Source organism: Campylobacter lari subsp. lari, from assembly GCF_013372185.1.
Taxonomy (GTDB): domain Bacteria; phylum Campylobacterota; class Campylobacteria; order Campylobacterales; family Campylobacteraceae; genus Campylobacter_D; species Campylobacter_D lari.
Genome location: NZ_CP053830.1, coordinates 863,165 through 920,835 on the forward strand (window position 1 = coordinate 863,165; position 57,671 = coordinate 920,835).

Sequence of the window (57,671 nt, forward strand, 5' to 3'; positions counted from 1 at the left end):
GAGTAATATTAGTATCAAATTTTGCTTGAAGATTTTTGATGGTATTTTCTTTGATTAAACCTAGTTCTTTGATTTTACTTTTTGCTTCTTCAAAATTACTTTCTAATTCCTTGATTTCTTCATCTTTTTTGTTTAATCTCTCAAGCAAAGCAAAAATTTGCTGATCTTTTTCATCTAAACTTGAATTTAAATCTTGATTGAGTTTAGTAATATTAGCCTCTAAAGCCTGTTTTTGCTTTTTAACATCATCAAGTGTACTTGAAGTATTATTTAGTTTTTGACTAAGATTTTTTAAAATATCTTCTTTTTGGTTTAATTCTTCTTTGTTCTCTCTTAAGCGCTCTTCTTGTTTTTGTAGATTTTCTTTTATGATTTGCAAATCACTTTGAGTTAAAACATACTTAACAACTATAGCTCCAATAAGCAAAATAAATATAAAAAGCAAGCCCGCCATTAAATCTGCATAAGCTATCCAAAAATTATTTTCTTCATTATTAGAATTATTTTTTATCATCTATTTTTTCATCTTCTTTTTGATTTTCAAGCTTTGCAATAACTTGTGTGGTTTGCTCATCTAATTCTTTGCTTTCTTCTTTAAATTCTTGCATTAGTGAAATTTTTTCATCAATATTTTTTTCATCTTCATAAGCTTCTTTAAAAGTATGCATACCTTCTATAATACTTGCCCTAAAACCTTCAAAAAGTTTAGTTTGATTATCAAGCATAAGATTTTGATATTTTTCAATATTATTTGAAAAATTATTCACCTTTTCATCTAAAGCACTCACGCTTTTATCTAGATGGACAATTTTATCCGAACTCGCATCTAAAAGCCTATTGTATTGTTCTGAAATTCTTAAAGTTAATTCTTTTATGTTTGAATTTAGCATATTTACTGCATTTGCGATTTCACTATAAGTTTTCACGATGTCTTTTTGTTCTCTTTGGGTTTTAGATAAATCACTCATAGTTTGTTTCACATGCTCACTGCTTAATCTTACAGCTTTTTCTTCAGCATTTACAAGCTCTTGAAAAACTTTGAATTTTCTATCTATGGTATTATCAAGTTCTTTAAAAAATTCCTCATTACTCACATGCTCAAAAATCGTGCCTATTTTTTCAAAATGTTGCAAACTTTCTTGAAGATATTTTCTATCAATTTCTTCTTTAGACCAAAAAAAATCGCTTGTTGCGTTTTTTTGACGATTTAGAAGTTTTTGAAATTTACTAGAGCCATATTTTTCAAAAAATATCCACCAAAGTGCTAAGAAAATTCCATAAATTGATACATAAAATGCTGTTCCTACTCCATTTAATAAAACTGAAATTTCTTGTTCTAAACCTGCTGTGTCGCTTGAATTAAAATTTGGCATAGACATGGCTATACTTATAAAAGTTCCTAAAATACCAAGCATAGGAAAAATAGCTGCACCCACAGAAGCAAAATTTTCATTTCTCAAATCTTTCACATAAGCATAAGCAAAATCATCAAAACTAGCGTTTGACTTTGTTTCTTTACCTATAACTAAAAAATGCTTCATAATGTAGCGTTTTAATATAAGCTTAAATTCATCTTTTTGTTGCTCAAAAATGCTTGAAGCATAATCAGCACTATGTCTAGCAAAGATCAAAGCCACCAAAAAGATAATCCCTATCATTACAACACTATGTAATTCTATTTTAAAATCAATCTTTCCAAAATATCCTAAAAGCACTAAAACATACAATATAGCAGGGATAAATATAATCTTTAAATAAGCAACAATTCCCGTACTACCTTTTCCCTCAGGCAATACAAGATCAGAAAAATCATCAGTTGTTTTAACTTCCATTTTATGAACCTTTGTTAATTTTACTCTAAAAATTTGAAATCTTCACAGGAAAATCAACTAAGAGTTATAAAACTCTTAGTTTCTATCGATACAATTTAAATCACTAAAAGCGCACTCTAAGCGTTTGATCATACTTTCTTCGCCCGCTCTAAGCCATACTCTTGGATCATAGTATTTTTTATTTGGCTTATCATCGCCTTCAGGATTGCCAATTTGTCCTTGCAAATAAGCTTTATTTTTAAGTTCATACTCTCTAACACCATCCCAAAAAGCCCATTGTGTATCTGTATCAATATTCATCTTAATCACACCATAGCTAAGTGCTGCTTTGATATCTTCTATATCACTACCACTACCACCATGGAAAACAAAATTGATTGGCTTTTCTTCACCAAGATTGAATTTTTCTTTTACATAATTTTGAGAGTTTTTAAGAATTTCAGGTCTTAAAATCACATTTCCTGGTTTATATACTCCATGTACATTACCAAAGCTAGCTGCGATTGAAAATCTATCACTAATTTTAGAAAGTCTCTCATAAGCTAGCGCTACATCTTCAGGCTGAGTGTATAATTTTGCATTATCGATATTTGTATTATCCACTCCATCCTCTTCTCCACCTGTACAACCTAACTCAAGCTCCAAAGAAATCCCAAGTTCAGACATTTGTTTTAAATAATTTTCACAAGTGCTTAGATTACTTTCTAAATCCTCTTCACTTAAATCAATCATATGTGAGCTAAATAAAGGCTTGCCTGTTTCTTTTTTAAACTCAATATTTGCTTCAATCAAAGCATCAATCCAAGGAAGTAATTTTCTAGCAGCATGATCTGTGTGTAAAATCACCGGAACCCCATAAGCTTTTGCCATTAAATGCACATGTCTTGCACCACTTATAGCACCAAACACATCAGCTTTTGGGCAAGCTTTCCCTGCTACAAATTTAGCTCCTCCATTTGAAAACTGAATAATCACAGGCGAATTAACTTTTTTAGCACTTTCTAAAACCGCATTGATAGAATTTGTCCCCACGACATTTACCGCAGGGATAGCAAATCCTTCTTTTTTTGCATGATTATATACGATATTTAGATCATCACCACTTAAAACACCTGGCTTAACAAGATCTAATACACCCATTATTTGTATTCCACTTTTGCTTTTTGAAGAAGTTCTTGAGCTTTTTTATTCATAAGTTCTTTAAATTCTTCCATTTTGATATTACTTTCAATACCTGCTTTTACTTCATTATAACTCATAGTACTTTTTGCTCTAGCATCTTCTTTTAAGATAATATGATATCCAAAATCACTTTTTACTGGTGTTTTAGAAATAGTACCTTTTTTCATAGAAAAAGCTGCATCAGCAAATGGTTTTACCATAGTTGACTCAGCAAACCAACCAAGATCACCACCTTGTGCTGAAGAACCTTTGTCGATTGATTTTTCTTTTGCAAGTTGGGCAAATTTATCATTTAAAGCTTTTCCACTTAGCTTACTAAGTTCGGCAATAATATCTTTAGCTTCTTTTTCGCTAGTTACCAAAATATGCTTAGCTTTCACTTGAGCTGGTTTAGTGAATTTATCTTTATCTGCTTCATAGAATTTTTTAGCCTTAGCGTCATCATTTTTAATTGAATCAAAAATTTTCTTTTGATAGATATTTACCAAAATAGCTTCTTTAGCACGCTCTAATTCTTCTTTATATGAAGGATCATTTTCTATTTTTTGAGCTTTAGCATCTTTTAATACAAGTTGTTGAACGATGTATTGATCGATAATTGCTTTTTTTTGTTCAGCTGGTAAATCAGTAATTTTAGCACCTCTTAGCATAGGAGCAAAAAATTCATTCACTTCTGTATCGCTGATATTGTTTCCATCAAGGGTTGCAACCACCGCAGCATTTAAACTTAAACCTGTTAATAAAGCCGCAGCAACTAAAGAAATTTTTTTCATTGTTTTTCCTTTTGAAATAGTTTTGTTAATTTTATTATATCTAAACTTTATTTAAAGCCGATTAACATACAATAAGTTTATGAAAAGAAATTTAGAAATTAAAAAATTATTTTTGGAGCATTTTGGAGAGGCAAAAACAGAATTAGTTTTTAGCAATGCTTATGAACTCATAGTTTGTGTTATGCTCTCAGCTCAATGTACTGATAAAAGGGTTAATCTCATCACACCGGCTTTATTTGAAGCTTATCCTAGCGTGCAAGATCTAGCTAATGCTAATCTTAGTAGTTTAAAATTACTTATAAACTCATGTTCATTTTATAATAATAAAGCACAAAATTTAATCAAAATGGCTCAAGCAGTTTGTGAGCAATTTAATGGTGAAATCCCCACGAATGAGCAAGATTTAAAAACTCTAGCAGGAGTAGGACAAAAAACTGCACATGTAGTGATGATAGAATGGTGTGGGGCTAATTGTATGGCTGTAGATACCCATGTATTTAGAGTTTCACACAGACTTAATCTTAGCAAAGCTAAAACTCCTGAAGAAACCGAAAAAGATTTAACTAAAATTTTTAAAGATAATCTAAACTATCTTCATCAAGCTATGGTGCTTTTTGGACGCTATACATGCAAGGCTAAAAATCCTTTATGCAAAGAATGCTTTTTAAATCATTTATGTAAGAGTAAAGATAAAAAGTTAATCTAGCACTAAATTAGTGCTAGATGATTTTAATGAAAAAATGGTAGATATAAGAAAGCATTAATCACTAAAGCATTTACTATATCTATGAAAAATGCACCTACTAAAGGCACAATAATAAATGCCATATGGCTCATACCATAGTGATTTGTTACAGTTTGCATATTTACCATAGCTGTTGGAGTAGCGCCTAAACCAAAACCACAATGTCCTGCTGCTAAAACTGCTGCATCATAGTCTTTTCCACATACTCTAAAGGTTACAAATATAGCAAAAGCAGCCATCATAGCAACTTGTACTACTAAAATTACTAGCATCGGTAGCGCAAGGGTTACTAGATCCCAAAGATTAATAGTCATTAACGCTAAAGCTAAGAATAATGACAAGCTTACATTACCTAAAACTGATACTTCTCTATCAAACACATGGTGAATTTTTGTAGCCGATAAAACATTTCTTAAAACAACACCCACAAAAAGACAATACACAAAAGTTGGTAAAGTAAAACCTGTATTTGCTTTGATATAAGTAGATAAAGCACTACCTATTAATAAACATAAAGCAATCAATGCTAAAGATTCTATAAAAGAAGATGGAGTGATCAATCTTTCTTTTTCTGGAGATTGGAAATTTAAAATCGCATCTTTATCATCATTTTGTTTTGGAACCACTAATTTGTGTTTATTAACCAAATATCTCGCAACAGGCCCACCTATGATACCACCTGAAATAAGTCCAAAAGTCGCACAAGCAATAGCAACAGTAGTTGCACTAGAATACAAATAAGGTTCTTTAATAAACTCAGCCGCCCAAGCTGCACCTGTACCATGACCACCACTCATTGTAACAGAACCTGCTATAAGCCCCATAAGTGGATTTTGTCCCATGGCAGTTGCTACGCCTATACCAACTATATTTTGTGCAAAAAGCAAGCCAACAACCACCACTAAAAAAACCGCTAATTTTCTACCACCTTTTTTTAATGAAGCAAAATCAGCTAACAAACCAATACTTGAAAAGAATGCAAGCATTAACGGATCTTTCATAGATTCATCAAATTTAATGTTTAATGAAAAAGAACTATGTAAGATTAAAAGAATAATCGCAGCTATTCCGCCACCAACAACTGGCTCAGGGATATTATAATCACGAAGAAATTTTACCCTTTTAATGACAAAAACGCCTAAAAGCAATACTATAACCATAGTAACTAGCGTTGCATAAAAATCAAATTTCATACCTCTCCTTTGTTTGATTTACTTATCAATTGTAATCTAAATGACTTTAAAAACAACGCAAATAAACACTACTCTTTACTAAGATATTACAAAATGAAACATTTTTAAGTCTATTTTACTCTGAAATCAATACTATATTATGATACAAATTAACATTTTTAAGCAAAGACAGTTTCGCTCTACTAAGCTCTTGAAGTGAATTAATAAGCAAAGCATCTGCATCAAGATAATCTTTTAACTCATTACGCCCTAATTCGTATTTTTCAAAATATAATTGTGTAATTTTTGCTTGATTGGTATTAATATCTTTTACTAAATTTAACAAATCATTGTAATATTTATCGTTTTCATAGCAAAGTTTAAACTCATGAATAGCTCTTTGCAATGCATCTTTATACTCATATAAGCGTGCTTGATATGCAAATTCAGAAATTTTTACATTTTGTCTTACTCTATAAAAGTCCAAAAACGGTAAATCAATAACGACATTACCTCCTAAAATTAAAAATTTAAAACTATCATCAAAATTTTTATCACTCCCATCTAAATTTCCCAATATTTTTATACTAGGCAAAATACTTTTTTGCACACTTGCATAATCTTTGTAAGAAGCCATAAGTTGATTTAGCTTTGCTTGAACTTGTGGTCTATAAGCAAGCATTTTTAACTCTATATCAAAATTAATTTTTTGCAAAGAAAAATCTTCAAGAGTATAATTTAGCATTTTATTAATCAAAAACTCATCATCTTTACCTAGCAAATCTTTTATATTTTTAAGTGTTAAGTCTTTATTTTGCAAATTTGTGATGATATTTTGTTTAGTATTTAATAAAGACTTTTTGATATTTAAAAGATCAATATATTCAACCTTACCATAATCAAATTTAGTAGTATAAATTTCTAACATTTGCTCAAGATTTTTTAAATGGTTATTTAGTAAGCGATCTACATCATTAAAATAAATCAATTCAAAAATACTATTAATCGCCAAATTAATCGTATCAAGCTCTAAAGAGCGTAACTCATATTCGCTTGCTTTTGCTAAAAATTCAGAACTAGCAACTTGATCTGAAATTTTTCCATATATATCAAGCTCATAATTTAACATAATGCCATTTGAAAAACTATGCATTTCTGCGCCATTGTTTAAATTTTTTCTTATATTTACACCTAAATTTCCACTCAAAGTAGGATAAAGATCTAAATTTAAAAGCTTATATCTAGCTAAAGTGCTTAAAAAATTAACTCTTGCTATATTTAAGTCTTTATTATTATCAATAATAGCTTTTAAGATATTATTTAAATCTTGATTATTATATTTTTCCCACCAAGCCTTGCTTGCATTAAAATCTTCAAAATATTCTTTTTTTATCTGCTCTTGAGATACTTGTTCTAATTTTACACCTACACAAGCATTTAAAAAAAAGGCTATAAAAAATAATAAAAATATTCTCATCTCATTCCTTTGATAAAGCACTAATAGGATTTAAATTTGCTGCATTTTTTGCTGGGAAAAATCCAAAAACCACTCCTATTAAAACCGAACTTAAAAGCCCTAAAAATACTGAATTTAACGAAAGTATCATCGTAAAACCAAAATTTAAAGAATTAAATACTTCAATGATGATAAAAGAAAGCATTACTCCAAAAATGGCCCCTAAAGAGCAAATCAACACAGCTTCGATTAAAAACTGCATTAAAATATCTTCTTTTCTAGCTCCAATAGCCATTCTAACTCCAATTTCTCTTGTGCGCTCACTTACCGAAACAAGCATGATATTCATCACACCAATACCACCTACTATCAAAGATACCACCGCAATAGAAGAAATGAGTAAAGTCAAAGTAGCAGTATTTTCCTCGATAGCATTTTTAATTGCGTCTGAATTTATGGTGAAAAAATCTTTTTTTCCGCGTTTAATCTCTAAAATTTTTACCATAGCCTCTTCAGCTAAAGTAGGATTTACCTCATCTTTTACCTTAGTTACTATGGCTCTTATTTGCTTATCTCCTGTGATTTTATTCATTAAAGTAGTATAAGGGGTATAAATTTTAATGGTATTTTCATCAGCTCTAAAGCCTTTGTTATCTCTTTCTTTTTTTAAAACACCAACTATAGTTAAAGGTTGCTTATTAAAAATCACACTTTTACCTAAAACATCTTTAGCGCTGATATTATCAAATAAAATTCTTAAAGCATTTTCATCTATAATGCAAATATTAGTATTATCTTTTATATCCTCATTGTTAATAAATCTACCATCTACCATCACAAAACCTCTAAGTCTTAGATGATTTGGCCCTACTCCATAAATTCTAGCTTGCAAAGAATTATTCTTATAAGTTACCACCCCTATTTTACCCACATCTGCTTCTACTGCTTCTAAATAAGGCAAAGAGCTTAAGGTTTTTAAATCACTCAAATTCAGCCTTGTTCTGCCTGATCGGATATCTCCCAAGCCACGCCCTGAAACAACTTCTATGGTATTTGTCCCAATAGAGCTAATAGAAGCAAGTATGTTTTGTTGAGCTCCAAGTCCTAAAGCAACCACGCAAACTACTGAAGCTATACCTATGATAATACCAAGCATGGTAAGCAAAGAACGAAGCTTATGTGCTATGATGGAAGCTACAGACATTTTTAAACTTTCAAAAAGCTGATTTTTAAGCAAATTAAAGCTTTTTTTCTCTTTTGGCATTAACTTAGCTTTTATTTCATCTGCTTTTTTTGTACCATTATCACTTATGATCTTACCATCTTTAATTTCTATAACTCTTTTTGCTCTAGCAGCTATTTCTCTATCATGAGTGACTAAAACTACGGTGTGTCCTTGCTCATTGAGTTTATTTAAAATTTCTAAAACTATTTTTCCACTTTTAGAATCAAGCGCACCCGTTGGCTCATCTGCTAAAATAAGCTCACCACCATTCATCAAAGCCCTTGCTATAGAAACTCTTTGTTGTTGGCCGCCACTTAACTCATTTGGCTTAGAAAGTTCTTTATGATCAAGCTCTAAAAAAGAAAGTAATTCTTTAGCCTTTTGCGATCTTTCATGTTTGTTTTTACCCGCATACACAGCAGGCAATGCTACATTATCTTTAGCATTTAAAAGACTAAGTAGATTATATCTTTGGAAAATAAAACCAATTTTTTCGCGTCTAATCCTTGCTTTTTCATCTTTGTTTAAATTTGTAACTTCATATGCATCTAAAAAATATTTTCCACTACTTGGCTCATCAAGCGTTCCTATAATATTTAAAAGAGATGTTTTTCCACTTCCTGATTGTCCTATAATGGCTACAAATTCTCCCTTTTGAATATAAAGATTAATATTTTCTAAAATAGTTGTATTATTAATCTTTTTTTGTATATTTTCTAAGCGTATCATTTTTTATTTTTACCTATGATAACTAAATCACCCTCATTAATACCATCTAAAATTTGAGTATTTAAACTATCTTTAATACCTAATTTAACAGGTGTTTTTACACTTATATTATTGGCTTTTAAAATTTCTACATAATACCCCTTTGTATCACTTTTTATAGCCAAAGTTGGTATAACTAAAGTATTATTTTCTGTTTTAATAGCAATTTCATTTTCTGTACTCATACCTATGCGTAAAAAATTATTATCATTTTTTACAAAAACCCTTGCATAATAATACACAGCATTAGTGCTAGCACTTGAGCTTGAATTTAAATTTGTATTGCTTGTTGCATCACTTATAGTGGTATTAGCTGGATCTATACTAGAAATCACTGCTTCATATTTTTTATCAGGTTCGTTTAAAATGCTAAATTTAACCTTTTTTCCAACACTGATTTTATTAATATCAGCTTCAGCTATTTGCATACGAATTTCCATTTCACTTAAATCAGCCAAACGCACTATACTTGGTGTGTTTTGATTTGCATTTACAGTTTGCCCCTCTTCAACTGCTACATTGATAATCTCACCCTTGCTAGGTGCAGTTATAGTGGTAAAAGCTAAATCTTTTTGAGCATTTTTTAAAGAAATTTCAAGTTGAGTAGTTTGAGCTTTTAAATCAGCAACATTTGCTCTTAAGGCATAAAAAGTATTTTTAAGATTTTCAAGATTTTCTAAAGAGGTAGCCTTTTTAGCATAAAGTTTTTGCTCTCTTTGGTATTGTTTAGTAGCTATATCAAGAGCGATTTTTTTACTTTCTAAATTTGCCTTTGCACTTTCAAGCTGAGCTTTAGTAATATCTAAATCATTTTGTTGTTTATCTTTGTCAATTTGTGCGATTAAATCACCCTCATTAACATGATCACCTAATTTTACATGAAGCTTTGTTATTTGCCCACTAACTTGCGCACCAACATCAACCTGGGTTTTTGCATAAACCTCGCCAATTGCTTCTATACTTTGAGTGATGTCTTGTTTTTTAGCTTCATAGGTTAGATAATTATATTCTTCCTTATTTGCAAAAAAGAAAAAATACACCCCTATAATAAGTATAATCAAAAACATACTTAAATAAATTATTTTTTTCATTTTAATCCTTTAAAAACCATATAATAAAACATTTGTATGAAGTAAAAATAAAATTGTAACAATAAAATATAATTTTAACAATTTTAAAGCTTATAAGATATAAGATAAATCAAAAAAAGGAAAAATAATGCAAGATTATTTAAATTTAATGCAAAATCGCTCTTCGATTAGAGCTTACACCCAAGAAAAAATTTCTAAAGAGAATTTAGAATATATCTTAGAATGTGCTAGATTATCTCCTAGCTCCTTAGGACTTGAACCTTGGAAATTCTTAGTTTTTCAAAAAGATGAACATAAAAAAGAAATTGCTAAAATAGCTAATAATCAAAGTCATGTAGCAAATTGCGCTGCTATTATAGTTGTAATTTCAAGAGCTGATTTTAAAGATTATTTTGAAGAAAAACTAAAAAAGAGGGGTTTAAGCCAAGAAGAGTTAAACAAACGCTTGCAAACTTATAAGCCATTTTTAGACGCAATGGATTTAGAGCAAAGTTTTATTTATGCCAAAGAACAAAGCTATCTTGCTATTGCAAATATTATCAATGCTGCTTATAGTTTAAATTTGGGCTCATGTATTATCGGTGGCTTTGATAAAGATAAAATCAATCAATATTTAAATTTAGACACTACCAAACAAAGAGTATCCATGCTCATTACTTTAGGACATACCCAAGAAAATACTAGCGTAGGAAAAGCTCGTTTTGCATTTGATGAAGTAGTAGAATTTAAAGATTAATCAAATATCAAAACTCCATTTAAATTTTATATAATAGAATAATATTTTTAAAATAAAATGGAGTTTTTAATGCAAGGAAATTTCTTAAAGACTTTTGGCGTATTGCCATTTTTAGCAGTAGCTTTTATTAACGCTTTTGTGGATTTAGGACACAAAATCATTATACAAAACACTATCTATAAATTTTATGAAGATAGCACTCAACTTTTTTTAACCGCTATTATCAATGCTTTGATGCTTTTACCTTTTATCCTTATGCTTTCACCTTCTGGATTTTTAGCAGATAAATTTCCTAAAAATAAAATCATGAAAATATCTGCATTATTTTCAGTAATATTAACTTGTATTATTTGTTTGTGTTATTATCTTGGAGCATTTTGGCTTGCATTTGTAATGACTTTTATCATGGGAGTACAATCTGCCTTATACTCTCCTGCAAAATATGGTTTTATAAAAGAATTAGTAGGAAAAGAGCTTTTAGCTATGGGAAATGGAGCTGTCAATGCGGTAAGTATCGTGGCTATTTTAGCGGGTATGGCGGTATTTTCTCTAAGCTTTGAAATGCTTTTTGAGTCAAATTTTAACACTCCTTCAGATATTTTAACACAAATTGCACCTTTGGGTTTTGTATTAATAGCTTTTGCTGTATTAGAACTTTTTTTAGCTTATAAACTCCCTAACTTAAAAGAAGAAGATAAAAATTTAAGTTTTGATAAAAAACAATATTTCCAAGGAAAGCTTTTAGCCTCTAATTTAAAAACTATATTTTCTCATAAAATCATTTGGCTTTGTATTGTAGGAATTTCACTTTTTTGGGCCATATCGCAGCTTTATTTAGTGAGTTTTCCTGTATATGCAAAAAACGATCTTTTTATAGAAAACACCTTTTACGTACAATGCTCTTTAGCTTTTTCTGGTATAGGAGTGATTATAGGATCACTTATTAGTGGTAAGTTTTCTAAAAATTACATCGAATTAGGCCTTATACCACTAGGTGCTTTAGGGGTTTTTCTAATGAGCATTTTAATGCCATTTTTAGAAAACTTGCTAAGCTATAGTGTGGTGTTTTTTATTTTTGGTTTAAGCGGGGCATTTTTTATCATACCTTTAAATTCTCTCATACAATTTCATGCAAAAGAAAATGAACTAGGAAAAGTCTTAGCAGGTAATAATTTTATACAAAATATTTTCATGTTAGGCTTTTTAGCACTAGCTACTTTTGCTGCTTATGCTGAATTTGAAGTGATAAATTTGTTTTATTTTATCATCGCTGTGGCATTTTTTGGAAGCGTTTATGTGCTAAGTAAACTGCCTTTTTCTTTAGTGCGTTTATTAATGAGCATAGCGTTTTTTCAACGCTACCGTTTATTGGTAGAAGGTTTTGAGAATATTCCTGAAAAAGGTGGAGCATTATTGCTTGGTAATCATATATCTTTTATAGATTGGGCTATAGTGCAAATGGCCATACCAAGAAAAATTTATTTTGTTATGGAAAAAAGCATTTATTCTAAGTGGTATATTAAAATTTTTCTTGATAAATTTGGAGTTATTCCTGTTTCAAGTGCTTCTAGCAAATCAAGCTTAGAGCTTATTGCTATGCATATTAAAAACGGAAATTTAGTTTGTCTTTTCCCAGAAGGAGTACTCTCACGCCATGGACAGCTTAATGAATTTAAAGGAGGATTTGAGTTAGTTTGCTCAAAATTAGAAGAACAAGATGGAGTGATTTTGCCTTTTTATATTAGAGGACTTTGGGGGAGTGCTTTTTCAAGAAGTGATGAAGAATTTTCAGCAAGAAATCGTAAAATAAGCAAAAGAAAAATCGCTATTGCTTTTGGAAAAAGCTTGCCAATACACACTAAAAAAGAAGTGGTTAAAGCAAAAGTTTTTGAACTTTCTTTTATTGCTTGGAAATCCCAATGTGAAAGCATGCATACTATAGCCAGAGCTTGGATAGATAGTGCTAAGAGAAATTTAAGTCAAATAGCTATTGTTGATCCTTTAATAGGTGGTATTACCTATAGAAAAATGCTTGCTTTAAGTTTGGTTTTTAGCTCTTTCATAAAAAATAGATCGCATGAGTTAAATATACAACCTACCCAAGGAAGCTATGCTCCAAAAGAAGAATGTGTGGGAATTTTGCTTCCTGCTTCTATGGCTAGTTCTCTTTGTAATCTAGCTGTATTGCTTGCAAATAAAATCGTAGTGAATTTAAACTTCACAGCAGGTATAAAGGCGATTAATCAAGCCATTCAAAGTTCTCAAATTCAACAAATTTATACCTCTAGAAAATTTATGGAAAAATTAGAAAATAAAGGTATAAAACTAGAATTTGAAGAGCATGTTAGAATTATTTTCATAGAAGATGTTATCGCAAGCTTTAAAAGACAAAAACTCAAAATCTTTTCTATGCTTGCTTTAGTAAGTATCTTACCTACTTGTTTAATAAAAGCATTATTTGCACCTAATAAACAAAACCTTGCCATAGCTGCTATATTATTTAGTAGTGGTAGTGAGGGAACACCAAAAGGAGTAATGCTAAATAATCGTAATATTTTAAGCAATATAGCTCAAATTTCAGATGTATTATGTGCAAAAAACGAAGATGTTGTCTTATCTTCTTTACCACCTTTTCATGCTTTTGGATTAACTGTAACTACTTTTATGCCTTTATTAGAAGGGATTAAAAGCATAACACATGCTGATCCAACAGATGCACTAGGTGTAGCAAAAGCTATAGTAAAAAATAATGTTAGCATTATGTGTGCTACTTCTACTTTTTTGGGTATTTATGCAAGAAATAAAAAACTTGATGCGATTATGTTTGAAAGTTTAAGGATTATCGTCTCAGGTGCTGAAAAACTCAAAAGCGAAGTAAGAACTGCCTTTGAAATGAAATTTAAAAAACCTATTTTTGAAGGCTATGGAGCCACTGAAACCACTCCGGTTGCAAGTGTGAATTTGCCAAATAAATTTGATCCTGATTATTGGATTTTACACCGTGCAAATAAAGAAGGTAGTGTAGGTATGCCTTTACCAGGAAGCGCTATACGCATAGTAGATCCATCTACTTATGAAAGTTTAAATCATGGAGAAGATGGATTAATACTCATTGGTGGTCATCAGGTTATGGTGGGTTATTTAAACAATAAAGAAAAAACCGATGAAGTTATCAAAGAAATCGATGGCATACGCTGGTACAATACCGGCGATAAAGGCCATGTAGATGAGGATGGCTTTTTATATATAGTGGATCGTTATTCTCGTTTTGCAAAAATTGGCGGTGAGATGATATCTTTAGGAGCTTTAGAGGAAGAAATTGCTAAATTTATCAATACAGATATAGTAAAATTTTGCGCAGTTGCACTAGATGATGATAAAAAAGGTGAAATGGTATGCTTATTAGTAGAATGCCAAGAGCAAGACTTTGAAGGAATTTGTGAAGTGATTAAAAACTCTACTATGCCTGCTATTTTTAAACCAAGTAAATATTTTAAAGTAGAACAAATTCCACTTTTAGGTTCTGGTAAAGTGGATTTAAAAGGTGCTAAAGATTTAGCTAAAATCTTGCAAACTCATTAAAATAAGCCTTTGGCTTATTTTAATTCTAAATTAATCTTGCGAATGATTTCTTTCATGCTTTTTTCTAGTTTTTGTAAATTTTAAATCTTTAAAGCTTTTTTCTGGTAATTTTGTAATAGAATTTTCTAATTTATTTATCTTATATGTAAGATAGGTCTTTTTCGAATTTTATTAATGAATTTTACTAAAATATTTTTGATTTTTTATATTTCATTATCATTTTTTTGATACATTTACACACTAAAAATACTAAAAAGGGAAATAATGAAAATTTTTGATATGGTGGTTATTGGCGCTGGCCCTGCAGGTATTGCAGCGGGAGTAGAAGCTAAAATAAAAAATAAAGAAGTTATTGTTTTAGAAAAAGCTGATGCGGTTTGTCAAACCTTAGTAAAATTTTACAAAGAAGGCAAAAGAGTAGATAAAGCTTATAAAGGTTGTGATAGCACAAATCACGGGCATATAAATTTTGAAGATGGAACTAGAGAAAGCACGATAGAAACTTTCCAAAATGCTATCAAAGAGCATAATCTTGAAGTAAAACTTTCTAGTGAAGTTGAAAGTATTAAAAAAGATGGGGAAAATTTCATCGTTAGCACCGCAAATGAAAATTATATTTGCAAAAATGCAGTTATTGCCATAGGTAGAATGGGTAAACCGAATAAACCAAGCTATACTTTACCTATAACTTTAACAAAAATCATCAATTTTAATGCAAATTCAGCAAGCCAAGGTGAAAAAATCTTAGTTGTAGGTGGTGGAAATTCGGCAGCAGAATACGCTATAGATTTAGCTAAAAATAATGATGTAACGCTTTGCTATAGAAGAGAAACTTTCTCAAGATTAAACGATATTAATCTAGAAGATATTCAAAAAGCTTTTGAACAAGGCAGTGTAAAAGCAAAACTTGGCATAGATATAACTAGCATTGAAGATGAAGGCGGTAAAGCTAAAGTAAATTTCACTAATGACACAAATGAAATTTATGATCGTATTATTTATGCTATTGGTGGTTCAACTCCACTTGATTTCTTACAAAAATGCTCTATAGAAGTTGACGAAAAAGGCGTGCCAAGTTTTGATGAAAATAAAGAAAGCAATGTAAAAGGATTATTTGTAGCAGGTGATATAGCGAGCAAAAATGGAGCTTCTATTGTAGTGGGTTTAAATGATTCGTTTAAAATCTGCGATCATCTTTATAAATGCTAAAACTCTTTCAATACTCAAAAGGCTATCGCTATAATAACGATAGTCTTTTACTTTTTGACTTTTTATCTAAATATAATTTAAAAGGAAATATCCTTGATATAGGATGTGGCTGTGGAATTTTAGGACTTTTGATAAAACAAAAATTTCCAAATTCAAAAGTTTATCTACTAGATATCCAAGAGCAAAATATCAAACTAAGTTATAAAAACGCCAAAGAAAATAAACTTGAAATTCAAGGCATTTGTGAAGACTTTTTAAACTATAAAAGTGATATAAAATTTGATTTTTTGATCTCTAATCCTCCATTTTATAAAAAAAATACACAAAAAAGTCAAGATTTGCATTTATGCATATCAAGATATCAAGAATTTATGCCACTTGAAAAAATGCTTTTTAAAATAAATTCTTTAATCAAGCCAAATGGTAGTTTTTTTATGTGTTATGAGGCTAGTTTTTTAGATGAAATTTGTGCTTATTTAAAACAATTTAAATTAAAACTAGTTTCACTTCAATGTATTCATACCAATGCACAAACTAATGCAAGACTTGTTTTAATGCATATTAAAAAAAATAGCAAAAGTCCTTGCACTATAATGCCTACACTTTTTATGTATGAAAATGATGTTTTAAATCCAAAAATTAGTGAAATTTATGAAAATACAGGAACTATAAGCTATGATGTGTGAAAAAGGTTTTGATTTTTCTTTTGATGAAAGTGCTTGTGAAAAATGCGGCGGGAAATGTTGCACTGGAGAAAGTGGGTATATCTATGCTAGCAAAGAAGAACTAGAAGCTATTGCTAGTTTTTTAAATTTAGGCTTTGAAGCCTTTAAAGAGCAATACCTCATCAAAGTTGGGTTTAAATATAGCTTTAAAGAAGTAAAGTATGAAAATGGCTATCGTTGTATTTTTTTTGATACAATGTATAAAAAATGTTTAATTTACAAGCATAGACCAAAACAATGTAGAACTTTTCCGTTTTGGGAGTATTTTAAAACGCACAAAGAGGAGTTAAAAAAAGAATGTATAGGGGTTTGCTTTCACTAATTATAGTTTTTATCCTAACAAGCCTTGCTTTAGCTAAAGGTGAAGATAAAATCCTACAAGCACTTATTTATGAAGAACATGGACAATTTCAAAAAGCATGTGATATTTATACAAATTTATTTCATGAAAATAATGAAAGTATTTATTTGCAAAAGGCTTTACTTTTAGCTTTAAGTGCTAATTTAAAACAAAAAGATGAGCTTTTAAAAGCTTCTAAAGACTTTTTAGAACACACAGCTATTGCAAGATTAAATGCTTTGTATTTTTTTGAAATAGGAGATTATAAACAAGCCGAAGCTATACTTTATAAACTCATTAAAGAAGAACAAGATTATAGAAATTATGAAATATTAGGCGATATTTTTGCCAAAAAAGCTTTATATACCAAAGCTTTAGAGCAATACAATCTTGCCTATAAGCTTTTTGAGCATGAAAATTTATTACTTAAAATAGTTGAAATTAATATCAAAAATAAAAATATCAACCAAGCTAAAAAGGCCTTAGAAGAATTTGTAAAAAGTTCACAATGTACCCTTAAAACATGCACCCTACTTTTAAAAATTTATCAAGAACAAAAAGATCACAAAGCAAGTATCCAAACCCTTGAAAAACTATATAAACTCAACAATGATATTAAATACATCTACGCTATGATAGAACTACTAGCACAAGAAAAAAACTACACTCAGGCTCTAAATTTAACCCAAAAATATAACATAGATCCTGATACTAAAATTTTCTTATACACGCAAACAAAAGATTATAAAAAAGCTTACGAAATAGCTTTAAAACATTATGAACTTAGTAAAGATAAAAAATATCTTTCCATGGCAGGCGTTTTGGAATTTGAAATTCATATGGATCCTAAAAGTAAAAAAGTCACGGACCCAAAAATTCTAGCTTCTATCATGAAAAAATTTGAGCAAAGCGTAGATATACGCAGCGATGCTTTATATCAAAACTATTATGGCTATGCCTTGATTGAATATGATATTGATATAGCCAAAGGTATGGAGCTAGTAGGCTGGGCGCTTGAACAAGAACCGCAAAATCTTTATTATCTTGACTCTTTAGCTTGGGGGTATTATAAACTTAAAGATTGTAAAAAGGCTTATGAAATTTTACAAAAAACACTGCATGATAAAGAATTTTCAAGTTCAGATGAAAGTAAAGAGCATTTAAAGGCCATTGAAAAATGTTTAAAACAATAGATTTAAAAAATCATTTTTCAAAAACACAAAAAATTCTGGAAAGTAAAAAAGAAATTTTTCCTTATGATATGCTAGGTAGAAGCCTAGCTTCCAATGCCTTTTATCCTAAAGATATTTATACACTTTTACATGAAAGAAAACTTTCACATTTTTTATATTCTAAAGATTTAAATTTTAATCATGAAAATTTTGATGCCATCATCTTACCAACAAGCCCTTTGCTTAATCAAGACATACAAAATTTAAGTCTTTTTAGACGCTACCATGAAAAACCTATTGTGCAATTTGATTTTATTTTTGATGAATATCAAATTTTAGAAAGCTTAGTATATGGGGCTGATGCGTTTATTGTATTTCCTAAAATGCTAAAAACTAAGCAACTAAAAAAACTTTATAATTTTGCAATACATCTTGGTTTAGAAGCCATTTTTTACCTTGAAAGCAAAAGTGATCTTAATAACGCTATTTTAGCAGGAGCTAGAATTTTTTTATTGGAAGATGAAAAGCTATTATCTTTGATACCAAAAAATAAAGCTCTTATAAGTAAAAATATCAAAAATTTACATGCTTGCATAAAGGAGAGTTGATGGAGTATTTATACGCGCCTTGGAGGGATGTTTATTTTAATAATAAAGATAAAAATTTTTGCCCTTTTTGTCATTGTAAGCATGAACTTAATGAAGATAAAAAACTTGGGGTAATTTTTAGAGCTAAAGAATGCTTTGGCATTATGAATAAATACCCTTATAGTCCGGGTCATTTTATGATTATCCCTTATGAGCATTTAGAAAATATAGAAGATTTAAGTGATGATACATGGCTAGAAATTAGCCATTTTGTGCGTATTGGAGTTAAAATTTTAAAAGAGAACTTTCATGCTAAGGGTGTTAATATAGGTATGAATTTGGGTAGTGCAGCAGGAGCTGGTATAGCGCCGCATTGTCATTATCATTTAATCCCAAGATGGCAAGGTGATACAAATTTTATCACTACCATAGGACAAACTAGAGTTTGTGGGAGTGATTTAGAAAAAATTTATACCACCTTATGTAAAGCTTTTAAAGACTATGTATAAAGAAGTTGATTTTGAAAATTTTTTAAAATTTAATTTTGATCTTTTAATTGATGCAAGAAGTCCCAAAGAATACAGCCATGCTCATATAAAATCTGCGCAAAATTACTATGCACTAAGTGATAATGAATTTGAAGAAATAGGCACACTTTATAAGAAAAACAAAGGCTTAGCTAAAGCAAAAGGCGCAAGTTATATTTGTAAAAATATGAGTGAGCATATTAATAAAATTTATCAAAGTTATAAAATAGGCTCTTTGGTGGGAATTTATTGTGCAAGAGGTGGTAAAAGATCAAAAGCTATTGCTTTAATCTTAGCTGAACTTGGTTATAGGGTTGTAAGATTAGAAGGTGGATATAAAGCTTATAGAAGTTATGTGAGTGAGTTTTTTAGAAAAGATTTAAATATTGAGTTTTTATGCCTTTGTGGTAATACAGCAAGTGGCAAAAGTGATTTAATCCAAACTTTAGATAATGCTTTAAATTTAGAAAAACTAGCCAACCATCAAGGATCAAGTTTTGGTAAAATTTATGGAGAACAACCAAGCCAAAAAGCTTTTGAAGATGAATTGTTTTATTTTTTAAAAGATTATAGCCATAAAACTTGTTTTATAGAAGCTGAAAGCAGACAAATTGGAAATTTAATCATCCCGCTAAATTTATACAATAGTATGCAAAAAGCTAAGAAAATTTGGTGTGAATGCGACACAGACTTGCGTATTCAAAGAGTTTTAAAAAACTACACTCCAATGGATAAAAAAGTATTTTATCAATGTGTTGAAAAAATATCACCTTATATCAGCAAGGATTTTAAACTAAAACTTTGTCAAAATTATGAAGAAAATAATTTAGAACTTTGTGTAAAAATGCTTTTTGAATATTATGATAAAGTATATAAAAAACCTACAAAAATTGATTATTTTATCAATAGTTCTAATTTAGATGAAGCTAAAAAACATCTTATGAGTTTAAACTCATAAGATTGTATTTACAAAGATAATAAAAATAATACTTGAAAGAATTCCAGCAACTGGTAAAGTAATCACCCATGCCAAGCCAATAGGCTTCATCATAGCCCATTTAGCATCTTTATTAAATACCCCTATACCCAAAATTGCACCGATTAAAATATGGGTTGAGCTAACTGGAATTCCAAGTTGGGTAGCTAAAAGTATAACAATACTTGCGCCAAGTTCAGCACTAAAGCCTGTTGTTGGCTTAATTTCTGCTAGTTTTGAACCCACAGTTTGAATAACTTCTTTACCCAAAAACCAAAGCCCAATAACTAAAGCTATACCAAACATAAGCATTACAGCAAATGGCACTGGCGAACTTGGATTGATAGTGTTGTTTTTAAGCACATTTAAAATTGCAGCAAATGGCCCAAGAGCATTAGCTATATCATTAGCTCCGTGCGAAAAAGCAAAACTTGAAGCAGTAAAAATTTGAAACCAAGAAAAAATCTTTTCTATGGTTTTATTAACCTGAGTTTTTTTCATCAATCTCACAACCGCTAAAGTAACAATATAAGCAAAAATAGAAATAATCGAAACTATCCATAAATTTTGCATTACATCTAAAGTAGAAACCTTATTTAAGCCCTTAAATAAAAACATAGAAGCAATAGTCAATGCACCTACACCTGCTATTAAAGGAACATGAAATTTCATTCTTGAGAAAACATCTATGTTTTTTTCTTTTTCTTTTAACTCTTTGATTTTTAACTTATATTCACTTCTTTTTTCATCATCATCTAAAACAATAGCACTAAGTTCTTTGATTTGCTCCTCTTGGCTTTTGTTTTTTAAATTTTTAAAATATTCTTCTTTAAATGCTTTTTTTTCTTTTTTAATTTCTTTTACTACAAGAGTTATTTCTTCTGATGGCTTTAAGATTTTTTTATAAATATAAGCATAAATTAAATACGCCACAAGCCCGCCAAGCAAAGGAGAAATAACCCAACTCATAGCTATTTTATAAATACCATTCCAATTTACCATAGATAATGCTTGATCTTGATCAAAAAATACAAACCCCATAGCAATACTTGAACCTACAATACCTCCTATAATACTATGAGTAGTAGAAACTGGAAGTCCTTTTTTAGTCGCCACAAAAAGCCAAATTCCAGAGCTTAATAAAGCCGAGAGCATTACACATACAAATACCATAGGATTAACCCCATCAGGCAAAACCACTATACCACTTCTTATGGTATTTGTTACTTCTCCTCCTGCAAACACAGCCCCGCTTAATTCAAATACAGCAGCGATTATCAAAGCTTGTTTTATAGTAACAGTTTTAGCGCCTACGCTAGTGCCAAATGAATTTGCAACATCATTACCACCAACATTAAAGGCCATGAAAATACCAAATATACTAGCAAGGATAAATAATATCATGGAATTATTAGGAATATAATTATACCCCCAAACAAAAAAACATAAAACACTCACAATAAAAATAAAAAATGCAATAGCATTATCTTTACTCAAGTATTCTCCTTAAGAATTTATTTTAATGAATTAATTTTAGTAACTTTTACTTAGTTTTTTCTTTGATCTTTAAAAATTGCAAAGCAGATTTCACCGCCTGCATATAACTTTGTAAATTTATTTTTTCATTTTTATAAGCCTTATCATAAGCTGTGCCATGATCAACGCTAGTGCGAATTATGGGTAAATTTAAACTCACATTGATACTTTTTTCAAAATATAAAGCCTTTAAAGGTGCTAAGCCTACATCATGATACATGCTTACTAAATACTTGCATTTACTAAGTGCAAAAGGAGTAAAAGCACTATCAGCCACCAAAGGCTCGCTTAAAAAGATATTTTCTTTATAAGAGAGTTCTTTTTCTTTTTGATTTAAAAAATCTTCATTTTCTAAATTTTGCAAATTCAACGTGCTATCTTTTAAAAATACATTTGCCATTTTTATGGCCTTTTTTATTTCATTTTCTTCTTCTCCACCTATTACGCCATTATCGCTTGCATGAGGATTAAAAGCTAAAACTCCAATTTTTTCAAATAAAGTACATTGATAAAAATCAATCAAAAATTTAGCCAACCTCAAAGCTTTAATTTGCTTATAAACATCTTTTAATGGAATGTGTTCAGTGTATAAAGCCACAAAAAGCTCATCACAACCTAACATCATGATAGCATCTTGCTTGAAAAATTCCCTTAGTGCTTCTGTGTGACCTTTATAGCTCACTCCTGCCATTTGCCAAGTTTTTTTATTTATAGGCAAAGTAACTAAAGCATCTAAAAATAAATGCGTACAATAACTAGCCCCCTCAAAACTCAAAAAAGAATAAGCCCCGCTTTTAGCATCTAAATTTGCAGGATTTAACTCAAAATCATAATCAATTTCCTTGCTAGTTTGATATGAAAAATCATAAATTAAAAAATTATCTTTTTCTTCTTTGAAAATAAATTTTGGCTCGTTTGCATAAGAAATTTCAACTAAATTTATCTTAGATTTTGTATTTAATTTTAAAAGCTTGCTTGCTTTTTGAAATAATTTATAATGCACAAAATAATAAGGCTCGCAAATTTTTACTAACTCATCATGAGAGGCTAATAAAATTTGCACACCTATGCCATTTAAATCCCCTATACTAATAGCAATTTTTTTCATCTTTTAATTAAAGCCCTCATCTCTAATATAGCTTTTTCTAAGCCAACAAAAACTGATCTTGCTACTATGCTTTGACCAATATTTAACTCTTTAATTTCTAAAATATCAACAATATTTTTTACATTTTTATAATTAAGCCCATGTCCAGCCGCTACATTTAAATTTAAACTCTTAGCCAAACTCGCACTTTGTCTTAATCTTTGGAGTTCATTTTCTAAAAGCTTTTTGAGTTCATTTTTACTTAAAATTAATTCAGGCAATGCATAAGAAGTTTGATTAATATTAGTATATAATGCATTATAGATATTAGCATATAATCCTGTATGAAGCTCTATAAAATCAGCCTTTAACAAAGATGATTTTTCAATATCTTCTAAATTTGGATCAATAAACAAAGAAACTTCGATTTGCTCTTGTTTGAGTTTTAAAATGACTTCTTGTAATTTATCATTATTTAAATTCAAACCACCTTCTGTTGTAAGTTCTTGCCTTTTTTCAGGCACTAAGGTAACGCGCGAGGGTTTGTATTTTAAAGCATATTCTATCATATCAATAGAACATTCTAAATTCACCACACACTTGCAATATTTTAAAATATTTTCTAAATCTTTCTCATTAGCATGGCGACGATCTTCTCTTACATGGATAGTGATTTGATCGGCTAAATTTGCACTCAAAAAAGCAGCCTCAAGCAAATCAGGATCATTTACTTTTCTAGCTTCTCTTAAAACTGCTATATGATCGATATTAACCCCTAAAAGCATAAGTTTTCCTTATAAGTTTTTTGCTATTATACTTTAAATTTTTTAAGGAGAGTTAGTGCTTGGTATTGATATGGGCTCAAACACATTAAGAGCTGTTTTGATGGATGAAAATTTTAATAAATTAAAAAGCGAAGAATTTATCATAGGGACAGCTAAAAATATGCAAAATGAAACTATTAGCGATGAAGCTATAGAGAGAATTTTCAATGCATTAAAAAGCTTAAAAGAAAAAAAATACGATTTAAGCCAAGCCAAAGCTGTTGCCACAGCTGCTTTTAGAAAAGCAAAAAATACTCAAGCTATTTTTGAAAAAATCAAAAAAGAATTTAAGCTTGAAGTAAAATTAATCGATGCAAAAAGCGAAGCAAAATTAAGCATTTTAGGCATGAATGAAAGGCTTAAAATTCTTAAGATTTTTAGGAAAGATTTAAGCTATTGTGATTTAGGCGGTGCTTCTTGTGAAATTTCAAATGATAAATTTAGCAAAAGTTATGATTTTGGCATTATTAGTTTTTATGAAAGAATGCATTTTAAAGCTATAAAATCAAATTCTTGTGTAAAATTATTTAAAAAATATCCACAAAATCTTAAACACATTAAAGATGAAAAATTAAAACTTCATTTTAGCCCCTATCCTAGCCACTTAAAACAGCTAATGTTTGAGGCTTTTAGTATATGCAAAAATATAAAAAAAGAATTAAAAGGAAAGTTTTTTGTTTTAAACTCAGGAGTTCCTACTACACTTTGTGCGTATAAACAGGCTATAAAATATGAAGATTATTTAGAAGATAGTGTAAATGGAAAAATGCTAAAGCGCAAAGATTTTTTAAATTTTGCTTTAAAAATTTGGAATTTAGAGCAAGAAAAGGCTAAAATTTATCTTGGAAAAAATAGAAAAAAATACCTCATAGCAGGCTCAATGATATTTTTTGCTTTATTTAGCAAGCAAAAACTTATTATAATTGATGATGGTGTTAGAGAAGGTGTGTGTATAGCACATTTTAAAAATATCAAATTTTAAAGGAGAAACAATGAATTTAAAAGATCAAATTTTAGAAGATATCAAAGAAGCTATGCGCAATAAGGATGATTTTAAAAGAAACACCTTAAGAACGCTTAGCGCATGCTTTAAACAAATTGAAGTTGATGAGAGAATTACACTTGATGATGAGAGAATTTATAAAATTATCGCAAGTGAGATTAAAAAAAGAAATGAGGCTGCACTTGCTTTTAACAAAGGCTCAAGAGAAGATTTAGCCCAAAAAGAACTTCAAGAAGTAGCTATTTTAAGTGCGTATTTACCAAAACAACTAAGCGATGAAGAATTAGAAAGTGAGCTTAAAAAACTCATAGAAAAACTACAAATTAGCTCATTAAAAGAGCAAGGAATGCTAATGAAAGAAGCTAAAGCACTTTTTGGAGCAAGTGTTGATGGAAAAAGATTAAATGAAATGGTTAGAAAACTTTTAGCATGAAAAAAGCCTTAATTCTTTGCACTCTAGCCTTAAGCTCTTTTGCATACACTCAATATGAGCTTGATCCTAGCTTTAAAAAGTATTTTCAAAATTGCTCTTTATTGATGGATAAGTATTATTATATTAATTGTTATGATTATAACTATAAAGGCACTAAAGCAATAGCTTATAAACTTGAAGCTAGAATTTTAAATCAAAAACACATTAAAAAACGCCCAAAATTTAAAGATGATACTAACATTCCTAAAAAATATAGAACTTATTGGGAAGATTATATAAAAAGTGGTTATACAAGAGGGCATGTCGTGCCAAATCAATCCATGAATACAACCCCACAAGCCCAACTTAGCACTTTTTTAATGAGCAATATAACCCCGCAAAAAAAAGATATCAATGCAAAAATTTGGAATGAAATCGAACAAAGAGAAAGATATCTTGCAAAAAAATACAAAGAATTAGAAGTGCTAAATTTAGTGCTTTATGATGATAAGCCAAAACGCATTAAAAATAATATCGCCATTCCTAGTTTTTATGTAAAAATTTTAAAAGCTAAAAATTATAGTGAATGTTATAAAGTGCCAAATAATGATAATTTTGCAGAATTTGATAAAAATTATTTTAAAGAAGATTGTAAGAAATATATTGATTAAAAATGCTAGAAGTTTTATAACTTCTAGCTTAGTTTATTCTACTTCAGCATCAATTACATCATCATCTTTTTTCTTTTTATCATCACTTGGTTTTTCATCTTTTTTATACATATTTTCAGCTAATTTATGAGAAACCTCGCTTAATGCTTTCATTTTGCTTTCAATTTCTTCTTTAGAAGCATTTGCATTTTTTAAAGTTTCTTTTAAATCATCTAATGCTTTTTGAATATTTGCTTTATCCTCATCACTTACTTTTTCTCCAAGCTCACTTAAAGATTTTTCTACTTGATGTACTAAACTATCTGCAGAATTTCTTGCTTCTACTGCTTCTTTGCGTTTTCTATCTTCTTCTTTGTGCAATTCTGCATCTTTAACCATATTATTAATTTCTTCTTCACTTAAACCACTTGAACCTGTGATTTTAATCTCTTGAGCTTTACCTGTAGCTTTATCTTTAGCACTAACTGTTAAAATACCATTTGCATCTATATCAAATGTTACTTCAATTTGTGGCATACCACGAGGTGCTGGTGGAATTCCTTCAAGATTGAAATTTCCTAAAGATTTATTATCGCGGCTAAATTCTCTCTCACCTTGTAAAACATTGATAGTAACTGCGCTTTGATTATCTTCAGCAGTTGAGAAAGTTTGCTCTTTTTTAGTTGGTATAGTTGTGCCTTTTTCTATGATTTTAGTCATTACCCCACCTAAAGTTTCAATACCCAAAGAAAGCGGAGTAACATCAAGTAATAATACATCTTTCACATCACCTTTTATAACCGCTCCTTGAATTGCAGCACCAATTGCAACAACTTCATCAGGATTTACTGATTTATTTAAATCTTTTCCAAAAGCTTTTTTAACTTCTTCTTGAACCAAAGGAACACGGGTAGATCCACCCACCATTACAATTTCTTTTACTTCACTCTTATCAAGTCCTGCATCTTTTACAACTTCATTGATTTTACTAATAGTCTCAGCCACCAAACCATCAATCATGCTTTCAAATTTTGCTCTTGTGATAGTTTTTGTTAAGTGCTTTGGACCACTTGCATCAGCTGTAATAAATGGTAAATTTACATTAGTTTCATTTGCTGAACTTAATTCTTTTTTAGCATTTTCAGCCGCTTCTTTTAATCTTTGCAAGGCCATAACATCATTTTTAAGATCAATTCCAGTTTCATCTTTAAATTCACTTGCTAAAAAGTCTATTAATTTGTTATCAAAATCATCACCACCTAAAAATGCATTACCGCCTGTTGCTAAAACTTCTACTACATTATCTCCAGTTTCAAGAACAGTAACATCAAATGTACCACCACCTAAATCATAAACTACGATTTTTTCACTTTCTTTTTTATCAAGCCCATAAGCTAAAGCTGCTGCTGTTGGTTCGTTTATAATTCTTAAAACATTAAGCCCTGCTATAGTTCCTGCTTCTTTGGTAGCTTTTCTTTGTGCATCATTAAAATATGCTGGAACTGTTATAACCGCATCTTCAACCTTTTCACCTAAAAAAGCTTCAGCATCTTCTTTTAATTTCATCAAAACTTTTGCTGAAATTTCTTGCGGAGTATAAATTTTACCAGCTATTTCTATAGCACAAGCTCCATTTCTTTCTGTTATATGATAAGGAAGACGATTTTTAGCTTCTTTAGCTGCATCTTCATTGATCATCAAACCCATAATTCTTTTTATAGAATAAATAGTTTTTTCAGGATTAGTTACAGCTTGACGCTTAGCACTATCTCCAACTAAAATTTCACCTTTATCAGTAAAAGCTACTACTGAAGGAGTTGTATTTTTACCTTCTTTATTAGGGATAACTTTACTCTCCCCTCTTTCATACACGCTTACACAAGAATTAGTTGTTCCTAAATCTATACCTATAACTTTACTCATTTTTATTCTCCTTTATTAAATTTATTTTGCAACGCTAACTTTGGCTGATCTTATGATTCTATCATTCATCATATAACCCTTTTGTAAAAGAGCTACTATATGACCGCTTTCATGATCGGCACTTTCTACATGAAACATAGCTTCATGTAAATTTGGATCAAATTCACCACTAGCTTCCACTGGTTTAACCATATGTTTTTCTAGTTTTTTCAAAAGTAAATCAAGTGTATTTTGCACACCTTCTTTAATTTTTAAACTAATTTCATCATTAGCTTCTACATTTACAGCCGCCTCCAAAGCATCTACCACATCAAGCAAATCTTTTGCAAAACTTTCATTTGCGTAAATAGTTGCTGAAATTTTTTCCTTTTCCATTCTTTTTTTGATATTTTCAAATTCAGCATTTGCTCTTAAATAAGTATCTTTTAACTCATTATACTCTGCTTGAAGTTTTTCTAATTCATTATTTTGATTTTCTGAATTTTCCACTGTTTCTTCTTGTATTTGTCCATTTTGCTTTTCTTCGCTCACGCAGCCTCCTTTATAATATTTAACATTGATTTAAAATCAGAATACACACTTCCAGCAAAAACCACACTAGATTCTTTGCCTAAAAATGTACTCTTAAGCTTTAATCCCATAAAACCCTCTTCAAATAAAGGATCAAATTGTAATTTATCATTAAAATAAAATCCAATTTGAGGAGATAAAAGCTTAGCAAATTCATCGTTTTGATAAATTTGATAAGCTTTTTTCTCATTATACCTATAATAAATTTTTGTTTGTTTTAACATGGCTATTTTTTCTAAAAGCTCGAAAAAATTTACCTTAAAAGCTAAATTTTCTATATCTTGCAATCTAAGCCCAACTAATCTTTGTAAAAACAAAAATGCATCTTGACTAAATTTTAAAACCAACTCATCATCCATAAAATCAAGTATGATAAATTTGTTATTTAAAACGCCAATATCATTTAAAACAAGTTCATCACCACCATAAACTAAGGCATAAATTTCAAACTTATTTAACAAAAACTCTAAAACATTAAGATCATCAATGCTAACTTCTTCCTCAAGAAGTTGTTCGTGCCAATAATCTTTCATTGCTTTAACGGTGGGAATTCTTCCGCTGCTAATGTGAAGCTGGGTTAAAATTCCTTCATCACTTAATTTTTTAAAATAAACTCTTATAGTAGAAGCTGGTATACTAACTTTATTATTTAACTCATTAGAACCAACTGGTATGTTACCATCTAAATATGCTTCTATGATAGTTTTTAAAATAAGATCTTTTTTGCTATAAGATTTCACTGTAAAAAACCTTGATTTTTAAAAATTAGCACTTAATATTTTCAAGTGCTGACATTATTATACAACTTTAGTATAATAATGTCAAGTTATTTTTAAATAAAAATATTTAAAATTATTTAGTCTATATAACTAAAGTTTATTTAGTTATTTATATACAATATATAAAAACTTATTTTTCAGTTTTTTTAAAAGAAAAGATAATATAATTGCATCTAGCAATATTTTTTAAAAGGTTTATAATAATGAAAAATCTTACTTTAAGAGAAAAGCAAGATCTTGAAGCTTATGTGTTTTCTAATATAGAAAGAAAAAAAATGGCTTTGGGTAGAATTTTAAAATTATATTATTTAAGATTTTTTAGATTAGTTTTTTAATTTATATTTTCTCATACCTTCTTTTGCGTAGGATAAATCTTTAAAATCTGGGGATGAGATTAGTTCCATACAAGTTTTATCTAAATTTTCCATTCCACTTATTTGCATACTAGCTTGTAAATTTTCATCTAAATACAAGTCAAAAATCACACAAGCTTGATTGTTAACCTTGTAAAGAATTTTTCCACCTTTTTTTTCATCTAGTTTATATGTTTGTAATTTATCGTTTTTACTCATTTTCTTAATTTCTTTTGCAAAAGATTGATGCAAGGTATAATAAATCATAAAATCACGCATAATATTTTTAATATCAGCCATTTCTTTTCTTAGTTTTGATAAATCTTTAGCGTATAAACTTATAAATTGTGTATTTAAGTACTCATTTAAACTTTTTTCATTTAAATTTTCACACAATGGATAAATTTTAATCACAAAAGCCTTATTTTTAGTTAACACTATATCCGCACAAGCTTGTTTGTTTTGTTTGTACTCTAAAAATAAAGCTTGACTTGAGTTTAAATTTAGCGTGTTTTGCTTGTTGTAAGCAAAATCATTTAAATCTTCATAGATATTTGCATAAGAAAAAAATCCTATAAAAAGCAATAGTAAAATTTTCATTCAAATAAATCTTTATGATGATTTTTTAAGTACTCTACAACTTCTAAGATCTCATCAACTCCTTCTTTTTGAGTATTTTGGCAAACCTCATCAATACAATCAATATAAACCTCAATTGCTTTTTCTAATTTTGCTCTTTTTACCCCAGCAAATAAGAGCATAGCTTCTAAAACTATACTGAGTTCGTATTGTAAATTTTCTATTTCTTCTTTATGATTTATTTTCATTATTTTCCTTTAATTCTTTGCTTTTAATTAAATCATTAAATTGAGCTTTGATAAAATCATAATTTGAGCTATCTTTATACGAAGCAAACATTCCACCACTTGCGTTTTTATGGCCTCCACCATTGACTAAATTTTTAGCCATTAAACTTACATCTATTTTATTGTTTGCTCTAAAACTTAAAGTTTTTCTTGAACTAAGATCAACAAAAAAATCAAAATCAGGATTTTGCATTAAAAAATCATTTCCAATAACAGAGGTATTTCCTATATTTGAAGTTAATATCCCTTTACTTCCTTTATAAAATACACTGAATTTTTCTTTATTTACACTTAATCTTTCAACAACAAATTTAGAAATTAAATTACTCAAAGTATCATCATTTTCTTTTTTAAAAAAAGATTTTTTAATTCCATGTAAATCATTGTCTAAATTAATATGTGCATTATTTTGTTGGATATAATTTCTACAATTATCAAAAAGATAAAAAAGATATTTTATATTTTCTTGTGCAAACATCACTTTATTAATCTCTTTTGCACTAGAAACCATGCCAAGTAAAACCTTTCCAAGTTCAAAATTCTCATCTTCACTTAGCCAAATATCTACTGCATTTACCACATCTACAAATTGTGATAAAGCCTGATTTTTTCCATAACATCTACTAAAAAAATCATATACTATTTTAGTAGCACATCTTTTATCATCTAAAAAATACCAAGGATATTTTTGCATGCATTCTAAACCACTTTGATGATGATCTAAAAGCAAAAGTTTGATTTTCTTGCCCTCTATGGCTTTTTGAAAATCCTCACACTGACTTAAAGTTAAATTTAAATCACTTATTAAAATCACAAATTCTTCACTAGGATTTTGCTTTAAATCTTCCTCTATATTTTTAAAAATCACATTAAAATTTTCATTAATTTCTTTACCATAGTTTGAATTATAAAAAAAACAATTTTTAAAATAGAAATTTATGACATACTGACAAGCATAGCCATCTAAGTCAGTATGAGAAAGATGATAAATTTTCATGTTTTTCCTTTATAAATCGTCAACTTTTATAATACCTTCTGTTTCAAATTTAGTATTTTCTGCAATTTCTGCAAAACTTAAAACCGTAATGTTAATACCAAAATTTGAGCAAATATCTGCAATAAATTTTCTAAGTTGTGGTTCAACACAGAGTAAAAATGGTTTAATTCTAGTGTTTGCTACACTTGCAAGTTCAGCTTTTAAAGCTTCAACCAAGGCTCCAGTTTGAGCTACATTAATCATCAAATGATACGAACCATCTTTAAATTGTACATGCTCCATTAATTTTGCAGCCGCAGCAGCATCAAAAATATAAAAGCTAATTTGTCCTTTTTCATCCACATATAAATTTGTAATCGCTCTTGCCAAAGATGCTCTTACATGCTCAATAATCATATCCAAACTCTTGCTTACTTCAGCTATATCACTAATTGATTCTAAAATCGTAAGCATATCTTTAATAGGAATATGTTCTTTAAGTAAAGCTTTTAAAACTTTTTGAATCAAACCTATACTAGCAACCCTTAAACAATCATCTACCACGATAGGATAATCATTTTTAATTTTATCTAGTAAGTTTTGAACCTCTTGCTTAGTTAAAAGTTCAGCAGCATTAGCTTTGATAAGCTCACTCATATGGGTTGAAATCACACTTGCTGGATCAATTACAATATAACCATTTAATGTCGCCTCATCTTTTAAAGAAGCATCTATCCAAAGCGCATCAGAATTAAACGCTGGCTCTTTGGTAGCTATACCCTCAATAGGCTCAGTAATAAAACCACTATCCATAGCCAAGTATTTATCAGGATAAATTTCAGCACTAGCTATACCAACACCTTTTAATTTAAAGGTATATTCATTTGGTTTTAATTGTAAATTATCTCTAATTCTAATTTTTGGCATTAAAAAACCAAGGCTTTGAGCTATATTACGCCTTGTTGACCTTATACGCTCTGTTAGCTCACTTTCTGCTAATTTAATAAGCCCATAACCTAATTCTAATTCTAAAATTTCTAGTTTTAAAATATCGCTTATTTTATTTTCTTCTTCTTTTAAAATTTCTTCTTCGCTGCGTTTTTGAGGTTTAGCTTGCTCTTGTTCATCAGCTTCTTGAGATTTTTTAGCCGAAATTGTATTGATTTGAATTTTGCCTTCTTGCACTTGTTTTATCATATAACCAAGGCCCAAAAACACCAAAGCCATAAATCCCAAAGAAAAGTGTGGCAAACCAGGGACTAAAGCAAAAATAAACAAAACAAAGCCTACAATTAATAATGTTTTGTACTCTCCTAAAAGCTGATTAATTGAACCTTCAGCAAAATTATCCTCATCTTTGCTAGCACGCGTGATGATAATTGCAGTTGCTGTTGAAGTTATAAGCCCAGGAATTTGAGAAACAAGCCCATCACCTATCGTTAATATAGTATAAGTTGAAGCGCACTGGCTAAGCTCCATATCATGCTGAAAATAGCCTATCATAAAACCACCAATTAAATTTACAATAGTGATGATAATCCCAGCAACAGCGTCTCCTTTTATAAATTTAGAAGAACCATCCATCGCTCCATAAAAATTTGCTTCAGCTATGATTTCTTGGCGTCTTGCGCGTGCAGTTTTTTCATCAATCAAACCTGCGTTTAAATCCGCATCAATAGCCATTTGCTTACCTGGCATTGCATCAAGAGTAAATCTAGCTTGAACCTCAGAAACCCTTGTACTACCTTTGGTTACAACCATAAAATTAATCAAAACCAAAATACAAAAAACAACCATACCTATAACATAATTACCACCAACAACAAATTCACCAAAACTTGCCACTATATCACTAACAGCAGCTGGACCTTGATGACCCTCACTTAAAATCATACGCGTTGTAGCAATGTTAAGCGAAAGTCTAAAAAGCGTAATAATTAAAATCATAGTTGGAAAAGTTGTTAAATCTGTAGGTTTTGGTATATATAAAGAAATTAAAATAATTAAAACCGAAATTGCAATACTTAAAGCAAGAAAAAAGTCTAAAACTATACTTGGTAAAGGCACTATAATAATAGCCAAAATTGCAATAATTACAGCTACTATAGTTAAACTTTTTGCCTTTAAAATAGGTGCAACAAGCGGAGCAACCCAAGGCAATACTAAGCTAAAAATATCTCTTTTAGCCATTATTTTGAATAATATCCTCTAAGGTAATAGAAACTAAAAAATCATCGATTTTATTTTGAAGTTTCACTAAAATAGGCATAATTTTACAATTATCCTCTTTTTGAGAAGGACAAATTCCATTGCTGCACTCAAAAACATTAATAGATTTTTTCTCTACACTATTAATAATTTCTTTTAAAGTATATTCGCTTGGCTGCTTAATAAGTACAAACCCACCCTTAGCCCCTTTGTAAGATTTCAAAAGCGCATCTTTAGCAAGAGCTTGTAAAATTTTTGCTAAAAAACTTTTAGGTATATCTAAAACATTTGACATAGTATCTACATCTTGTGGTTCTTTAGATTTTGCTATATGAATTAAAGACAATAAAGCATATTCGCTAGCTTTGGTAAATAACATTTGTTCCTTTCATGTTATAAATATAATATATTATTGGTTATTAATAAAAATTTTTATTATATCAAAAATAAGTATCGATAAATATTAAATTTCATATTTTTTGAATTTCAGCATTCTTTTTGGTTTTTTAGTTATAATTGCACTTTTTATTTTAATACCGCTCAGGAGGTCTATTATGGCTTTAGATTCGGCTAAAAAAGCAGAAATAGTTGCAAAATTTGCTAGAAAAGAAGGAGATACAGGTTCTCCAGAAGTTCAAATCGCACTTTTAAGCGCAAGAATTTCAGATTTAACAGAGCATTTAAAAATCTACAAAAAAGATTTTTCTTCTCGTTTAGGTCTTTTAAAGCTTGTTGGTCAAAGAAAAAGACTTTTATCTTATCTAAAAAGAAAAGATTATCAAGCTTATTCTAAATTAATTAGCGAATTAAACTTAAGAGATAAATAAGCCTCGTGCTTATTTATCTTTAAACATTTTTTATTACATTTATTTACTACTACTTTAATTTAAGTTTTCAAGATTTCATCGTTTTATTCACAAGAGTTTCACAGTGTGAATTTACCTTCTAAGCACCTAAAAATAGTACTTTAAGTTTTAAACTAAAAAACATTTTTCACATTTAATTTTATTGATTTTTAATGTTTTTTCACTTTTGCTATAAAAAACCCATCTGCATAGTCATCTGGTAAAACTCTTTTAGCAAATGATAAATCAAATTCATCACTCTTTGCGCATATAAAATCAACATTAACCAAATCAAAATCAAGCAATTCTAATTTAAAATTTTCATTCCTTAATGCATTTTCTAAAACCGCTTCGTTTTCTTCCCTTAAAAATGTACAGGTACTATACACTAATTCTCCACCATGTTTTAAGGCTAGTAATGCTGAATGTAAAAGTTTTTTTTGCAAATTTGCTATTTGCTTAATTTCTTTTGTGTTTTTTTGTATTTCAAAACCCATTTTTGCAAAAGTTGAGCAAGGTGCATCAAGTAAAATTTTATCAAATTTCAAAGGACAAGCCTTGCCTATTATGCGTGCGTCTTTTAAGAAACATTTTACAATTTTAACTTGATAATTTTCCATAGTTTTTTTCAAGGTAAAAAAACGTGCTTTAGATAATTCACAACTTGCTAAATAACCCTCATTTTGCATAAAATTAGCTAAATTTAAACTTTTTCCACCAGGAGCTGCACACATATCTAATACACTCTCACCAGCTTTAACACCCAAAGTTTTAGCACATAAATATGAAGAATAATTTTGTATATAAAACTTACCTTCATTAAAAGCATTCATAGAGCTTAGTTTGCTTTTAAATTCTTGGGGAATTTTATAACAAAACTCATCTATTTTTTTAAATTTAACACCCTCTTTTTTTAAAATTTCTTCTAAAATTATATCTTCAACAATCAAAGAATTTCTAAAAATATTTACATCTTTTTGTGTTTTAAAACTATCAAATATAGCATTTTTTTGATCATTTGTATAAATTTCATCTAAAGCTGTATTTAAATCAAGTAAGGCCATAAAAATCCTTTAAAAACAAATACGCAGCTAAAGAATCAAGCTTGCCATCTTTTTTCTTTAAATTCACCATGCCAAGTTCTTGTGCATTTTTAGAACTAAAACTCTCATCAACAAAAAAAACTTCTTTGTCAAAATCAAGTAAAGATATGAAATGTTCTACCCTTTTTCGCATTTCATCTTCACTAGATCCACCTAAAGGAACCCCTACCACTAAAGTATTTACATCATACTCTTTGATGTATTTTTTCACCTCATTTGCTGCCTGATTGCGGTTTTTTCTAATAATAGCTTCAAGTGGCATAGCTATACTTTTATTAACACACAAAGCAACACCAATGCGCTTTAAGCCTATATCTAATGCTAAAGTTTTCATATACAAGCTCTTATTTTCACTCCAGATATCTCTACCAAACCCTCAAGCTCATATTCATAAACTCTATCACCAAATTTTTTTAAAACTTTTTCCAAATCATCTTCATGTTTTAAAAAACTTAATAAATCATCTTCACTTTGCTCATAATGAAGCTCTCCAAACATTTTTACAAACTCATCAAAATCATGAATTAAATTTGCCTTTTTTGTGGCTAAAAGCAAATTTGTCCCTTCACTTTCATTTTTCCTATGAGGTAATACATATATAGGTTTATTCATACCTAAAGCAAGTCTTGCACTTTGCATAGAGCCGCTTTTTAAATCAGCTTGAGCTATTATAACAACCTCACTTAAAGCAATAATAAGTCTATTTCTTAATAAAAAATCATAGGGTTTTGCCTTGTAATTTCCTTCGTTTTCACTTAAGGCTAAAGCATTTTCATAAATATTTAAAATTTCATTTGTATTTGCTTTTGGATAAATCTCATCAAGCCCATTAGCAAATATAGCTATAGTTTGAGGGTAAGCTATTTTAGCTGCTTGAATATCCACCCCCAAAGCCCCACCGCTTACCACACAAACCTTAGCTTTTTTTAACAAAGATACTAACTCAATGAGGCAATTTTTAGTATAAACACTCATTTTTCTAGAACCTATAACAGCTACTTTTCTAGCATTTAAAAGTTCTAAGTTGCCCTTATAATAAATCTTTGAAGGCGGATTTAAAAGATTTTTAAAATCCTCAATATTTTCAATAAATTTCATTTAAATACACAAGCTCAACTGAATTTAACAATTCTTTACTTTGCACCAAAGCTTTAAAAGTCTTTTCTCTTGGATGACCAATAGCAATAGCAAAACCTTTCTTTTTTGCCTCTTCTACTGCTTGTTTGAGTTGATTTTTAATATACACTATATCATCTTCATTGTCCAAAAAAACATCTCTAGCTATATAAGGCTGATTAAATTGACTTGCTAAATTTTTAGCTTTAGATTTTCCTATGGTTCTTGAATCAACAAAAACAAAATCGTTTTGTTTAAAAGCACTAAATAATTTTTCCATAGCCTGCTTATTTGCAGTAAATAAACTTCCTGTATGATTATTAATAAATTTTACTTTTGGAAATTGTTCTTTTACAAAAGCTACACGCTTACCTATTTTTTGCATATCATCACCAGGGTGTAAAGTGTTTAATTCTGCCTTGTCATATTTTATAGCAGCAAGGGGTAAATGCACCATAAAAAAGTCAAAATCCTTTGCAAACTCTGCTGTATAAGGGTGGCGTTTATCAGGTGGAAAAAAAGATGGGATTAATTTTAAATTTGTTTTTTTAAGCATATCTACATGAGTGTGACTTGCCATATCATCTATAATAATTGCTAGACGAGGTTTGGTATTTTTTTGCACTAGGATTTGAGTTTTATTGCCCTCGTTTTTATCTGATATATTTTGCTCTTCGTTGTTTAATTCTTTACTTGTATTTTGATCTATTACTTCTAAAATTGAAGTTTGATTATCCTCTTTAGTTTGATTTAACTCTGTATCTATAGGGTTTAAGTTCAAAATTTCACTAATATTTTTATCTAAAAAATCTAAATTTTCATTTTCTAAAGTCAAATTTATATCATTAAAACTAAAATTATTTTCTTGCTCTATTGTAGGTGATAATGGTTCTTTTTTAATTATGGTTTGATTGAAATCTAAAACTTTATTTTCTTCTTTTTTTAAAAACAAAGCCCCAAATGCAAAAAGAAAAATTCCAAACACAACCAAACAAAGCGCTAAAAGCACTTTGTGTTTTTTATTTATAGTTTTCAAATTAGTTTTTATCTTTATCAACTAATTTTTTAGCACTAATCCAAGGCATCATAGCACGAAGTTCGCGTCCTGTTTTTTCTATCAAAGAATCATTCATTAATTTACGCTCTGCGTGCATTCTTGCAAAATTTGCTCTTCTTTCTAAGATAAAATCTTTAGCAAAACTTCCATTTTGTATGTCTTTTAAAACACCTTTCATAGCCTCTTTAGTTTCTTTGGTAATAATCTTAGGTCCTGTGATATAATCTCCATATTCAGCAGTATTAGAAACAGAATATCTCATATCAGCAATACCACCTTGATAAATCAAATCTACAATTAATTTCATTTCATGCAAACACTCAAAATACGCCATTTCAGGCTCATACCCTGCTTCAACTAAGGTTTCAAATCCTGCTTGAATTAATGCACTAAGCCCCCCACAAAGCACTGCTTGTTCGCCAAATAAATCTGTTTCAGTTTCAGCTTTAAAAGTCGTTTCTATAATACCTGTTCTACCACCACCTATAGCACTAGCATAACTTAAAGCTAAATTTTTAGCATTTTTACTCTCATCTTGGTGGATAGCAATTAAACAAGGAGTACCCCCACCTATACTAAATTCATGTCTTACAGTATGACCTGGAGCTTTAGGAGCTATCATAATCACATCTATACCTTTTGGAGCAACAATTTGTCCATAATGGATATTAAATCCATGTGCAAATGCTAGAGTTTTACCTGCTTTTAATTCAGGTTTAATTTCCTCGTTAAAAATTTCACTTTGAATTTCATCAGGAGCTAAAATCATAATCAAATCTGCTTCTTTAGTAGCTTCTTTTACGCTTTTTACTATAAAATTTGCTTTTTGAGCTTTTGCCCAACTTTGCCCACCCTCTTTTAAGCCTATGATCACTTCTACACCACTATCTCTTAAATTCATAGCATGAGCATGACCTTGAGAGCCAAAACCTATAATAGCTACTTTTTTTGATTTTATTAGATTAATATCACAATCTTTATCATAATAAATTGATACAGCCATTATGCACTCCTAAAAAATTAAAATTAAAGCAAAGATTATAACTAAAAAATATAAATTTAATCCTTTTATGATAAAATTTAAGTTTTGAAAAATTACTATAAAGAGTCTTATGAAAGAATTATTTAATCAACTAAGTTATGGTCTAAATGCTAATGAAATTACCAATAAAAACAAGCAAATAATTAGAGAATTATTAACTTGTGATATTATTAAATTTTATAAAAACAAATACTATTTAAAAGATGGCTTTACTTTTGGTAAGATTGATATTTCAGCTAATGGAACGGGATTTTTAGAAAGTTTTGATCCTGCTTTTAAGCGTGATTTGCTCATAGAAAATAAAAATTTAAAAGGAGCAAATTATGCTGATATAGTTGTGGCAAAATTACTTCCTCTTAAAAAAAAGCGTCCAAGTGCTAAAGTTATCTTAATACTTAAAAGAGCCCATGAAACTTCTTTGGTTATAACTAAAAAATACGGCGAAGCAGTCCTTGGAGTAAATATTCAAACAGGACTTACATGTGCCTTAAAAGCCTCTCAAAAATCCTTAAAAACACTGCCTTTAGGAACTATTTTAAAAATAGAAAATCATGATAATAATATCACTGAAGTGATAGGGCATATTGATGATGATTTTGTAGATGAGAAAATTTCTCTTGCTTTATATAATAAAAACTCTATTTTTGATACCTTGTGTGAAAATGAAGCAAAAGCTTATGGAGATAAGGTTGATGTGAGTATGTATCCATCAAGAAAAGATCTTAGAAATTTAAATTTTTGCACTATTGATCCAATTGATGCAAAAGATTTTGATGATGCGATATTTTATGATAAAAACGAACACGTAATTTACGTAGCCATAGCTGATGTAAGTGCTTATGTGCATGCTTATAGTGCTATTGATAAAGAAGCAAGATCTAGGGGATTTTCTATTTATTTTCCTCATATTGCCATACCTATGTTGCCAAGAGCTTTGAGTGAAAATATTTGCTCACTAAAGCCCAATGAAGATAGGTTAGCATTTTGTTTTAAAATAAGCTTAGATCAAAATAATGAAGTGATTAAAGAAGAGCTTTTTGAGGCTATTATTAACTCAAAACGCCGTTTTAATTACGATGAAGTTGATGAGTATTTACAAACACAAGAAGATTTAGGTGCGATTAATTGGCTTTATGAAGTTTTTAAAATCACTCAAAATTTACGAAAAAAACGATTAAAAAATGCTTGTGAGTTTAAAACCCAAGAGCTAAGAATGACTTTAGATGAAAATAATAAACTCATAAAAACACGCCTTGAAAATGACACAGCCTCGCATAATTTAATCGAAGATTGCATGCTTTTAGCTAATAAAGCTGCAGCAAAACTCATTGATATAGGAGTTTTTAGGAATCATTTAAGTCCTGATTATAAAAAAATAGATCAATTATTAGCCGATCTTTCAACGCTTAGTATAGATATTAATCCTAAAAATAATGTCATAGAATTATTTAAAGACATTCAAGTCTTAGCAAATGAGCTAAATATAAGAGAAGAAGTAGATAAACTCATCATCAAGGCACAAAAAAAGGCAGAATATTCTAGTGAAAATGCAGGACATTTTGGCTTGGGTTTTGACAAATACACTCATTTTACAAGCCCTATTAGAAGGTATTCTGATCTTATTTTACATAGACTTTTAAAGGCTAAAATTAATCATGATGAAAAAATGTTTAATTATTTGCTTTTAAATATTCAAAGCACTTGTGAGGAATTAAGCTTATTAGAAAGAGAAGCAGATAAAGTCTCGTGGAATTTTATGGATAGAAAATTTGCAAGATGGGCAAAGGAAAATATAGGAAAAAGATTTAAAGCTATAGTCATTGAAAATCAAAGCTCATTGCAAGTTAAACTTGATGATGATATTAAGGGAGCTTTAATTAACATCATTGGCTCAAGGGCAAATTTATTAGAAAATGTAGAAGTAGAAATCACTGAAGTGGATATTGTTAGTGCCAAAATTTTTGGAAAAATCACCAAGCATTTTAGCTTAGAAAGAAATCAAAATGTATAAAAATCAACTCCAAAGCTTACTTAATAGCAATAATTTTCCAAATTTTTTCTTACTTTATGGAGCGGATAATTTCCAAATAGAGCTTTATACTAAATTTATTAAAGATAAATACTCTTTTGATGAGAGTTTAAGATTTTACTTTGAAGAATATGATTTTAAGCAAGCCTATGATTATTTATCTAGTGCTTCCTTATTTAGCGAAAGAAAACTACTAGAAATCAAAACTCAAAAGAAAATCCCAAGTAAAGAACTCAAACAACTTTTACAGCTTTGTCAAAATTCACAAGATAATTATTTTTTACTTGAAATTTACGATGAAAGCTCCAAACAAAGTGAAGCGGAGAAAATTTTTGCTAATAATTTTTGTAGATTTTATAAAGTAAATTCAGCTAAAGAAGGTATGGAATTACTAGCTTTAAAAGCTAAAGAATTAAATATTAACATCACCCAAAATGCACTTTATGCTCTTTTTTATAATTTTAATGAAAATTTATATTTAGCAGCTAATGAGTTAAATAAATTTAGTGGTTTAAATATTGATGAAAAAATCATTCAAGAACATTGTTATAGCTTAAGTACTATTAGCTTTGAAAGTTTTTTTGATAAACTAATGCAAAAACAAGATTTAAGAAACGAACTTGAAAGTATTTTAGAAAATTACAATGAAATAGCATTGATTAACGCCTTATATGCAAATTTTTCTAGACTTTTTAAAATTGCTTTGCATGTTAAAATTTACGGAAATTTAGACTTAAAAGAAATTTTAGGCTATGTCCCGCCTACTTCTGTGGCACAAAATCTTCAAAAACAAGCTCTTGTGATCAAAATATCACAATATAAGCATATTTTTTTAACACTTTGTAATTGCGAATATGAATTAAAAAAGAATTCTAAAATAGAAAAAAAAGAGTTTTTAATCGCAACACTTTTACAACTTAGCACCATATTAAAAAGTTAAATTAAGAAAACTTATGGTAGAATGAAATTTGCATTTTATGCAAATCCTTGCCTAAAAAATTTTAGGCTTTATATCCATAAGGAGAAATTAAATGAGACATTATGAAGTTTTATTCATATTAAAACCAACACTTACAGAAGAAGAAGTAAGTGCTAAGTTGGAATTCGTAAAAGAAGTCCTTACAAAAAATGGCGCAGAAATTGAAAGCGTAGTTCCAATGGGAACAAGAAAACTTGCGTACAAAATTAAAAAATACGAAAGAGGAACTTATTTTGTGATTTATTTCAAAGCTCCTACAAATTTAATAGCTGAGCTTGAAAGGGTATTAAGAATCACTGAAGAAGTTATAAGATTTTTAATCGTAAAATATGAAAACAAAAAAGAAATTGCAGCTTGGGAAAAACTAAGCAAAGGTATCAAACAAAATAAAAAAGAAATCAAAGCTAGTGAAAGTACAGAAGGCTAATTAATGTTTAATAAAGTCGTTTTAGTAGGTAATCTTACAAGGGATATAGAGATGCGTTATGCTCCATCAGGTAGCGCGATAGGCTCTTCTGCTATAGCTGTAACTAGAAGATTTAGCACAAACACAGGAGAAAAAAAAGAAGAAACCTGCTTTATCGACATTAGTTTTTTTGGTAGAACAGCAGAAATTGCTAATCAATACCTTAATAAAGGTAGTAAGGTTTTAATTGAAGGTCGTTTGAGATTTGAGCAGTGGAGCGATCAAAATGGACAAAATAGATCAAAACACAGCATTCAAGTTGAGAATTTAGAAATGCTAGGTTCAACTATACAAAATAACCAACAAAACAATTTTGACAATCAAAATTATGGCTATAATCAAAATTTTAACCACCAACAAAGTTTTGACCCTTATGCTCAAGTACAAACTAAAACAAATCCATCTAACACTTATCAAAATCCTCAAAAGGAAGCTCCTATGAAGGAAATTGATATTGATAAATATGATGATGATACAGAATTACCATTTTAAAGGAAAAAACATGGCAGAAAAAAGAAAATATTCACGTAAATATTGCAAATATACAGAAGCTAAAGTTGATTTTATCGATTATAAAGATACAGCATTACTAAAACATGCTTTATCAGAAAGATTTAAAATCATGCCACGCCGTTTAACAGGCACTAGCAAAAAACACCAAGAAATGGTTGAAATTGCTATTAAACGTGCAAGACATGTAGCACTTATCCCTTATATTGTAGATAGAAAAGAAGTTGTTACTAATCCTTTTGAGGGACTATAATTATTAAATCAATCCCAAGCTTTTAAGCTTGGGAAAATAAAAGGTTGCCTTATGTTTTCAGATATAGAATCTGAAATTTACATTATTTTGCTTGCTTCTGTTGCTATCATAGCAGTTTTAAATCCTTTTGGAAATCTTCCACAATTTATCGCAATGACTGAAGGTCTAGATGCTGATACGAGAAAAAAACTTTTTAGAAATATCATTTATACTGCATTTTGTATTGTTTTAGTTTTTTTACTTTCTGGACCGTTTATCATGAAATATTTATTTAAAATAGATATTAATGATTTACGAGTTGCGGGTGGTTTGATTTTAATCATTATGAGTACTAAAAATTTACTTTTTACTCCATCAAGTTCTCAATTTCAACATTATCAAGGATTAAGTCATAAAGAATTATTGAAAAAAAGTATAGTGCCAATGGCATTTCCTATGCTAGTAGGCCCTGGAACACTTTCAACAGTAGTGGTTATTTCAGAAGATCAAAATTTAGCTATAGCTATAGCTTCTGTATTACTTACCTTTGCTTTTATTTTTGCTTTATTTCACTTTTCAGCTACCATTGAAAAAGTCATAGGAAAGCTTGTGCTTTATGTTTTTTCACGTATTGCTTTAGTTTTTATTATGGCTATGGGAGTAAAAATGATAGCCATTGGAGTTCAAACTTACATTCAATCTAATTTAGGATAAACAAAAAAACTTTTTTGTAAAAACACTTCTTCATTTACTGCTTTATTATCATTTAGCAATACGCTAATATTTACCGCTATAATGCTTTTTGTATTAGTATCATTTGCTATCAATTTATATCCTTTACACTCACCCAAAGGATAAGTATAATCAATTCGTATTTTTATATTATTATATTCAAAATTATACTCTTTTAAACATTCTTTACCCTCTAAATATGCTTGATATAAAAAATATTTAGAAAGCTCTTTTGCATCATGAAGTAAAATCTTTCCTTGAGTATAGAGAGTTAAATCTTTTATAATTCTTGGAGAATATGAAGAAATTTTTATTACAAATACCATAACAAAAGAGATAAATAAAATAAAAGATATAGTATAAACCATAGCAAACGATTTTTTCATAAAAACATCCACTTAGATAAACATTCATTTTGACTTTTATCACATATTAAAACTTTTAGCGCCTTATCATCTTGCTTGAAAATAAGCTTTGAGATATTTTGAGCTAATAAAAAAGATCGCTTGTTATGATTTAAATCATCTATTTGCATATAAATATTTTCATTTTCTAAATACACCCTAACATAAGCATATAAAATAGTATAAAATCCGCTAAATTTCTCATTAAGAAAATGGATTTTCTCTCTATCATTTACTAGCAATTTATAAATTTTTGAATTTTGTATATCATAAAAATACATATAATCATTAGCATATATTTTTAATTTTTTTTCACTATGCATATCTTTATAATTACTTAAAATTCCTTTAGAGCTTCCGTTTTCTATAAAATGCAAATTGCTTTTTGGACTAAAAAAACTTTCATTGTTTTCTAAAATAATGCCACTGAAGTTTAATTTTTTTAATGATAAATCATAAAAAATATCATCATTTGCACTCATATAGCACTCAAAAGATCTACTTGTCAATATCACATTTAAACAAGAATGATAAATTTTTTCCATACTAAGCAAAGCTTGGTTTAAATTTAAAAATACTGTGTTGGAATTTTTAATTTTATAGCTATGATTATAAAGATGTATAGCTGGATTGCTTAAGATAACAATCAATACACCCAAGATAACAAGGCTTAGTGCAAGCTCCAATAAACTAAAAGCTTTTTTCATCTATAAAAGCTTCTTTGTAAGATAAATCTTTTATTTTTAAAGATTTAAGTTTAAACTCATCACTAGTGTATTCTAAAAAATTATAAGTATTTATATTTATTTCTTTTGCTTTATATGAAGGATTTTGCATAAATAATTCTTTTTCTTCATTAAAAAGGATTTGATTTTGCCATATAACATTTAAGGATTTATTTGTGAATATAAGAAAATAAGTTCCAAAAACAAAAGATAAAATTACAATACAAAAAGCAAGCTCTAGGAGACTAAAAGCTTGCTTCATTTATTTAAACTTGCATTAAAAGCTTCAAAAAAAGCACCACGCAAAGCTCTTTTTTCTAAAGCCTCAACCCCTCTTATAGTCACCCCTGCCGGAGAACAAATTTTTTCTTTAATAATAGCAGGATGTATATGGTTAAATAAAGCACCAAAGCTTTCAAAACTTGCGCGAGTAAGCTCATAGCTAAGCTCATTTTTTAAACCATTTTTCACACCCGCATTAGCTAAACTTTCTGCTACCAAAGCCAAAAACGCAGGAGCACAACCACTCAAAACCATAGCTATATCAAATTCTTTTTCATTTTGTAAACTTATAGCTTTACCAAAAGTACTTAGCAATGATAAAATTTCGTCTTTATATAAATCATTTTCCATCAAATACGCAGTCGCTGAGGCTTTAAATTGGGCTGCTGTATTTGGCATAATTTTTATATAATTTTGTGCATCAATACAATGAAGTTGCTCAAAAGTAGTATTTGCTAAAACTGAAATAAGCCATCTTGCCTTGCCTTTTAATTTAACAGCTACTTCTTCTAACGCATAAGGTTTAAAAGCCAAAATAATATTTTTATTATCCATATCAAACTCATTGTATGATATGACTTTGAAATTCAAACTACTTGCCTTTTTTAAATCTCTTGCAACTATTATCACCTCATAAGCATCACCTATACCTTTTGCTATAGCACTAGCCATAGCACCATTTCCTAAAATATAAATTTCAGACATTATTTTGTTTGTTTAATAAAAGCTGAAATCTTTTCAGATTGAAAATAATTAGGATATTTACTTGTATCTAAAATTACTTGCACTAAAGAATTATTATCATAATTCATCACAACAGGTGCTAAAAAATTAACTGTAGATTCTTCTAATGGTTCGTTAATAGCCACAATAACAAATACACCAAAATTTGTTTGTTCATTTAAAGCTAATAATTCTTGATAATAATCAGGCACTTCAAAATCATAATCAGGACGGATCATATAAGGATCGATCATTACAAAAGAAAAATCTTTGCCATCAAGGCTTTTAAGTCTATAAAAAACCTCATCTATCTTGTAAAAATTCATATTCTTGGTGTCTTCAAAACCCAAAATAGGACATTTAACTTCTAAGTTCATCTTGCCTCCTAAAATCTATTGACTAAGAAATTACAACTCATTAAGCAATTTTAGTTCCAATTTTCAAAATTACTTTAATTAAGAGTTTTTGACTATAATTTTAGTTTTAAAAATTAACAATTTCATAAACATAAAAACATTATAATTATAATTATTAAATTTATTAAGGTAACACAATGAAAAAACTTTTTATTTTTTCACTTATTATTGCAGGGCTATTTTTAGGAGCATGCAGCTCAAAAAAAGCCGAAGATTTGTATAATCTAAGCTCTATGGAATGGTATCAACAAATTATAAAAGATTTACAAGAAAAAAATCTTGAAGCAGCTGATAAACATTATACTTCAATGGCAGCTGAACATATAGCTGATCCATTATTAGAACAAACTTTACTTATATTAGCTCAAGCTCACATTAGTGAAGAAGAATATGAAATGGCAAATTTTTATCTTGATGAATACTTAAATAAATTTGGCGATTCACAAAATGTAGCTTATATAAGATATTTAAAAATCAAAGCCAAATTTGACTCTTTTGCTGTTCCAAATCGTAATCAAGCGCTAATGCTAAAAACAATAGAAGAAATCAAAGAATACAATCAAAGCTATCCTAATGTGCAATATAATGATTTAATTGACACCATGCTTACTAAATTTAATCTTGCAGTTTTTTATCTTGATACCAGCATAGCAGAATTATATCAGAAAAAAAATAGAGAGCAAAGCTATGAGATTTATAAGCAAAAAATAGAAAATTCCGATTTTAATAAAATTGATATGATTAAACCAGAACTTCCTTGGTATAGAAAAATATTTGAAGAAGGTATAATGTAATGAAATTAGAAAATACTCAAAACTATCCAACAAAACTTCCTGTTCTTGTGGAAGATGAGCTTTTTTTATACCCTTTTATGATAACACCGATTTTTTTAAATGATATGCAAAATATCAAAGCCTTGGATATCGCTTTACAAAATGAAAGTATGATTTTTGTAGCACCATCTAAGATTGAAGGTGGACGTGGTTTTGATGAAATTTATGATTGTGGGGTTATTGGAACTATTATGAGAAAAGTTCCATTACCTGATGGTAGAATTAAAATTTTATTTCAAGGTTATGCCAAAGCTAAGATAGTTGAAAAAATCTCAGATGACCCCTTACTTGCTCTAGTTGATTTAATCCACCAAGAGCCATTATGTAGTACAAAAAAAGAAGCAATCATTGAAGTAGTAAGAGAAAAAGCTAAAGCTTTATCTACCGTGAGTCATTATTTTCCACCTGATCTTTTACGAACCATAGAAGAAGATGTTGAACCTAGTAGAATTTGTGATTTAATACTAAATTCCATTAAAATCAAAAAACAGCAAGCATATGAATTTTTCATCGAAACTAATTTAGAAACTAAGCTTTTAAATTTAATTGATTATTTAGCTAAAGAAATTGAAGCAAATAAAATTCAAAAAGAAATCAAAAATAAAGTTCATTCTAAAATAGATAAAGTCAATAAAGAATATTTCTTAAAAGAACAACTCAAGCAAATTCAAAGAGAGCTTGGAAGTGATATACAAAAAGAAAGTGAAGTAGAAGAATATAATAAAAAATTAGAAAAGAAAAAAGCTTTTATGTATGAAGAAGCTTATAAAGAAATCAAAAAACAAATTCAAAAATATGAAAGAATTCATCAAGATAATTCAGAAGCCTCTATGGTACAAACATACATAGAAACAGTTTTAGACATACCTTTTGAATACTCTTCAAAGAAAAAACTTAATCTAAAGGATGTATCTTTACAGCTTAACAGTGATCATTATGCATTAAATAAACCAAAAGAGCGCATTGAAGAATATTTTGCTGTAAAAGAATTACTAGAAAAACGTAAAATCAAAGATAAAGATGGCGCAAAAGTAATTTTATGTCTTGTTGGCCCTCCTGGCGTGGGAAAAACTTCTTTGGCAAATTCTATTGCAAAGTCTTTAAAACGAGAACTTGTTCGCATAGCTCTTGGAGGACTTGAAGATGTTAATGAATTAAGAGGCCATAGAAGAACCTATATAGGAGCTATGCCAGGACGTATCGTACAAGGCTTAATAGAAGCAAAACAAAGCAATCCTGTGGTAGTACTTGATGAGATTGATAAACTAAGTCGCAATCATAGAGGAGATCCAAGTGCAGTTTTACTTGAAATCTTAGATCCTGAACAAAATACTAAATTTAGAGATTATTACCTAAATTTCAATATTGATTTAAGTAAAATTATTTTCATAGCTACTGCAAATGATGCAAGTTTAATCCCACCTGCGCTAAAAGATAGAATGGAATTTATAGAGCTTAGCTCTTACACTCCTCAAGAAAAATTCCAAATAGCTAAAAACTATCTCATACCTGATGAAATAAAAAAACATGGACTCAAAGAAAAAGAAATTAACTTTGATGATGAAGCTATAGAATTAATAGTCAATGAATATACCAGAGAATCGGGTGTAAGAAATTTAAGAAGAAAGATTGCTGAAATTTGTAGAAAATGTGTTAAAAAACTTCTTTTAGAAGAAAATATTAAAAATATTAAAATTAATGCTAAAAATTTAAAAGATTTTTTAAATAAAAAAGTCTTTGAAATAGAAAAACATGAAAAAGAAAACAAAATCGGTCAAGTAAATGGACTTGCATGGACTGCAGTAGGTGGAGATGTATTAAAAATTGAAGCTATCAAAATCAAAGGTAAAGGTGAATTAGCTCTTACAGGAAGTTTGGGTGATGTGATGAAAGAATCAGCAAAAATTGCCCAAAGTCTTATTAAAAATTTAATTGATGAAGAGCAAATCAAAACACCAAAAAATCTTTTTTATAAAAAAGATGAAAGTATTTACAATCAATACAATCTTCATATTCATGTTCCAGATGGTGCAACACCAAAAGATGGACCAAGTGCAGGCATAACAATCACCACAGCTATCGCCTCTATTTTTAGTGGCAAAAAAGTAAGGTCTGATGTTGCAATGACAGGAGAGATTGACCTAATGGGTAATGTTTTACCAATAGGTGGCTTAAAAGAAAAATTAATTGCTGCTTACAAAGCCGATATTAAAACAGCCATTATCCCACATAAAAATTACGAAAGAGACTTAAAAGATATCCCAGAGGAAGTAGTAAAAAATTTGAAAATAATTGGGGTAAAAAATTTACAAGAAGTTTTAAAAATAGCTCTTGCTTAAAAACTAGAAGCTTATGAAGCTTCTAGTTTGTCCATAATTAATTTGCTATCTTTTTCCAACTCTCTTATATCACTAATAATTGTATCATAATCTTCTTTTGAAATATTTTCTTTTTTAGCTATTTCTATAGCTTTATTTGCAGAATGTTGAATTTTTTCACTCTTAGAATCCATTTCATTTTGAGAGATTAAAGGAGAGAAAATACTTTTTGCATCTTCATCTTTGCATAAACTAGAGATTGGTTCAAGATTTTGTAGCTTTTGCTGAGAGCCATTAAGAGTTAGATAAACATCTGATTTATATAAAATATGATCTATTTTCATAGCCGATAAAGTCAAATCAGAAGCAAAATTAATAAATTCTCTTCCCAAATGAGAGCTTTTATCCTCTAATTCTCTAAATGCTTCACTAAAATCAGCAATTTTACTATTAGAAGAATTTGCAATATCGAATACTTTTTCACTATTTTCTTGTATTGAACCAATTTCTTGATTCATTACTTGAATTGCCAAGGTAATCTCACCAGTTGCTTTTTGTGTTTTTTCAGCAAGTTGTCTTACTTCATCAGCAACCACAGCAAAACCTCTCCCATGTTCACCAGCACGAGCAGCTTCAATAGCCGCATTTAGCGCAAGAAGATTGGTTTGATCTGCTATATCTCTTATAACTTCTACAATTGCATTAATACTTTGAGCATTTGATGCAAAAGTATTAACAGCATTTTTACTCTCATCAGCTACTTGCATCATAGAAGAAACTGAATCTTGTAAATTACCCACTTCTAAGCCATTCCTTTGAGCAGTATCTGAGATAATCTTGATATCATCAAAAACCTCTCTCATTAACTTAATAATTCCATTTAAAGCAGAAGATAAATCATTTAAATTTTTGTTTTGACTATTTAAACTTAAATCCATCAATTCTCTTGATAAGGCATTTTTAAAAACAGATTTTCCTGTTTTTTCTATATCATCTAAAGCTTTATTAATAAATTTAATATTTTGAACAAAAATTCCTTTTAAACCTTCAGGAATAGCTCTTCTAAAATACTCTCCCTTTTGAGAACAAGCAATAGAAGTGTTAATTTCCCTCAAATAAGCTTCTAAGCCGTCAATGGTATTATTAAGATTATCTGCAATTTCTTTAAGTTTTTTGTTACTGCACTTAATATATACAATCCTTGAATCAAAATTACCATTTTTTAATTCTCTGCTAAGATCTAAGATTTTATCACTAAATTGATCTTCTTTTTTTAACACAGCAAAAGCAAAAGCAAATAACAAAAGCAAAGCCAAAGAAAATCCAAAAGAAATAAAATCCATAAAATATATAGAATTTACACAAGATAAAATACCCAGACCTATACCAACTAATAAAATATTTTTCATCAACATTCCTTTATTTTTGAATTTGCATTATTAATTCATTGTAGCTCATTCCATAGGATTTTACCACAGCATTCAACTCTTCAAGTCCTGCTTTTATACCACCTTGCTTTTCTTTTTTTATAAGAACTTTATAAATTTCCTCTATTGTTTTAACAGCTTCTGCTTTTGGTTTTCTTCTTACTGAGTAATAATTTAAAATATTTCCATTGGCATCACAAGAAGCAGTTATATTTGCAAAAACCCAATAATAATCATTAAATTTTGTTTTATTTTTTACAAAAGCAAAGACTTCTTTTTTTTGCTGGATATTATCCCATAGATATTTAAAAACAGTTCTTGGCATATCAGCATGACGCATGATGCTATGAGGTTTGTATAAAATCTCATCGATTTTATAATCAGAATAATTTAAAAAATCTTCGTTGGCGTAAATAATCTCACCTCTTAAGTTTGTCTTTGATGTGATCAAAACATCCGAAGTTAGAACTTTTTCTGAAGACATAGATATTAACTCCTTTTAAAAAATTTAAATAAATAAGAGTAATTGTATCTTATTTATAAAAAAATTTCAATTTTTTTTAAAATTATTTTTGAAGTTCTAAAATTAGCTGGTTATAACTCATGCCATAGGAATTAACTATTTTCACCAACTCATTTACTCCGGCTTTTATACCCCCAGTTTTTTCAGTTTCCAATAAAATCTTATAAACTTGTTCTATAACCGGTATGGCTTCTCTTTTAGGCTTTCTTCTTACTGAATAATAATTTATAATATTTCCTTGTTCATCAAATGAGGCTGTAACATTAGTAAAAACCCAATAATAATCATTTTGTTTAGTCTTATTTTTTACAAAGGCAAAAATTTCCTTTCCATCTTGTATGTAATCCCACAAACATTTAAAAACTGTTCTTGGCATATCAGGATGACGCACAATACTGTGAGGTTTATATAAAATCTCGTTCATTTTATATCCTGCATATTTTAAGAAATCATCATTTGCATAAATAATATCCCCTTTTAAATCTGTTTTAGAGGTTATTAGTGTATCTGGTTCTAAAATTTTTTCCTGTGACATTTGCTTCCTTACTATTTATTTACAAAATATTATATCTCATTTATCATAAAATTTCATTAAAATTAAAACCTTTATCATAAAGTATTTTTCTAACTAGTTCTTGGTGTTCCTTTCCTTTGGTTTCTAAAGTGATTGAAATCATTGCATCGCCGTATTCGAGTTTAGTTGAAAATCTATCATAATCAATTTTAACTATATTAGCCTGCGCTTCTTTGATCGCATCACTCAAAGCACTCAAAGCCCCTGGTTTATCAATCAAAGTAACATTAATAAGCATTTTTCTAAAAGCTTTAAACAAGCCTTTTTCTATAATGATATTTAACATTTGCACATCGATATTTCCACCACTTAAAATCACGCCAATTTTTTTATGATTTTTTAAATCTATTTTTTTATGCAAAAGCGCAGCTACTGCTGATGCGCCTGCTCCCTCAACTGTGATTTTATGTTTTTCAAGTAAATACAATACCGCATTAGCTATTTCCTCATCATCAACTTGAATAAAATCATCAACACATTCAAGAATAATATCAAAATTAATTTTATTCACATCACGCACTGCTATACCATCAGCTATAGTTCTAACAGCTTTTGAGTTAATCATTTTTTTACTTTTAAAACTCTCATACATCGCAGGAGCTCCTTTAGCACTCACTCCAATGACTTTTATAGCAGGATTAATTTGCTTAGCAGCACTTGCCACTCCACTAATCAAACCTCCTCCACCAACTGGAGCTAAAATCATATCTAAATCACTTATTTCATCAAGCATTTCAAGCATTAAAGTACCCTGCCCTGCTATAATACTTTCATTTTCAAAAGGATGAATGAAATTTAAATGATGTTCTTTGGCATAATTTAGTGCATAAGCATAAGCCTCATCAAAATTATCTCCTTTTAAAATCACTTTTGCACCTAAATTTTTAGTCGCACTTACTTTTAACAAAGGCGTGGCTTCAGGCATAACAATCACAGCTTCTATGCCAAATTTTTTAGCACTAATTGCTACTCCTTGTGCGTGATTTCCTGCACTTGCAGCTATTACGCCTGCTTGTTTTTGTTCTTTAGTTAAATTAGCTATTGTATTATAAGCTCCTCTGATTTTATAAGCACCTGTTTTTTGCAAATTTTCACATTTTAAAAAAACATCAGTTTCTAAAAACTCACTCAAAAAAGAAGAGTGTACAAAAGGGGTTTTTAATACAAAATCTGCGATTTTCTGTTTTGCTTGATAAATTTTATTTAATTCAACCATGATTATCCTTTTTGTAGTTCTATTTTAATGCAACGATCTTGAACGCAATTTATACCATATTTTTTACATTTTTGCATTATTTCTTCATTGATAATGCCAAGTTGCATCCAAAAATTTTTAATCTTTTTGCTCAAAAGATCCTCAAAAATTTCATTTGCAAAACTTGCTTTTCTAAACATTACAACCGTATCAACTTCAAAAGGAATTTCCCTTAAATTTCTATAAACTTTCTCGTTTAAAATAAAATCTTCTTTAGGATAGATGGGATAAATTTTATAACCTAAATCTTGTAAATATTTACTTACAAAATGAGAAGGTTTATCTTGATTAGGACTAAGTCCTATAATGGCTATATTTTTCATAGTACTTAGTATTTTATAGCTATCACACAATGCTTTTCCTTTTTAAAGCATTGTATCTAAAATCAAATTAATAAGAAGTTTTTTTTACAACCAATAAACAATACAAAATCAAAGCCATTGCAACTAATAAAGCACAAAAGGCATAAACATTAGCAAAATCTATACTTGGCTCTATAATTCCTAGCAAATAAGGACTTACTCCTATACCAAAATCTAAGGCTATAAAAAAGGTAGAATTAGCCAAGCCCATTTTTTCTTTAGGTGCAAGTTTTATAGCTAAAGCTTGAGCACTTGAAGTAGCATTAGCATAACCTAACGCACAAAAAACTCCAGCTAAAATAATCATATAAAAATTTAATGCAAAAGCAAGTAAAAGCAAACATACTATAAAACTCAAAAAGGAAAAAATCATCACAATATTAGCACCATATTTATCAAACACTTTACCAGCAAGTGGTCTAAAAATCATAGAAAATCCAGCATATATCACAAAAAACATAGACCCAGCGAAAGCTAAATTTAAACTTTGGGTATAAGCACTCATATAAGCTATAATAGCGCCAAAAGGACATGCAAGTAAAAAGGTTACCAAGGCTAAATTTAAAACTGATTTTTCAAAGTAATTATAAATACTAAATTTTCTTTTTGTATGATGATGTTTTTTAAATCTTCTTACTTTTAAAAAAATAGATAAGATTAATGCAAAAACAATACTCAAGCATGCTATTAAAAAACTAAGCCAAAATTGATTGATGGAGTCAAGTTTTATGGCCAAAAAAGGACCTAAAGCTGAAGTTAAAACAACGCTTGTGGCATAATATCCTATACCAACTCCTCTTTTATTGCTAGGTATTATTCTAGCAATAGCTGCCCCACAAGCACAAGAACAAATTCCATAGCAAATCCCTGCTAAAAAGCGTATCAAAATCAAAAAATATACATTATAAAATTTCAAATACATTAAATTAATAAAAAGATAAAACAAAAGCGAAAACACTATAACCTTTTTTATATTAACATCATCGATTATAGAACCAAAATAAAGTCTAGATAGCAAAGCGCCTATAACAAAAGCTCCCATGATAAGACCTGCGGTGCTAGTTTGAAGGTTTAAAACACCTAAAACATAATCTGTACTAGAAATAGTACTCATATAAAAAACAAGACAAATAGCAAAATTTATCCCAAAAATACAGAAAAAATTCACATTAAATAAATTATATTTTTTACTTAATCCCATAAAAAAACCTTTTAAATTTTCTCGTTGATATAATCAAGTAATTTTAAAAGTTTTTCTTGATCTTTTACATCTAAGATATCTAAAATATTTCTTTCATATTTTCTTATATAAGCATTTGCATCTAAAAAAATTTCTTTACCTTTAGCGCTTAAAGTAATGATTTTTTCTCTTTTATCATCTGCTTTTAAAAACTCTATATATTCAAGTTTTGCTAATTTAGAAACAACCCTAGAAAGTATAGCTTTATCCATCTGATAAAACTCACATATTGGAGCTAAAGTACTACAACCATGCTGATTTAAATATACAAAAACCCTCCAATCACTTGATTTTAATCCAAAGGGTTTTAAAATTTCATTGACTTTATAGAGTATTTTTCTGTTTGTATAGGTAATTTTTTGAAATAAAATAAGAAATCCTTTATAAAAATTAATTGATTAAATCAACTATTTTTATAATAGCAAAGCTTGTATAAATTCTAACTTATACTAAGCTTTTAATCTTAAATACACCCCACATTCAAGATGGGGAGTATTGGCAAATTGATCAAAAAATGCCAAATTTAAAATTTCATGGCTTTGAGATAAAATTTCAAGATTTTCTCTCAAAGTGATAGGATTGCAAGAAATATAAATAATATTTTCATATTTTTTAATAAGCTCAATCACGCTTACATCAAGCCCTGCTCTTGGCGGATCTACCAAAACATGAGATATGTTAAAACCATCTAAATCTATACCTTTTAAGCGATTAAATTCTCTTTCTTTTTTTAAAGCTTGACTTAGCTCTTCACTAGAAAGTCTTGTAAAGCTTATATTTTTTATGGAATTTAAATCACAATTTTTCAAAGCAAATTCAATGTTTTTTTTAGAAATTTCAGTCGCTAAAATTTTATTAAAATACTTTGCTAGCGCTATAGTAAAATTTCCATAACCACAATAAAGCTCTAATAAATCTTTTCTTTCTTCTTTTTCTAATAAATCAATCACCCATTCAATCATTTTTTCATTTATGGTTGTATTGGGTTGTATAAAACAATCATTATTAAACTCATAAAAAATTTCTTTGTTTTTAATATTTAAAATTTGCTTTAAATTTTCTCCATTAAATACAAGTTTTTTACCCCTACTTCTTGCAATGAGTTTAAGATTTAATTTTGTGGATAATTCTTGTAAATCTTGCGTGATTAATTCTATATTTTTATGATAAAGTAAAGTTATGCTTAAATCTATTTTTGTAGCTAAAAATTCTACTCCAAAAAGTTTATGTTTTAAATTTTCATTTAAATTGTCTAATAAAATAGGCATATATTCTTGAATTTTTTCATCTGCTATTTCAAAATTTTTTATAGGAATTTTTTTCTTATTTTCATACATTGCATAAGAAATTTCTCCATTTTCATGATGATATACGCAAAATTCTGCCCTTGTTCTATAAGCTTTTAAAGGCGATTTAAAGCACTGAATTTCTTTATCATATAAAGAAGAAAACAATGCTTTATTTAAAGCAATCTTTTCTTCAAAATGCATTTAAGCATCTACCTTTTTGCCAACTATAAAAAGTAAAGCTATCATAGCTATAATACCAAAAACAAGTCCAAGCCAAACATTAAGCCCTAAAGCAACTGGTAAATAGCCACAAAGTATGCTAATAGCACAAACACTCAAAGCATAAGGCATTTGAGTGCTAACATGAGCCAAAAGATCACATTTACTTCCCATAGATGAAAGAATAGTTGTATCAGAAATTGGCGAGCAATGATCCCCAAAAATAGCCCCTGTTAAAACTCCTGAAATATTAATAATCATGTATTGATGAAGTTCAATGCCATTTAAGTCATTATGCACGCCAACTGCCATAGCCAAAGGTATAGCTAAGGGCATTAAAATTCCCATAGTTCCATAACTAGTTCCTGTTGAAAAAGAAATGATTGATGCAAAAATAAAAATTGCAGTTGGCAATAAATAAATAGGAGTTTTATCTGAAAATAAATCAATTAAGTATTTTGAAGTTCCTAAATCTTTTATCACAGAAGCTAAAGACCATGCACAAAGTAAAATAATCACAGTCATAATCATAGTTCTCCAACCATGAGTCCAAGTAGCAATAGCTTCTTTGAGGGTGAAAATTTTTCTATACATACCCAAAATAATCGCAACTATAGTTGCTAATAATGCTGCTTGAAATAATACTATAGAAGCATCAGCTGCGCCAAATGTTTCTCTAAAAGCAAATAAACTAAATGGAGCTGCGTCAATTTGCATTTTAATATTTGCATCTTCTAGGGCATTATAACCACTAAAATAAAAGCCTATAAAAGAAAATATAATCAGAACAGCTAAAGGTATAATAGCATTTGATGCTTGTAATTTTATATGCTCTTTTGGCTCTAAAACCTTATCTTCAACATTATCAATTTGTTCATGTCCATGAGAAAATTTACCGGCTCTTGCACGAAGTTCAGCTTTTAGCATAGGGCCAAATTCTCTTCCTGTATATATAGTCAAAAGAACAAAAATCAACATAAAAAGATTATAAAATCTATAAGGTAAGGTTTGCACAAAAATTTCAAAAGCATTAATTTCTTCTTTTATTATACCCAAATGTGCAAAAGTAGCATCATCAATCAAATCATAACCACTGCGAATTAAAGAAATTTCAAGTCCAATCCAAGTAGAAATAATAGCAAGACCTGTAATTGGTGCTGCGGTTGCATCCATGATAAAAGCAAGTTTTTCACGACTTACTTTAAATTTATCAGTCACAGGGCGCATGATAGGCCCTACGATTAATGAATTAGCATAATCATCAAAGAAAATAAAAATTCCCATACACCAAGTGGCAAATTGAGAGCTTTTTGCTTGTTTTGCTTTGGTTGAGAGCCAAAGAGCTACAGCTTTTGTCCCTCCTGTTTTGGTAATTAATGCTACAACTCCACCTATAGTTAAAACTTGCAATAAAATTCCAGCATTTCCAGAGCTTGCCATAGAATTTACCACTTTAGAAATAAATCCTGTAAAAGAAGCTATGATAGCATGATAAATATTATTTTCAATAAGTCCCAACATAAAAGTACCACTTAATGCACCAATAAACAATGAAAGCACTACATCTTTAGTAATAAAAGCTAAAACAATAGCTATCACCGGTGGTAAAAGTGTCCATACACCAAAAAATTCCGCATTTGCTTGCGCATCAGCAAGTAAAAGCAAAGGAGTTAATAATAAATAAA

61 protein-coding genes (2 of these 61 running past the window's edge) are annotated in these 57,671 nt (G+C 29.1%); 23 read left to right on the forward strand and 38 right to left on the reverse strand.

Going from position 1 to position 57,671, the window contains the following annotated elements; genetic code table 11:
- The 4 genes from CLLT_RS04585 to CLLT_RS04600 form a co-directional block, all read right to left on the reverse strand.
- On the reverse strand, window positions 1-514 hold the 5' portion of the coding sequence (locus CLLT_RS04585; protein ID WP_070256830.1) for an OmpA family protein. Its footprint begins 437 nt before the window's first position; the window shows 514 of its 951 coding nt (coding positions 1-514); it begins with the start codon at window positions 512-514; its stop codon lies off the left edge, out of view.
- Window positions 501-1,832, reverse strand: a complete 1,332-nt coding sequence (locus tag CLLT_RS04590) for a MotA/TolQ/ExbB proton channel family protein (RefSeq protein ID WP_070256828.1) — start codon at window positions 1,830-1,832, stop codon at window positions 501-503. Before CLLT_RS04590 ends, CLLT_RS04585 begins: the two co-directional genes overlap by 14 nt.
- Before the next feature lie 75 nt (window positions 1,833-1,907).
- A complete protein-coding gene (gene fbaA, locus CLLT_RS04595) occupies window positions 1,908-2,972 on the reverse strand; it encodes a class II fructose-bisphosphate aldolase (RefSeq protein ID WP_070256827.1) in 1,065 nt (354 codons plus the stop codon).
- Window positions 2,972-3,787 carry a peptidylprolyl isomerase gene (locus tag CLLT_RS04600; RefSeq protein WP_074691870.1) on the reverse strand — a complete coding sequence of 272 codons (816 nt, stop codon included), beginning with the start codon at window positions 3,785-3,787 and terminating at the stop codon, window positions 2,972-2,974. The genes fbaA and CLLT_RS04600 overlap by 1 nt, the downstream gene beginning before the upstream one ends.
- A 79-nt stretch (window positions 3,788-3,866) precedes the next feature.
- Between CLLT_RS04600 and nth the strand changes: the two genes are divergently transcribed.
- Window positions 3,867-4,493 (forward strand): endonuclease III, encoded by a 627-nt coding sequence (nth, locus tag CLLT_RS04605; protein WP_012661622.1) that lies wholly within the window; start codon window positions 3,867-3,869, stop codon window positions 4,491-4,493.
- A gap of 23 nt (window positions 4,494-4,516) precedes the next feature.
- On the opposite strand, the gene gltS is transcribed toward nth, so the two are convergent.
- The 4 genes from gltS to CLLT_RS04625 form a co-directional block, all read right to left on the reverse strand.
- Window positions 4,517-5,725 carry a sodium/glutamate symporter gene (gltS, locus tag CLLT_RS04610; protein WP_012661623.1) on the reverse strand — a complete coding sequence of 403 codons (1,209 nt, stop codon included), beginning with the start codon at window positions 5,723-5,725 and terminating at the stop codon, window positions 4,517-4,519.
- A 115-nt stretch (window positions 5,726-5,840) separates the two neighbouring features.
- A complete protein-coding gene (locus CLLT_RS04615) occupies window positions 5,841-7,181 on the reverse strand; it encodes a TolC family protein (protein ID WP_074691867.1) in 1,341 nt (446 codons plus the stop codon).
- Between the two features lies 1 nt (window position 7,182).
- Window positions 7,183-9,114 carry an ABC transporter permease gene (locus tag CLLT_RS04620; protein ID WP_074691864.1) on the reverse strand — a complete coding sequence of 644 codons (1,932 nt, stop codon included), beginning with the start codon at window positions 9,112-9,114 and terminating at the stop codon, window positions 7,183-7,185.
- Entirely contained in the window at window positions 9,111-10,244 is a 1,134-nt protein-coding gene (locus CLLT_RS04625) for an efflux RND transporter periplasmic adaptor subunit (RefSeq protein ID WP_070256823.1), read from the reverse strand. The genes CLLT_RS04620 and CLLT_RS04625 overlap by 4 nt, the downstream gene beginning before the upstream one ends.
- Before the next feature lie 127 nt (window positions 10,245-10,371).
- Here CLLT_RS04625 and CLLT_RS04630 point away from each other — a divergent pair, with 127 nt between their 5' ends.
- The 9 genes from CLLT_RS04630 to mnmH all read left to right on the forward strand — a co-directional run bounded on the left by CLLT_RS04630 (window position 10,372) and on the right by mnmH (window position 20,080).
- Window positions 10,372-10,980: an NAD(P)H-dependent oxidoreductase gene (locus CLLT_RS04630; protein WP_074691861.1), complete on the forward strand. Its 609-nt coding sequence runs from the start codon at window positions 10,372-10,374 to the stop codon at window positions 10,978-10,980.
- Between the two features lie 69 nt (window positions 10,981-11,049).
- On the forward strand, window positions 11,050-14,562 hold the full coding sequence (locus CLLT_RS04635) for an acyl-[ACP]--phospholipid O-acyltransferase (RefSeq protein WP_370510391.1): 3,513 nt from the start codon (window positions 11,050-11,052) through the stop codon (window positions 14,560-14,562).
- A gap of 264 nt (window positions 14,563-14,826) precedes the next feature.
- On the forward strand, window positions 14,827-15,771 hold the full coding sequence (locus CLLT_RS04640) for an NAD(P)-binding domain-containing protein (protein WP_012661629.1): 945 nt from the start codon (window positions 14,827-14,829) through the stop codon (window positions 15,769-15,771).
- Window positions 15,765-16,457 (forward strand): tRNA1(Val) (adenine(37)-N6)-methyltransferase, encoded by a 693-nt coding sequence (locus CLLT_RS04645; RefSeq protein WP_012661630.1) that lies wholly within the window; start codon window positions 15,765-15,767, stop codon window positions 16,455-16,457. The genes CLLT_RS04640 and CLLT_RS04645 overlap by 7 nt, the downstream gene beginning before the upstream one ends.
- Window positions 16,447-16,818 (forward strand): YkgJ family cysteine cluster protein, encoded by a 372-nt coding sequence (locus CLLT_RS04650; protein WP_041570287.1) that lies wholly within the window; start codon window positions 16,447-16,449, stop codon window positions 16,816-16,818. The genes CLLT_RS04645 and CLLT_RS04650 overlap by 11 nt, the downstream gene beginning before the upstream one ends.
- Window positions 16,794-18,029, forward strand: a complete 1,236-nt coding sequence (locus CLLT_RS04655; protein WP_012661632.1) for a tetratricopeptide repeat protein — start codon at window positions 16,794-16,796, stop codon at window positions 18,027-18,029. The genes CLLT_RS04650 and CLLT_RS04655 overlap by 25 nt, the downstream gene beginning before the upstream one ends.
- On the forward strand, window positions 18,014-18,616 hold the full coding sequence (locus tag CLLT_RS04660) for a beta/alpha barrel domain-containing protein (RefSeq protein ID WP_012661633.1): 603 nt from the start codon (window positions 18,014-18,016) through the stop codon (window positions 18,614-18,616). Before CLLT_RS04655 ends, CLLT_RS04660 begins: the two co-directional genes overlap by 16 nt.
- Window positions 18,616-19,104, forward strand: a complete 489-nt coding sequence (locus CLLT_RS04665; RefSeq protein WP_012661634.1) for an HIT family protein — start codon at window positions 18,616-18,618, stop codon at window positions 19,102-19,104. Before CLLT_RS04660 ends, CLLT_RS04665 begins: the two co-directional genes overlap by 1 nt.
- A complete protein-coding gene (mnmH, locus tag CLLT_RS04670; protein WP_012661635.1) occupies window positions 19,097-20,080 on the forward strand; it encodes a tRNA 2-selenouridine(34) synthase MnmH in 984 nt (327 codons plus the stop codon). Before CLLT_RS04665 ends, mnmH begins: the two co-directional genes overlap by 8 nt.
- Here mnmH and CLLT_RS04675 read toward each other — a convergent pair.
- The 3 genes from CLLT_RS04675 to CLLT_RS04685 are packed head-to-tail and all read right to left on the reverse strand — an operon-like array spanning window position 20,075 to window position 23,506.
- The gene (locus CLLT_RS04675; protein WP_012661636.1) at window positions 20,075-21,595 is read right to left on the reverse strand and encodes an inorganic phosphate transporter; all 1,521 of its coding nucleotides are present in this window, start codon (window positions 21,593-21,595) and stop codon (window positions 20,075-20,077) included. The two genes, mnmH and CLLT_RS04675, sit on opposite strands and share 6 nt — an antisense overlap.
- A gap of 46 nt (window positions 21,596-21,641) precedes the next feature.
- Window positions 21,642-22,742, reverse strand: a complete 1,101-nt coding sequence (gene pdxA / locus CLLT_RS04680; RefSeq protein ID WP_012661637.1) for a 4-hydroxythreonine-4-phosphate dehydrogenase — start codon at window positions 22,740-22,742, stop codon at window positions 21,642-21,644.
- Window positions 22,739-23,506: a pyridoxine 5'-phosphate synthase gene (locus CLLT_RS04685; protein WP_012661638.1), complete on the reverse strand. Its 768-nt coding sequence runs from the start codon at window positions 23,504-23,506 to the stop codon at window positions 22,739-22,741. The genes pdxA and CLLT_RS04685 overlap by 4 nt, the downstream gene beginning before the upstream one ends.
- Window positions 23,507-23,561: 55 nt before the next feature.
- Between CLLT_RS04685 and CLLT_RS04690 the strand changes: the two genes are divergently transcribed.
- From CLLT_RS04690 to CLLT_RS04700, 3 genes are read left to right on the forward strand one after another with little or no spacing between them, the layout of a single operon-like run.
- Window positions 23,562-24,527, forward strand: a complete 966-nt coding sequence (locus tag CLLT_RS04690) for a Ppx/GppA phosphatase family protein (RefSeq protein WP_074691855.1) — start codon at window positions 23,562-23,564, stop codon at window positions 24,525-24,527.
- A gap of 10 nt (window positions 24,528-24,537) precedes the next feature.
- Window positions 24,538-24,981 carry a GatB/YqeY domain-containing protein gene (locus CLLT_RS04695; RefSeq protein WP_012661640.1) on the forward strand — a complete coding sequence of 148 codons (444 nt, stop codon included), beginning with the start codon at window positions 24,538-24,540 and terminating at the stop codon, window positions 24,979-24,981.
- The gene (locus CLLT_RS04700; protein WP_074691852.1) at window positions 24,978-25,631 is read left to right on the forward strand and encodes a DNA/RNA non-specific endonuclease; all 654 of its coding nucleotides are present in this window, start codon (window positions 24,978-24,980) and stop codon (window positions 25,629-25,631) included. Before CLLT_RS04695 ends, CLLT_RS04700 begins: the two co-directional genes overlap by 4 nt.
- 33 nt (window positions 25,632-25,664) lie before the next feature.
- Here CLLT_RS04700 and dnaK read toward each other — a convergent pair whose 3' ends face one another.
- The 3 genes from dnaK to CLLT_RS04715 are packed head-to-tail and all read right to left on the reverse strand — an operon-like array spanning window position 25,665 to window position 28,843.
- Window positions 25,665-27,533 carry a molecular chaperone DnaK gene (gene dnaK, locus CLLT_RS04705; RefSeq protein ID WP_074691849.1) on the reverse strand — a complete coding sequence of 623 codons (1,869 nt, stop codon included), beginning with the start codon at window positions 27,531-27,533 and terminating at the stop codon, window positions 25,665-25,667.
- Window positions 27,534-27,554: 21 nt separating this feature from the next.
- Entirely contained in the window at window positions 27,555-28,064 is a 510-nt protein-coding gene (gene grpE / locus CLLT_RS04710) for a nucleotide exchange factor GrpE (protein ID WP_074691845.1), read from the reverse strand.
- The gene (locus tag CLLT_RS04715; protein ID WP_012661644.1) at window positions 28,061-28,843 is read right to left on the reverse strand and encodes an HrcA family transcriptional regulator; all 783 of its coding nucleotides are present in this window, start codon (window positions 28,841-28,843) and stop codon (window positions 28,061-28,063) included. Before CLLT_RS04715 ends, grpE begins: the two co-directional genes overlap by 4 nt.
- 242 nt (window positions 28,844-29,085) lie before the next feature.
- Between CLLT_RS04715 and CLLT_RS07925 the strand changes: the two genes are divergently transcribed.
- The gene (locus CLLT_RS07925; RefSeq protein ID WP_255197728.1) at window positions 29,086-29,217 is read left to right on the forward strand and encodes a hypothetical protein; all 132 of its coding nucleotides are present in this window, start codon (window positions 29,086-29,088) and stop codon (window positions 29,215-29,217) included.
- Here CLLT_RS07925 and CLLT_RS04720 read toward each other — a convergent pair.
- From CLLT_RS04720 to CLLT_RS04740, 5 genes are read right to left on the reverse strand one after another with little or no spacing between them, the layout of a single operon-like run.
- Window positions 29,206-29,835 (reverse strand): hypothetical protein, encoded by a 630-nt coding sequence (locus CLLT_RS04720; RefSeq protein WP_012661645.1) that lies wholly within the window; start codon window positions 29,833-29,835, stop codon window positions 29,206-29,208. The two genes, CLLT_RS07925 and CLLT_RS04720, sit on opposite strands and share 12 nt — an antisense overlap.
- Complete coding sequence (locus CLLT_RS04725; protein ID WP_012661646.1) at window positions 29,832-30,062, reverse strand: hypothetical protein; 231 nt, start codon at window positions 30,060-30,062, stop codon at window positions 29,832-29,834. Before CLLT_RS04725 ends, CLLT_RS04720 begins: the two co-directional genes overlap by 4 nt.
- Window positions 30,046-31,098, reverse strand: coding sequence for a DHH family phosphoesterase (locus CLLT_RS04730; RefSeq protein ID WP_012661647.1), 1,053 nt, complete (start codon window positions 31,096-31,098; stop codon window positions 30,046-30,048). Before CLLT_RS04730 ends, CLLT_RS04725 begins: the two co-directional genes overlap by 17 nt.
- A 9-nt stretch (window positions 31,099-31,107) precedes the next feature.
- Window positions 31,108-33,267, reverse strand: coding sequence for a flagellar biosynthesis protein FlhA (gene flhA, locus CLLT_RS04735; RefSeq protein WP_012661648.1), 2,160 nt, complete (start codon window positions 33,265-33,267; stop codon window positions 31,108-31,110).
- Window positions 33,260-33,664, reverse strand: a complete 405-nt coding sequence (locus CLLT_RS04740) for an Rrf2 family transcriptional regulator (RefSeq protein WP_012661649.1) — start codon at window positions 33,662-33,664, stop codon at window positions 33,260-33,262. The genes flhA and CLLT_RS04740 overlap by 8 nt, the downstream gene beginning before the upstream one ends.
- A 175-nt stretch (window positions 33,665-33,839) precedes the next feature.
- Between CLLT_RS04740 and rpsO the strand changes: the two genes are divergently transcribed.
- A complete protein-coding gene (gene rpsO, locus CLLT_RS04745) occupies window positions 33,840-34,112 on the forward strand; it encodes a 30S ribosomal protein S15 (RefSeq protein ID WP_012661650.1) in 273 nt (90 codons plus the stop codon).
- A gap of 188 nt (window positions 34,113-34,300) precedes the next feature.
- On the opposite strand, the gene CLLT_RS04750 is transcribed toward rpsO, so the two are convergent.
- From CLLT_RS04750 to ilvC, 5 genes are read right to left on the reverse strand one after another with little or no spacing between them, the layout of a single operon-like run.
- Window positions 34,301-35,194: an RsmB/NOP family class I SAM-dependent RNA methyltransferase gene (locus CLLT_RS04750; protein ID WP_012661651.1), complete on the reverse strand. Its 894-nt coding sequence runs from the start codon at window positions 35,192-35,194 to the stop codon at window positions 34,301-34,303.
- Window positions 35,181-35,567 (reverse strand): Holliday junction resolvase RuvX, encoded by a 387-nt coding sequence (ruvX, locus tag CLLT_RS04755; protein ID WP_012661652.1) that lies wholly within the window; start codon window positions 35,565-35,567, stop codon window positions 35,181-35,183. Before ruvX ends, CLLT_RS04750 begins: the two co-directional genes overlap by 14 nt.
- Complete coding sequence (locus CLLT_RS04760) at window positions 35,564-36,331, reverse strand: DNA-processing protein DprA (RefSeq protein ID WP_012661653.1); 768 nt, start codon at window positions 36,329-36,331, stop codon at window positions 35,564-35,566. Before CLLT_RS04760 ends, ruvX begins: the two co-directional genes overlap by 4 nt.
- Window positions 36,318-37,376, reverse strand: coding sequence for a divergent polysaccharide deacetylase family protein (locus tag CLLT_RS04765; protein WP_074691908.1), 1,059 nt, complete (start codon window positions 37,374-37,376; stop codon window positions 36,318-36,320). The genes CLLT_RS04760 and CLLT_RS04765 overlap by 14 nt, the downstream gene beginning before the upstream one ends.
- A 10-nt stretch (window positions 37,377-37,386) precedes the next feature.
- Window positions 37,387-38,409: a ketol-acid reductoisomerase gene (gene ilvC, locus CLLT_RS04770; protein WP_012661655.1), complete on the reverse strand. Its 1,023-nt coding sequence runs from the start codon at window positions 38,407-38,409 to the stop codon at window positions 37,387-37,389.
- 109 nt (window positions 38,410-38,518) lie between these two features.
- Here ilvC and CLLT_RS04775 point away from each other — a divergent pair, with 109 nt between their 5' ends.
- The 6 genes from CLLT_RS04775 (at window position 38,519) to CLLT_RS04800 (ending at window position 43,378) form a co-directional block, all read left to right on the forward strand.
- A complete protein-coding gene (locus tag CLLT_RS04775) occupies window positions 38,519-40,459 on the forward strand; it encodes a VacB/RNase II family 3'-5' exoribonuclease (protein WP_012661656.1) in 1,941 nt (646 codons plus the stop codon).
- Complete coding sequence (gene holA, locus CLLT_RS04780) at window positions 40,452-41,417, forward strand: DNA polymerase III subunit delta (RefSeq protein WP_012661657.1); 966 nt, start codon at window positions 40,452-40,454, stop codon at window positions 41,415-41,417. Before CLLT_RS04775 ends, holA begins: the two co-directional genes overlap by 8 nt.
- 91 nt (window positions 41,418-41,508) lie before the next feature.
- Window positions 41,509-41,883, forward strand: a complete 375-nt coding sequence (rpsF, locus tag CLLT_RS04785; RefSeq protein WP_012661658.1) for a 30S ribosomal protein S6 — start codon at window positions 41,509-41,511, stop codon at window positions 41,881-41,883.
- Between the two features lie 3 nt (window positions 41,884-41,886).
- Window positions 41,887-42,414: a single-stranded DNA-binding protein gene (locus CLLT_RS04790; RefSeq protein ID WP_012661659.1), complete on the forward strand. Its 528-nt coding sequence runs from the start codon at window positions 41,887-41,889 to the stop codon at window positions 42,412-42,414.
- Between the two features lie 10 nt (window positions 42,415-42,424).
- Window positions 42,425-42,685 carry a 30S ribosomal protein S18 gene (gene rpsR / locus CLLT_RS04795; RefSeq protein ID WP_012661660.1) on the forward strand — a complete coding sequence of 87 codons (261 nt, stop codon included), beginning with the start codon at window positions 42,425-42,427 and terminating at the stop codon, window positions 42,683-42,685.
- 51 nt (window positions 42,686-42,736) lie between these two features.
- Window positions 42,737-43,378 carry a MarC family protein gene (locus CLLT_RS04800; RefSeq protein WP_012661661.1) on the forward strand — a complete coding sequence of 214 codons (642 nt, stop codon included), beginning with the start codon at window positions 42,737-42,739 and terminating at the stop codon, window positions 43,376-43,378.
- Here the strand turns inward: CLLT_RS04800 and CLLT_RS04805 are convergent.
- From CLLT_RS04805 to fliW, 5 genes are read right to left on the reverse strand one after another with little or no spacing between them, the layout of a single operon-like run.
- Window positions 43,360-43,782, reverse strand: a complete 423-nt coding sequence (locus CLLT_RS04805; protein WP_012661662.1) for a hypothetical protein — start codon at window positions 43,780-43,782, stop codon at window positions 43,360-43,362. The genes CLLT_RS04800 and CLLT_RS04805 overlap by 19 nt on opposite strands.
- Complete coding sequence (locus CLLT_RS04810; protein WP_012661663.1) at window positions 43,779-44,507, reverse strand: type II secretion system protein; 729 nt, start codon at window positions 44,505-44,507, stop codon at window positions 43,779-43,781. The genes CLLT_RS04805 and CLLT_RS04810 overlap by 4 nt, the downstream gene beginning before the upstream one ends.
- Window positions 44,491-44,787 (reverse strand): hypothetical protein, encoded by a 297-nt coding sequence (locus CLLT_RS04815; protein ID WP_012661664.1) that lies wholly within the window; start codon window positions 44,785-44,787, stop codon window positions 44,491-44,493. Before CLLT_RS04815 ends, CLLT_RS04810 begins: the two co-directional genes overlap by 17 nt.
- Window positions 44,784-45,512 (reverse strand): pyrroline-5-carboxylate reductase, encoded by a 729-nt coding sequence (locus CLLT_RS04820; RefSeq protein ID WP_041570288.1) that lies wholly within the window; start codon window positions 45,510-45,512, stop codon window positions 44,784-44,786. Before CLLT_RS04820 ends, CLLT_RS04815 begins: the two co-directional genes overlap by 4 nt.
- Entirely contained in the window at window positions 45,512-45,907 is a 396-nt protein-coding gene (gene fliW, locus CLLT_RS04825) for a flagellar assembly protein FliW (protein WP_012661666.1), read from the reverse strand. The genes CLLT_RS04820 and fliW overlap by 1 nt, the downstream gene beginning before the upstream one ends.
- A 176-nt stretch (window positions 45,908-46,083) precedes the next feature.
- Here fliW and bamD point away from each other — a divergent pair, with 176 nt between their 5' ends.
- Together bamD and lon are read left to right on the forward strand one after the other, a co-directional pair.
- Window positions 46,084-46,740, forward strand: a complete 657-nt coding sequence (gene bamD, locus CLLT_RS04830) for an outer membrane protein assembly factor BamD (protein WP_012661667.1) — start codon at window positions 46,084-46,086, stop codon at window positions 46,738-46,740.
- Window positions 46,740-49,118, forward strand: coding sequence for an endopeptidase La (gene lon / locus CLLT_RS04835; protein WP_074691842.1), 2,379 nt, complete (start codon window positions 46,740-46,742; stop codon window positions 49,116-49,118). Before bamD ends, lon begins: the two co-directional genes overlap by 1 nt.
- 11 nt (window positions 49,119-49,129) lie before the next feature.
- Here the strand turns inward: lon and CLLT_RS07995 are convergent, their stop codons facing one another.
- The 9 genes from CLLT_RS07995 to CLLT_RS04880 form a co-directional block, all read right to left on the reverse strand.
- Entirely contained in the window at window positions 49,130-50,512 is a 1,383-nt protein-coding gene (locus CLLT_RS07995; protein WP_305954353.1) for a methyl-accepting chemotaxis protein, read from the reverse strand.
- A gap of 4 nt (window positions 50,513-50,516) precedes the next feature.
- Entirely contained in the window at window positions 50,517-51,008 is a 492-nt protein-coding gene (locus tag CLLT_RS04845) for a PAS domain-containing protein (RefSeq protein WP_012661670.1), read from the reverse strand.
- 82 nt (window positions 51,009-51,090) lie between these two features.
- Window positions 51,091-51,582, reverse strand: coding sequence for a PAS domain-containing protein (locus CLLT_RS04850; RefSeq protein WP_012661671.1), 492 nt, complete (start codon window positions 51,580-51,582; stop codon window positions 51,091-51,093).
- A 43-nt stretch (window positions 51,583-51,625) separates the two neighbouring features.
- The gene (ilvA, locus tag CLLT_RS04855; RefSeq protein WP_012661672.1) at window positions 51,626-52,837 is read right to left on the reverse strand and encodes a threonine ammonia-lyase; all 1,212 of its coding nucleotides are present in this window, start codon (window positions 52,835-52,837) and stop codon (window positions 51,626-51,628) included.
- 2 nt (window positions 52,838-52,839) lie between these two features.
- Window positions 52,840-53,199, reverse strand: a complete 360-nt coding sequence (locus tag CLLT_RS04860) for a CoA-binding protein (protein ID WP_081351997.1) — start codon at window positions 53,197-53,199, stop codon at window positions 52,840-52,842.
- Between the two features lie 67 nt (window positions 53,200-53,266).
- Window positions 53,267-54,439 carry an MFS transporter gene (locus tag CLLT_RS04865; RefSeq protein WP_074691839.1) on the reverse strand — a complete coding sequence of 391 codons (1,173 nt, stop codon included), beginning with the start codon at window positions 54,437-54,439 and terminating at the stop codon, window positions 53,267-53,269.
- An 11-nt stretch (window positions 54,440-54,450) separates the two neighbouring features.
- On the reverse strand, window positions 54,451-54,873 hold the full coding sequence (locus CLLT_RS04870) for a MarR family winged helix-turn-helix transcriptional regulator (RefSeq protein WP_081351995.1): 423 nt from the start codon (window positions 54,871-54,873) through the stop codon (window positions 54,451-54,453).
- A gap of 54 nt (window positions 54,874-54,927) precedes the next feature.
- Window positions 54,928-55,968, reverse strand: a complete 1,041-nt coding sequence (gene trmA, locus CLLT_RS04875) for a tRNA (uridine(54)-C5)-methyltransferase TrmA (protein ID WP_074691833.1) — start codon at window positions 55,966-55,968, stop codon at window positions 54,928-54,930.
- On the reverse strand, window positions 55,969-57,671 hold the 3' portion of the coding sequence (locus CLLT_RS04880) for a Na+/H+ antiporter NhaC family protein (protein ID WP_074691830.1). 10 nt of this gene lie beyond the right edge of the window; the window shows 1,703 of its 1,713 coding nt (coding positions 11-1,713); its start codon lies beyond the right edge, outside the window; the stop codon is at window positions 55,969-55,971.

Coding starts and splice junctions, on each gene's coding strand:
- gltS (WP_012661623.1), bottom strand. CDS start 5,725: ATGAAATTTGATTTTTATGCAACGCTAGTTACTATGGTTATAGTATTG.
- fbaA (WP_070256827.1), bottom strand. CDS start 2,972: ATGGGTGTATTAGATCTTGTTAAGCCAGGTGTTTTAAGTGGTGATGAT.
- rpsO (WP_012661650.1), top strand. CDS start 33,840: ATGGCTTTAGATTCGGCTAAAAAAGCAGAAATAGTTGCAAAATTTGCT.
- CLLT_RS04850 (WP_012661671.1), bottom strand. CDS start 51,582: ATGTCACAGGAAAAAATTTTAGAACCAGATACACTAATAACCTCTAAA.
- CLLT_RS04760 (WP_012661653.1), bottom strand. CDS start 36,331: ATGAAATTTATTGAAAATATTGAGGATTTTAAAAATCTTTTAAATCCG.
- CLLT_RS04860 (WP_081351997.1), bottom strand. CDS start 53,199: ATGAAAAATATAGCCATTATAGGACTTAGTCCTAATCAAGATAAACCT.
- CLLT_RS04660 (WP_012661633.1), top strand. CDS start 18,014: ATGTTTAAAACAATAGATTTAAAAAATCATTTTTCAAAAACACAAAAA.
- CLLT_RS04695 (WP_012661640.1), top strand. CDS start 24,538: ATGAATTTAAAAGATCAAATTTTAGAAGATATCAAAGAAGCTATGCGC.
- CLLT_RS04625 (WP_070256823.1), bottom strand. CDS start 10,244: ATGAAAAAAATAATTTATTTAAGTATGTTTTTGATTATACTTATTATA.
- CLLT_RS04615 (WP_074691867.1), bottom strand. CDS start 7,181: ATGAGAATATTTTTATTATTTTTTATAGCCTTTTTTTTAAATGCTTGT.
- fliW (WP_012661666.1), bottom strand. CDS start 45,907: ATGAACTTAGAAGTTAAATGTCCTATTTTGGGTTTTGAAGACACCAAG.
- CLLT_RS04655 (WP_012661632.1), top strand. CDS start 16,794: ATGTATAGGGGTTTGCTTTCACTAATTATAGTTTTTATCCTAACAAGC.
- rpsR (WP_012661660.1), top strand. CDS start 42,425: ATGGCAGAAAAAAGAAAATATTCACGTAAATATTGCAAATATACAGAA.
- CLLT_RS04630 (WP_074691861.1), top strand. CDS start 10,372: ATGCAAGATTATTTAAATTTAATGCAAAATCGCTCTTCGATTAGAGCT.
- CLLT_RS04635 (WP_370510391.1), top strand. CDS start 11,050: ATGCAAGGAAATTTCTTAAAGACTTTTGGCGTATTGCCATTTTTAGCA.
- CLLT_RS04620 (WP_074691864.1), bottom strand. CDS start 9,114: ATGATACGCTTAGAAAATATACAAAAAAAGATTAATAATACAACTATT.
- CLLT_RS04730 (WP_012661647.1), bottom strand. CDS start 31,098: ATGAAAATTTATCATCTTTCTCATACTGACTTAGATGGCTATGCTTGT.
- CLLT_RS04685 (WP_012661638.1), bottom strand. CDS start 23,506: ATGCTTTTAGGGGTTAATATCGATCATATAGCAGTTTTAAGAGAAGCT.
- CLLT_RS04700 (WP_074691852.1), top strand. CDS start 24,978: ATGAAAAAAGCCTTAATTCTTTGCACTCTAGCCTTAAGCTCTTTTGCA.
- rpsF (WP_012661658.1), top strand. CDS start 41,509: ATGAGACATTATGAAGTTTTATTCATATTAAAACCAACACTTACAGAA.
- CLLT_RS07995 (WP_305954353.1), bottom strand. CDS start 50,512: ATGTTGATGAAAAATATTTTATTAGTTGGTATAGGTCTGGGTATTTTA.
- bamD (WP_012661667.1), top strand. CDS start 46,084: ATGAAAAAACTTTTTATTTTTTCACTTATTATTGCAGGGCTATTTTTA.
- trmA (WP_074691833.1), bottom strand. CDS start 55,968: ATGCATTTTGAAGAAAAGATTGCTTTAAATAAAGCATTGTTTTCTTCT.
- CLLT_RS04740 (WP_012661649.1), bottom strand. CDS start 33,664: ATGTTATTTACCAAAGCTAGCGAATATGCTTTATTGTCTTTAATTCAT.
- CLLT_RS04805 (WP_012661662.1), bottom strand. CDS start 43,782: ATGAAAAAATCGTTTGCTATGGTTTATACTATATCTTTTATTTTATTT.
- CLLT_RS04790 (WP_012661659.1), top strand. CDS start 41,887: ATGTTTAATAAAGTCGTTTTAGTAGGTAATCTTACAAGGGATATAGAG.
- CLLT_RS04590 (WP_070256828.1), bottom strand. CDS start 1,832: ATGGAAGTTAAAACAACTGATGATTTTTCTGATCTTGTATTGCCTGAG.
- mnmH (WP_012661635.1), top strand. CDS start 19,097: ATGTATAAAGAAGTTGATTTTGAAAATTTTTTAAAATTTAATTTTGAT.
- CLLT_RS04640 (WP_012661629.1), top strand. CDS start 14,827: ATGAAAATTTTTGATATGGTGGTTATTGGCGCTGGCCCTGCAGGTATT.
- CLLT_RS04775 (WP_012661656.1), top strand. CDS start 38,519: ATGAAAGAATTATTTAATCAACTAAGTTATGGTCTAAATGCTAATGAA.
- CLLT_RS04815 (WP_012661664.1), bottom strand. CDS start 44,787: ATGAAGCAAGCTTTTAGTCTCCTAGAGCTTGCTTTTTGTATTGTAATT.
- CLLT_RS04725 (WP_012661646.1), bottom strand. CDS start 30,062: ATGAAAATAAATCATAAAGAAGAAATAGAAAATTTACAATACGAACTC.
- CLLT_RS04865 (WP_074691839.1), bottom strand. CDS start 54,439: ATGGGATTAAGTAAAAAATATAATTTATTTAATGTGAATTTTTTCTGT.
- CLLT_RS04820 (WP_041570288.1), bottom strand. CDS start 45,512: ATGTCTGAAATTTATATTTTAGGAAATGGTGCTATGGCTAGTGCTATA.
- CLLT_RS04665 (WP_012661634.1), top strand. CDS start 18,616: ATGGAGTATTTATACGCGCCTTGGAGGGATGTTTATTTTAATAATAAA.
- CLLT_RS04750 (WP_012661651.1), bottom strand. CDS start 35,194: ATGGCCTTACTTGATTTAAATACAGCTTTAGATGAAATTTATACAAAT.
- CLLT_RS04800 (WP_012661661.1), top strand. CDS start 42,737: ATGTTTTCAGATATAGAATCTGAAATTTACATTATTTTGCTTGCTTCT.
- ruvX (WP_012661652.1), bottom strand. CDS start 35,567: ATGAAAACTTTAGCATTAGATATAGGCTTAAAGCGCATTGGTGTTGCT.
- pdxA (WP_012661637.1), bottom strand. CDS start 22,742: ATGAAAAAAATTGCTATTAGTATAGGGGATTTAAATGGCATAGGTGTG.
- CLLT_RS04720 (WP_012661645.1), bottom strand. CDS start 29,835: ATGAAAATTTTACTATTGCTTTTTATAGGATTTTTTTCTTATGCAAAT.
- dnaK (WP_074691849.1), bottom strand. CDS start 27,533: ATGAGTAAAGTTATAGGTATAGATTTAGGAACAACTAATTCTTGTGTA.
- CLLT_RS04645 (WP_012661630.1), top strand. CDS start 15,765: ATGCTAAAACTCTTTCAATACTCAAAAGGCTATCGCTATAATAACGAT.
- flhA (WP_012661648.1), bottom strand. CDS start 33,267: ATGGCTAAAAGAGATATTTTTAGCTTAGTATTGCCTTGGGTTGCTCCG.
- nth (WP_012661622.1), top strand. CDS start 3,867: ATGAAAAGAAATTTAGAAATTAAAAAATTATTTTTGGAGCATTTTGGA.
- CLLT_RS07925 (WP_255197728.1), top strand. CDS start 29,086: ATGAAAAATCTTACTTTAAGAGAAAAGCAAGATCTTGAAGCTTATGTG.
- lon (WP_074691842.1), top strand. CDS start 46,740: ATGAAATTAGAAAATACTCAAAACTATCCAACAAAACTTCCTGTTCTT.
- ilvC (WP_012661655.1), bottom strand. CDS start 38,409: ATGGCTGTATCAATTTATTATGATAAAGATTGTGATATTAATCTAATA.
- CLLT_RS04600 (WP_074691870.1), bottom strand. CDS start 3,787: ATGAAAAAAATTTCTTTAGTTGCTGCGGCTTTATTAACAGGTTTAAGT.
- CLLT_RS04810 (WP_012661663.1), bottom strand. CDS start 44,507: ATGAAAAAAGCTTTTAGTTTATTGGAGCTTGCACTAAGCCTTGTTATC.
- ilvA (WP_012661672.1), bottom strand. CDS start 52,837: ATGGTTGAATTAAATAAAATTTATCAAGCAAAACAGAAAATCGCAGAT.
- holA (WP_012661657.1), top strand. CDS start 40,452: ATGTATAAAAATCAACTCCAAAGCTTACTTAATAGCAATAATTTTCCA.
- CLLT_RS04845 (WP_012661670.1), bottom strand. CDS start 51,008: ATGTCTTCAGAAAAAGTTCTAACTTCGGATGTTTTGATCACATCAAAG.
- CLLT_RS04650 (WP_041570287.1), top strand. CDS start 16,447: ATGATGTGTGAAAAAGGTTTTGATTTTTCTTTTGATGAAAGTGCTTGT.